Genomic DNA, 57,671 nt, shown 5'->3' on the forward strand with positions numbered 1-57,671 from the left:
GCGCACATTTACCAAAATCTATACTGAAATAGCCATCCCGGTCGTTTTGGAACAGCGCAAACGAGAAGTACCGCATTCCGCCATTACCGCACGCGTCGCTCTATCGCGTGAGTTTGTCAGTTTCTTTGAAGAACACCTGCCCATCGCTGCTACTTCGCTGGTCTCCATCTTCGGTGCATGTATGATGTTGCTGATACTGGAATTTTGGGTGGGTGTATTGGCTGTCGCGATACTTGCCCTGTTTTTATGGTTGCTGCCGCGTTTTGCCGCCATCAGCGAAAATCTATATTTCCGTTTAAACAACCGGCTTGAACGCGACAACTACCTTATCCGCGACGGCAACGAGCATCAGCTCTACCGCCACTATGGCTGGGTTGCCAAACTACGCGTGCTGATTTCCAACCGCGAAGCCTTAGGCTATCTCAGTATCGGCATGGCAATGAGCGTATTGTTCGGCTTCGCCTTTATACACATGACGCTTAAAGGCTATGGCAGCGCCGGCCATATCTATTCCGTCAGCACTTATTTATGGATGTTTGCAATGAGCTTGGACGATGTACCGCGCTTGGTCGAACAATACTCCAATCTAAAAGATATCGGACAACGCGTTGAACTCTTGGAAGAAAACAATCTTTCCAAGGCCGTCTGAAACCTTAACACACTATCAGGATATATTATGAGTTGGTTTTATTTAATCTTAGCCGGTATGCTGGAAATCGGCTGGCCATTAGGCTTGAAGCTGGCACAACAGGAAGGCTACCGCTGGCATGGCTTTGCCGCCGCGCTTGCCTGCATCATCGGCAGCGGATACTTCCTTTACCTTGCCCAAAAAAGTATTCCGATGGGTACAGCCTACGCCGTCTGGACAGGCATAGGCGCGGCGGGGGCTTTTTTGGTAGGCGTTGTATTTTTCAACGATGCTGCCAACTTCGGCCGCTGGCTTGGCGCATTTCTCATCATCTCCGGCGTCGTAGTGATGAAACTCTCCAGCGGAAACTGAAAATCTCGTTTCTATCCAATCCAAGGCCGTCTGAACGAGCATGTTCAGACGGCCTAATACCTTCCCGAATATAACGAAATCATCTTAAATTAAAACCAAGCATTCTTTCCTTTTTTCAGACGGCCTGTTTAAAGTGGCGATTGTCCATTATTCAAACAATCGGTTATAGCCGTCCAACAAAGGAATCCAAATGAGCCAAGCCAATCCGCTTCCACCCGAACTCTCCGTCCAACTCTCCACCCTATCCCCCACCCAACTTGCCTGGCTCTCTGGCTATTGCTGGGCGCAAAGCCAAGGCGTATCCGGAGCAGCAGCCGAACCATCTGCCCTGCAAACAGCCGCCTCGACAGTCAGCCGCCGCGTATTAGTCCTCTCCGCCTCACAAACCGGCAATGCCCGTAGCGTTGCCGAATCCTTACACACCAAACTTCAAGCCGCCGGCGTAGAAGCCCGCCTCAACAGCGCAAGCGATTTCAAAAGCAAAACCCTGCCCGACGAAGACATCGTGCTTTTGGTTACCTCCACCCAAGGCGAAGGCGAACCGCCCGAAGAAGCCCTGCCCCTGTACAAATTCATCTACGGCAAAAAGAAACCTGATCTCAGCAAACTCACCTTTGCCGTCTTGGGCCTTGGCGACTCCTCCTATCCCAACTTCTGCCAAGCAGGCAAAGACTTTGATGCCAAATTTGCCGAACTGGGCGCAGGCCGTCTGAACGACTTGGGCATTTGCGACTTAGAATTCCAAGCCGATGTCGACACATGGATTGCCGCCGTCGTACCCAAAGTAGCCGAATTGACCGCCCAAGCAGCAAGCCCAAGTCCAACCGCTACACCAAACGGCTCGGCAACACCAAGCAGCGGCACAGTCTACACCAAAGAAAAACCCTACACAGCCACCCTATCCGTGCGCCAAAAAATCACATCGCGCGACGCAGAAAAAGACGTCGAACACATCGAAATCGACCTCAGCGGCTCAGGTTTGCATTATCAGGCAGGCGACGCGCTCGGCGTATGGCCGCTTAATGCCGCCGACCTCGTTCAAGAAATCCTCGACCTCAACCAACTGACCGGCAGCGAAACCGTCCAACTTTCAGACGGCCGCGAAACCGACATCCGCACCGCCCTGACCGAATCCGCAGACATCACCCAAAACACACCCGCCTTCGTCCAACAATACGCCGAATTAACAAACAACAAAGAACTCAAAACCATAGCCACAGATAAAGCCCAACTGGATGCCTACCTCGCCACCACACCGCCCGTAGGCGTATTTGCCGCCTATCCGCACCCACTGGACGCACAAACCCTATACAGCCTCTTCCGCCCACAAACCCCGCGACTCTATTCCATCGCCTCCGCACAAGACGAAGTCGGCGAAGAAGTCCACCTCACCATCGGCGTCGTCCGTTTCGACCACCACGACCACACCTACACCGGCGCAGCATCCGGCTACTTGGGCGAACGCCTCGAAGAAGGCAGCGAAGTCCGCGTCTTTGTCGAACCCAACCCCAACTTCCACCTGCCACAAAACGGCGATACACCCATCATCATGATCGGCGCAGGCACAGGCGTCGCCCCCTTCCGCTCCTTTATGCAACAACGCGCCGCCAATGGTGACAGCGGCAAAAACTGGCTCTTCTTCGGCAACCAACGCCTGGCTGACGACTTCCTCTACCAACTCGAATGGAGCGAATGGCGCAAAGACGGCCTCCTCACCCGCGCCGACCTCGCATGGAGCCGGCAAGGCGAACACAAGGTCTACGTCCAACACAAAATCGCCGAACGCGCCGCCGAAGTTTGGGACTGGCTGCAACAAGGCGCACACATCTACGTCTGCGGCGACGCCGCACGCATGGCACGCGATGTCGAAAACGCCCTGATCGAAGTCATCGAAACCCAAGGCAAACTCAGCCGTGACGAAGCCGAAGACTATCTCAACGACCTGCGCGAAGACAAACGCTACCAACGCGACATTTATTGATTGGATAAACAAAAATAAAGGCCGTCTGAAATTCAGTTTTCAGACGGCCTTTTTAAAGAGCCTGCTCGGATTGTTATCAATTCACCCGGTTTTGCATTATAATTGTGCAAATTTGACTCACTCGAAAGAAAATAAATTGGAAGGATTACAACAACTTGTAGATTTATTGGTGGGTTTTGTCGATTGGATATTGAAATTACTGGCATTCTTGTTTTAAACTACGTTCCATTCTTTTATACATTAAAGACGTATTTTCATCATGCAAACCGCGCAACGCTCTGCTACTTTCTTCTATTGGTACCACACAAACGTGCGGTACTTTTTTGCGCTTGTCTAAAACAGACCAAATTGAAAATACGCAAATTAGAGCCGCCTCATTTGAGCGGCTTTTTTTATACCCACCATGGCCGCTTAAATCCACCCATTTTTAAGAAATAAGGAATACAGCCATGACTGCCTCAACTAAAATCCACAGCCAAACACAAATGTTACACACCTGCCGCATGGTCGTTGACAGCAACAGCCACCACAGCATGCTCAACATGCACACTTTGCCTGATTCGCCTGACAGCCTCATCAGCGAAGCCCTGATTCCGCAAGTACGCACCATCGCGACCTTGATTGCCGCAGAGCGCCACGACTTCAATCAAAGCAGCCCCAACGTTTTTACTGATGAAGCGGATTTCTTCGCAGCGCGTATTTTGGTTTTGGGCGTACGCCGTTTCCATTTGGACATTACCCTGCTGCCTATGCTCAAAACCGCCAACAAACGCGCCGAAGCTTTCGCCAAACGCCATCACATGCCCTTCTCTCCCGCTGAAATGCAAATGTCCCTGCACACCCGCCGCCCTGCCAACCTGCTGATTATCGAAACCGAACACGAAATGCCTGCGCTGGGCAATCTGGCTGCCAACAGCCGTGCATTTGCAGCGCAACTTTCCAATATTATTTTGTAAAACCACTTGAAAAACAGGGAAATGGTTTAATATTAGGCAGACACACTCCGCCGAAATCTCGGCAAAGACAAACTTCTCTCAGGAAAAATAATGAAAAAACTGATTGCCTTAGCCGCCCTTTCCACTTTTGCCCTCGCTGCCTGCAAAGACAATACCCAAGCGCAGCTTGAGCAGCAGCAAAAACAAATCGAAGCATTGCAACAACAGTTGGCACAACAAAACGGCCAACAAGAAGACAATACGGTTTACCAGCTCACGCCTGAAGCCGTGAAAGACACCATTCCTGCCGAGGCACAAGCCAACGGCAACAACGGCCAACCGGTAACCGGTACAGACGGCCAACAATACATCTACGACCAATCCACCGGCAGCTGGCTGCTGCAAAGCTTGGTGGGCACGGCAGCCGGTGCATTTATCGGCAACGCATTGGCCAACAAATTCACACAGGCACGCAATCAAAACAGCCCGATTGCCCGTCAAGCCCGTGCCAACTATTATCAAACCGCACGTCCAAACGGACGCACCAGCCAACAGCTGAATACGCGTACCCTGCGTGCCCAACAGCAAAATGCGCAACAACAAAACGCTCAACAGCAACAGCGTTACCGCGAAACCGCGCGTCAGCCTTCCAACTACCGCCGCCCAAGTATGGGTCGGGGCTTTGGCCGCCGTCGCTGATTCGGTTTATATTCCATCTTTGATATAAATACGCACAATATAAAAGGCCGTCTGAAAATATGATTTTCAGACGGCCTTTGGTTTTCTCTATTTTCTTATTGTAGACTTGCGGATCTGTTTGTATGCGTTATGCCCAGAAGTCTCGCGGAGCGTCCAATACAGGTTTGACGATGCCGGTACGGATTGCGAAATCGCCAAAACCTTCATCATCCAAACGGTTTCGAGACCAATCTGCCACCCAGCCTTCGACAATTTCAAGGATTTCAGGTTCGGTAATGTTTTCTTTAAACAGGCGCGGAATGCGTGTGCCTTCACGGTTGCCGCCTGCGTAAAGGTTGTAGCGGCCGACCGCTTTGCCGACCAAACCGATTTCTGCCAGCATGGCGCGGCCGCAACCGTTGGGGCAACCGGTTACGCGCAAAACGATGTATTCGTCTTCCAAACCATATTTGGCGAACATTTCGTCAATTTTATCGGAGAATGTTGGTAGGAAACGCTCAGCCTCCGCCATCGCCAGCGGACAGGTCGGCAAGGCAACGCAGGCCATCGAGTTCTCACGCTGGATGGTAATCGATTTGCTGATAAGGCCATGGTCTTTGGCGATTTTATCAATCGTGTCTTTCAATTCGGGCGGTACATTGGCAACCACCAGATTTTGGTTTGCCGTCAGACGGAAGTCGCCGGGATGGATTTTGGCAATTTCGCGGATGCCTGTTTTCAACGGTCTGCCGGGATAATCGAGCAGGCGGCCGTTTTCAATAAACAAAGTCAAATGCCAGTTGCCTTCATGCCCTTGTACCCAGCCGATGTGGTCGCCGCGGTGGGTAAACTCGTAAGGGCGGATGGGTTCAAACTTAATGCCCATGCGCCTTTCGACTTCTTCTTTGAACACATCCACGCCCACGCGTTGCAGCGTATAGCGTGTACGGGCAGCTTTGCGGTCGCTGCGGTTGCCCCAGTCGCGCTGGGTGCTAACGACAGCTTCGGCAGCATTGAGGGTGTATTCAAGCGGAACGAAACCAAATTCGTAAGAAGTGTTCGGATAAGTTTTGGTATTACCGTGTTCGCTGGATAAACCGCCTCCGACCAATACATTGAAACCCACTAACTTGCCGTTTTCTGCAATCGCCACAAAACCCAAGTCATTGGAATGAATGTCCACATCGTTATCGGGCGGGATCACGACGGCAGTTTTAAATTTGCGCGGCAAATAGGTTTTACCCAAAATCGGCTCTACGTCGTCGGCAATTTCTTTATTGCGCGGCTCGGTCGGCTCGGTCGTGAACACTTTTTCACCGTCCAGCCATACATCGGCATATGCCATGGTGCGCGGCAGAAGGTGCATACTGATGCGCGCCGCCCATTCATAGGCTTCTTGATGTAAAGTGCTTTGCACAGGATTGCTGGTACACAACACATTGCGGTTGACATCGCTGGCTGTGGCAATGGAATCCAAACCAAGTTTGTGCAATGCCTGATGTGCCTGTTTTAAATCGGTTTTCAGAATGCCGTGGTATTGGAAGGTTTGACGGTTGGTCAGGCGGATAGAGCCGTAAATCGTATTTTCACCGGCAAATTTGTCGATACCCAGCCACTGCTTCGGCGTAATGATGCCGCCGGGCAAACGGCAACGCAACATCATGTTTTTTAAGGGTTCAAGTTTTTGTTCGGTACGCTCGGCACGAATATCACGGTTGTCCTGTTCGTACATACCGTGGAAGCGGATAAGCTGAAAGTTGTCGGCAGTAAAGCCACCGGTAAAATCGTCTTTCAACTCTTCTTTAATCGTACCGTGCAGATAATCGCTGCGCTCTTTCAAGGCTTCGTTGCCGGACAAAGGTGTCTCAGGCAGCTTGGCTCGTGGGTCGGTTGTGGTAGCAGTCATTGAAGCACTCCTTATTTTTGGTATAGGCGTTACTTTAATGAAGCCGTCTGAAAATGAGAAAGAATGGTTTGTTTGTTTTAAAGACGATTTTGTTATATTGGTTTGGAACATAAAAAGGCCGTCTGAACTTTACTTTCAGACGGCCTTGATATTGGATGGGACAAACCGATTAGGCTTGTTTGTTCCAACGTTCGATAGATTCTTTGATGACTTGTTTCGCTTCTTCTACATCGCCCCAAGATTCAACTTTAGTGGTACCTGCTTTTTTCAGGTCTTTGTAGTGGTTGAAGTGGAACTCGATTTGTTTGATCAGTTGTTGCGGCAAATCGGCCAAAGTTTTGTAGGCGTTGCCATTGTTGCGGTCGTCGGCTGGAACGCAGACAATTTTGTCGTCCACTTCGCCGTCGTCAACGAATTTCATCACGCCGATAACGCGTGCTTCCAAGAAAATACCGGTTGCCAAAGGCTGCTCGGTAACCAGCAATACGTCCAATTCGTCGCCGTCTTCGTCCAAAGTTTGCGGAATGAAGCCGTAGTTGGTCGGTTTGGCGAAAATTGCCGGTTCAACGCGGTCGAGTTGGAAAGCGGCCAGTTTGCGGTTCCACTCGATTTTGTGGTTGCTGCCTGCAGGGATTTCGTTGACAACGTTGATGATGCCGCCGTCCACGTCGCCCGGGGTCAGGATTTTGTTGAAGTCTGCCATGATGGTTTCCTTTGATTTTAAAGAGAGTCAAACGGCGAAAGTATAGCAAACCCAAGGCCGTCTGAAAATGTGAAACTGTCGTATTCAGACGGCCTTTTTGGCATTCAGCCTTTTGACCAGTTCTAAAATTGCGCGTTTATTGGAAGGGGAAAACACTTTTTCCGCCGCTTCTTCTGCATCAAACCAACCGTAGGCAACGTGTTCGTCCGGTTGCAGGACGATGGGTGTATCGCGCGGAATTTGGGCGGAGAAGATGTGTTCGCGGTTTTCAAAAACGCCTTTGGGATAGCGATGGCGCCAGTGATGATAGATTTCATAAACGGTGCTGTCGTGCCAGTTTTCCAGCTGTCCGTCTGCAAGGCGGATACCGGTTTCTTCCCACACTTCGCGCCATGCGGTTTCTTCGATACGCTCGCCCTCTTCCAAGCTGCCTGTGACCGACTGCCAAAAACCTTGCGGCGCCGTGCGTTCAATCAGCAGGATATTGCCGTCTTTATCATGCAAAACAACCAAAGCGGAAACGGGATACTTCAAAGGCTTACCGCTCATGGCTTGTCCTTGCCGGTTTGATTGGGGAGGCTGATTTTTTGTAGTAAGTAAGCCAAAAGGTTTTCCATGTATCACTCAAAAATGGGAAATTGATATTCAGACGGCCTTTGCCGGAAATCCGCAAAGGCCGTCTGAAATTATACCTGATTTAACTGCGCCAGTTTCCGAGACACCAGCTCTGCCGCTTCTTCCGGCGAATTGGCCTTCAACACTGCTTCGCCAAAATACGAAATTTTAGACAAATCACACAAAAACTTATCGACATCTTGCGCCGTCAAAAAGCGGCCGTGCAAATCAAATCCGACATTTAAAGCACGCCCTTTGATTTCCGCCACCCTGTCATGCAAATGGCCGTACAAGTGATACCAGCCCTGATAGCAGCCGTCCCACTCCTGAATCGGATAGTGAAAGAGAACCAGCGTATTCTTAATTTCCGGCAATTTGAGTTTCAAATACGGCCGTATGGACGACAGCAGCGGATGGCCGTCATGCTTGGTTTGGCTGCGGAACAAATTGGCATGCTGCCGAATCACATGATCATGATTGCCGTAAATCAAGTGATGTTGCCCGTTCAACCGCGACAAAACGCGCTCTATCTGCTTATGGTCTTGGGCAAAGGAAAAATCGCCCAAGTTGTACACCGTATCTTCAGGCGTAACGGTTTCATTCCACGTTTGGATTAAAAATTCATCCATCTGCTCCACGTTATCGAACGGTCGAAATTGCGGGCAGAATTTGGCAATGTTTTTATGTGAGAAATGTAGGTCGGATGTGAAGTAGGTTTTGCTCATGCCGTGTTCTCTGCGTTGCAAGCTTGAATCGTATCACGCGCGGGCGTATGCTGAGTGATGTTTATTGTGTGCTTCAAGGAGTTTTTATGCGTTTGGTTATTGCCGCGCCGGCCAACGGCGCAATATTGAAAGACGCGCTCAAAGCGCATCTGCAAAACGACACGCGCGTCAGCAGCTTGGTCGATTTATCCTCGCCAGAAGGAAGCTATCCGCAACTCTCGTTTACCGCAGCCGAAGAAGTCGCGGCAGGACGCGCCGACCGTGCGCTATTGATTTGCGGCACCGGCGTGGGCACGGCAATTGCCGCCAATAAAGTGCGCGGCATACGAGCGGCGACAGCACATGATTTGCTTACTATCCGCGGCTCGGTGGAAAACTATAACGCGCAAGTTTTATGTATGGGGCAAAACGTGATTGCCGCGCCGGCCGCTTGGGCATTGGTCGATATTTGGTTGGATTTGCGCCACGACACAAGCAGCAGCTATGCGCCTAAAGTCGGAGAAATCGAAGCATACGAGCGCGGAAAATAAATACGTGTTGCTCCATATATTTTCAGACGGCCTTGTTACGTTTCGCTTTAGCAAAACCGGTAAGGCCGTCTGAAAATATTTAAATGCTTATTTTCCTTTTTTATTGCAAGGATGTCCTGCGCTGTTGTCGCAGACGCGTAAATTGCGCAAATGCATGACGGCATTGGTCAACTCGGCCTTCGTCGGCTCGTAACGGAAAGCATATTGCTTCACGTACAAAGCTTCGTTACCCTGTACGGCTTTTATCCAAGTAAATTCAGGTTTGCTGGTTTGCGGATTGTTGGCGCAAAACAACATCACCAAAGCGAATGGATAGCCGTTTTCTTCACCTGCCGTTATTGGGTTGACACTACTTTGCGGACAGGCATTCTGCCATGAGGCTGAAAGATTGCCGAAAAACTGCTCAACACCCGGTTTCATACCTGCCATGGATTGCAGCGTGACCATTTGCGTCCAGTCTTCCACAGTCTGTTTCTGCGGCACAAGTTCTATCAATGTCACACCATTTTGCGCGGTTTGATAGCCGACTTTGAAGCCTTTAGGCGGAGCGCCGAAAGACCCAAATTCCTCAGCCTGCGCAGTTTGAACAGCTAACGGAAGCATAGCGATGGCGAGCATCAGTTTCCTAACGATACTTGTTTTTTTCATTGTTTTTCCTTATTCACTAAAAGTATGGCAGATGAAACACTCCATCCGCCAGCGCTATACTAACACAAGCATATAGCATTTTTCAGACGGCCTTACAACTGTCTCAAAAACGCCTGAATGAACGCGATTTTATCCAATTCCGGCATAGCATTGAACGCTTCCTGATGCTCGTGGATGTAGTCGATTAAGGGGTAAAACTCTTCATCGACGTGGCGTTTGTCGAGTTTGCGGCCGATATTCCCCTCGTTGCTTCGTCCTAAAAACTTGGAAATCAGGTAATACGGCGATTTGAGTTTGAACAGCATTTCGCCGGTTTGGGCATCAAACACCATAAAACCTTCGTGTTCCACGTTTTTCAGACGACCTTTCAACTCCTCGAACGTGATGTTTTTCAGCGTTTCGGGACGGCGGATACCGTATTGTTTGCCGATTTCGTCCAATTCGGCTTCGGTAAACTGACGGCCTGTCGCCACGTCGATGCAGCCGATTAAGGTTTCGCCCAACTCTTCACGGATGATGTGTACGTCTTTCGCGTCTGTGATTTCAAACAAAAAAGTATGGTTCGGATATGCGCGGAACAAGGTTTCGTATTGTGCGCAGTGTGTGGCGGTCATGTCGGCAAACGCGCTATCAAGCGAACCGGTGGTCGAATACAGCACTTTGCCGTCAAACGCCGCGCCTTTAGACAGATGGTCGTCTGAAAGCGAGACGAAAGTACAGCAGCCGAGGAAGCCGTTTACTTTCACCACCGCATCTACCAGTCTCTCGTCGCCGATTATGATCGGATAACGGCTGCATTTGGCAATACGTTCCGAATAATTGAACACTTTTTTAAACGGACGCACGATGATTCGATTATGCGCATCGATAATCAAACCGCGCATTTCCAGCAACGCATCATCAAAGCGGTTGTTATAGAACACGCTGCGGGCGTATTTCAACACGCGCAATTCGGGATAACGCTTGGATGCTTTGGCGGTAAAGTTACGGCTGCTGTGTTGCAGATAGTGATCGGTCACAAAGGTTTGCTGCGCCTCATCAAACACCAGCGGCTTATGCTCGATAGCCTGCATCTGTTCGATTTTTTCTAACTGTTCCGCATTTGCCGGTTGCACGGCCTCGATATGGATTTCGTTTGCCACTCGGTTTTGGTTCAGCTTGATATACGCCGCCAATACGTCATGCTCTTTCACGCCATGCAGGTTGGGATAGAAATTGTGCAGTCGATAGACCTCTGTTTCAAAACCGCTTTTCTCCGCCTGATCCAATAAATGACGGCAACGCGAAGCTTTTTGGTTGGTATTGGAATTAATGATCAGAATATTTCGGTTCGGATTTTGGCGTCCAAGTCTCAAAGTTTCAGTCATCAAGGTATTACCGCGTTTCTGCACCTTATCCACTGCTTCACCCGACCAATGATACTCACCGTATTCATCGGTAATGAACAAATCGTTTTCAATACGGACAACTTCTGCATCCGGATATTGCGCTTTAAATTCGGTGGCTTTTTGTTCGGCAAACGTCGATTTTCCCGAACCTTGATGACCGCGGATTAAGATAAATTTTTGCATTTTGTTTCCTTATTCTTTTTCTCAGCTTACCCTGAATAAATAGGCCGTCTGAAAAATATTTCTACCCTTTTTTCAGACGGCCTTAGCTTCAGTTCACAACTGCCAACGGCGTTTTCTCAATCTCTTCTACCCAGAAATCTGTACCCATACCTCGTTCGGCAAAGGAACCGATCAGGGAGAATACTTGGTCGGAGAAGCCGCCGATGTTCAAAATATCCTGACGGTTTCGTACTTGAGCCTTGGTGTAGGGCTGGATATCCAGACAAACAAGTTTGGCTTCGGGACAACGCCGTTTCAGAATGTCCCACTCTTTCATCAGGCTGGTTGTGGCACCCCATCCTTGGCTGTCATCTGCCCAACTTTCGTTGTCTGATACGATGACGACCAAATCCACATCGGCTTTTTCACGGTTCAGCATGGCGAGCGGTGCGCTGCATGCCGTTCCGCCGCCGCCGATATTGGCGAGTTTTTCGGCGTTGGTCATGATGCTGTCGCGCGGATTGAGCTTCACGTTTACCGTGATTTGTTCAAACGGTATCACGCGGGCTTGCGGATTGGTACGCAACATGGCGGCAGATACGAGCGCGGCAATGTCGATGCAGCGGGTTTTGCTGGTCGTGCTGCCGCGATAGCCGGTAACCGAGCTGTGCATAGAGCCGGAAACGTCCGGACAAACCACGACTTTGCCTTGGATGGCCGGTACGTTTTGTACGGAGGTTTCCATCGCATCTTGCAGGGCTTCGCAGATTTCAGACGGCATTTGATTAGATGTTGCCTGATACGCGGTCAGCAACTGATAAGGCAGAACACGGGCGCGGGCAATGGTGGTTTCGTCACGCAGTTTTTCTGCCACCATTTTGATGTTTTTGCTTTTCGCAAACACTTCGTGGCGCAGGAAAGTGTTCAGGTTTTGACGAACCTGCTGCCATGAGCCGTTGCGGGCAATCTCTGCCCAGTCGCCGCTGTTCAAGTCTAAAGCAGTGAGCATTTGGAAAGGAACGTTGGGTAATTCGCCTTCTCGGCTTTGTTTGTAGTTTTCAAAAGCGCGGGTAATGGGTGGCAATGCTTCGCGGTCGTACGGTTTGCCGATCAGCCACGCAAACCAGGCGGCACGCCATGCTTCACGCGGTTTGGGGTGCACCATTTTGACCACGTCTGCCAGCGATGGCGAATTGCCGACGGCGGCGTTCAACAGTTGTTTTTCGGTGGCAGTCAAAAGCCAAGTCTGCATCAGTTTTTTCGGACGGTTGCCGAAAGATTTTCTGCCGACCGCGCCGCTACGGATAATTTGTGCGAAGTTACGCAACATTTTACCGTTGTCCACTACTTGGTCGAATACGCGGGCGAGCATGTTCACGTCTTTTTGCGCCAACACGGCAAGCAACAGCGCAGGCATATCTTTCATCAAACCTTTTTGACGGGCATATACGGCAGTTTTGGCGATAAACTCGGCATCCAGGCTTTCTGCCAATTTCAACACTTGGTCAAGCTGACTTTGGGCATCGGCATAGTAGGTATTGTTCAGACAACCGGTAGCGGCAAGTTGGGCCAGCTGTTGTTTGGGTGTCAGCGTGTAGGCGATGCCGCCGGCTTCATTATAGGTATCGGTTTTAGTAAAACGGTTTTTAATAGATTGAAACAAGGTAGTATTAGCCATTTTCATTTTCTTTCATATTGTTGGTTTGAGGCCGTCTGAACTTGTTTTAGCTTTGTTTGTCAGACGGTCTTGAATGGGTGGCAGTGTGGCTGCTAAAGATGAAGAGAAGCGTTTTTAACTGAAAGCTAATGTATTCTCTTCCGGGCATCCGCCTACTGCCGTAGGGCGACCAGTTTAATTAGGATCATTCGGGTTTGTAGCAAGGAAGGAATGTAATCCTAATGGCATTCGCCCATAAGGGGTGGCACATTGGGCAACAAAGAGTGGAGAAATTTTTACGCGCTCTATCCTCTGAGCTACTCTGCCATAGTTGGCGGCAGAGACGGGACTCGAACCCGCGACCTCGAGCTTAGCAGGCTGTAATTCCTCCGGCATTTGCCGTTTGCACCAAAAACAGTTTTTATATCAGCCCGCCTGAATATTTCAGACGGCCTCGAATGGGGGCTGCGTAGCGGATAAACATGAAGAGAAACGGTTTTAACGTAAAAGGTTCATGTATTCTCTCCAGACATCCGCCTGCTGCCGTAAAAGTAATATGGCACGCAACAAGTTTTTAAGGGAAACATGCCTTGGCTCTACCAACTGAGCTACTCTGCTATTTGGAACAACAGAGACAGGACTCGAACCTGCGACATAAGGATATCCATGTTGTAGTTTTCCTAGGCATTTGCCTGCCATATTGAAAAAGGGTGGGCGACTAAATAAACAAGACGTTCAACGTCTATCAGACGAGACAGGATTCGAACCTGTTAATCCAAATGTAGTCTTGTCGGCATTCGCCCTGTAACCACACAGCAACTAAATTTACGGAAAATTTTTCTCCGGTAACTGTATTTCCCGAAGCATCTGCTGTATCGCTACATTCACAACATAGCCAACAGCGTGCCAAGAATAAAATTTTATAAAAATAATTTTTAATTTATTGAATATAAGAAAAATATATTTTAAAGTGGCTTTTATCGGCAAAAAGCGTAGAATGCTGAAAAATATATTTGTAGATAGTTATATAGAAAATAAAATATATAAGGATATATGATGAGATTCGATGATTTGGACAAACGCTTGCGGTTAAGCAAACGGCAAATTTGTATTGAAAAAATAATTTAAAGGCCGTCTGAAACATGAATATCACCCCTAAAAAACAAGTCGCCGTCAGTTTTCTCGGTACAGTGCTGGATAAAGGTTTCGGTCAGGGCCGTTGGCAGAAGTGGCGGCCGAATGTCGCCATGAATCAGCGTCAGGATTTTCATCTCGACCGCATGGAGCTGTTTTATGCGGAGAAATATCGCAACCTAGCGGATCATGTAAAAGCCGATATTCAACAGGTGTCGCCACACACGGTCGTCAATCTTGTGCCTATGGAGCTGGCAAACCCGTGGGATTTTTCCGAAGTTTATACCAAGCTGCACGATTGGGCTGCGAGCTATCCATTTGATACAGAAGAAGAAACGTATCTCACCCACATCACCACAGGTACACACGTTGCCCAAATCTGCCTGTTTTTATTGGTGGAATCGCGTCAAATCCCCGGCGTACTGTTACAAACCGCTCCGCCCAAAAATCAAAGACGCAGTATGGAGGACGGCAATGTCGGAAGTTATGAAATCATCGATTTAGACTTGGCTCGTTATGACGTACTGGCAGAACGCCTTGCCGCCGTACGCGACGACGCAGTGCGCTACCTGAAAAGCGGCATTTCCACCAAAAACGCCGCCTTCAACCGCATGATTGCCGAAATCGAACAAGTCGCACTCAACTCCCCTTCCCCCATTCTGCTTTCCGGCCCGACAGGCGCAGGCAAATCTATGTTGGCACGCAGGATTTTTGAATTGAAAAAAGCGCGCCATCTGATTAAAGGCACATTTGTCGATGTAAACTGCGCCACCCTTCGCGGCGACGGCGCAGCATCTGCCCTGTTCGGCCACAAAAAAGGCGCCTTTACCGGCGCCGCAGAAAAGCGTGAAGGTTATCTGAAAACTGCCGACGGCGGCGTATTGTTTTTAGACGAAATCGGCGAATTGGGCTTGGACGAGCAAGCCATGCTGCTCAAAGCCATTGAAGAAAAACACTTTTACCCCGTTGGCAGCGACAGCGAAGTCAAAAGCGACTTCCAACTCATCGCCGGCACCAACCGCGACCTACGCCACGAAATCCGCGCCGGACGCTTCCGCGAAGACCTGTTCGCCCGCATTAATATCTGGAATTACCCACTACCTGCACTCGCCAACCGTCGCGAAGACATCGAGCCCAACGTCGAACACCAGCTCGCCCTAGCCTCGCAAGAACTCGGCCGAACCACCCGCTTCAACAAAGAAGCCCTGGCCGCCTACCTCGACTTCGCCCACTCCAACCAAGCACCATGGCGCGGCAACTTCCGCGACCTCGCTGCCAGCATCATGCGCCTGGCCACACTCGCGCCGCAAGGCAGGATACAGGTAGAACAAGTCCAAGCCGAAATCGAACGCCTCAAATGGCTATGGTCGGAAGAACCCTTTTCAGACGGCCTCCTACATAAAAGGCCGTCTGAAAAAGCACAAGACTACCCCGATAAAGTCGATTGGGACACATTGGATTTGTTCGACAAACTACAACTGCAACACGTCATCGACGAATGCCGCAAACACCCCAACATGGCCGCTGCCGGCCGTGCATTGTTCAACGTCTCCAGAACAGAAAGGGCAAAAGTCAATGACAGCGATCGATTGAGAAAGTATTTGCAACGGTTTGGACTGGAATGGGGGGATATTTAAATAAAGTGGGCAAGCTAGCTCATTTTAATCACATTATTTTTCATCATTTATAAAAAATAAAAGGCATCAATCCGATGCCTTTTTAATTTATTAACACAAATCACTTCTTTGGTTTACTTCAAAAATGCCGCATGATAGGCAATATGCTCACCAATAAAACTGGCGATGAAGTAATAGCTATGATCATGGCCTTTATGGAAGCGCACATCGACCGGTTGATTTGCCGCACGACAGGTTTCGATAAAATCTTCGGTACGCAATTGTGTTGGCAAAAACTCATCTTCCAAGCCCTGATCAATGCGCATACCTTGCACTTTACAGCCTTGTTGGATGAGCGAGTTAGCATCATATTGCTGCCATTTTTCGCGATCTTTCCCTAAATAGGCAGAAAAGGCTTTTTCTCCCCAAGGCACGAGGCTTGGCGACAAAATAGGCGAAAAGGCAGAAACACTTTGATAACGTTCTTGGTTTCGCAGCGCCAATACCAATGCGCCATGTCCGCCCATTGAATGTCCCATAATCGAACGTTTGCCGTTGGTAGGAAAATTTTCCTCCATCAGACTAGGCAACTCATTCAAAATATAATCATACATTTGATAATTCGTCGCCCAAGGCTGCTCGGTCGCATTCAGATAAAAGCCTGCACCCTGCCCTAAATCGTAAGTATCATCGTTCGGCACTTGCTCTCCGCGAGGGCTGGTATCGGGGGCGACCACAATCACTTGATGCTCTGCCGCATAACGCTGAAAGCCTGATTTGGTAATGAAATTTTGTTCAGTACAAGTTAAGCCGGAAAGCCAATAAATCACACCAAGCGGTCGATTCTCCGGATTATTTGGCAAATAGACGGCAAATTTCATTTCGCATTGAAGCGTTTGGGCATGGTGCACCCAAACTTGTTGCGAACCGCCAAAAATTTGATGTTGTTCAATCAGTTTCATCTCGGGCCTTAGTAATGAATAACAGCGCGGATCGATTTACCTTCATGCATTAACTCAAAGGCTTCATTGATTTGATCGAGCGTCATTGTGTGGGTCACAAATGGTTCCAACTGAATGTCGCCTTTCATTGAATCTTCCACCATTTTCGGAAGTTCAGAGCGGCCTTTCACGCCACCAAATGCCGTGCCTTTCCAAACACGACCTGTGACCAACTGGAACGGACGAGTTGAAATTTCTTGTCCTGCACCCGCTACGCCGATGATAATGGATTGACCCCAACCACGGTGTGCACTTTCTAATGCCTGACGCATTACGTTTACATTGCCAATACATTCAAAGGTATGGTCAATGCCCCATTTATTGATGTCTAACAACACATCTTTGATCGGTTTATCGTAATCGTTTGGGTTCAAACAATCAGTTGCACCAAACTGTTTTGCCAGCTCGAATTTTGAAGGATTGGTATCAATAGCGATAATGCGACCGGCTTTGGCTTGACGCGCACCTTGCACCACCGCCAAACCAATCGCCCCCAAGCCAAACACCGCCACAGAGTCGCCTTCTTGCACTTTTGCTGTGTTATGCACCGCACCAATACCTGTGGTAACGCCGCAGCCAAGCAAACATACTTGTTCATGGTTTGCTTTTGGATTGATTTTCGCCAGTGAAACTTCGGCAACAACTGAGTATTCACTGAAAGTAGAACAGCCCATATAGTGATAGATCGGCTGACCTTGATAAGAAAAACGCGTCGTGCCATCTGGCATTAAGCCTTTACCTTGTGTATCACGCACTGAGACGCATAAGTTGGTTTTACCTGAACGACAAAACTCACATTCGCCACATTCAGCGGTGTAAAGAGGAATGACGTGATCACCTGGTTTTACGCTTGACACACCTTCGCCCACAGCAACGACCACACCCGCACCTTCGTGTCCAAGCACCACAGGGAACACACCTTCAGGATCGCTTCCTGATAACGTAAATGCATCAGTATGGCACACACCAGTGTGCGTGTTACGAATTAACACCTCGCCTTTGTGCGGCATTTCTACGTCGATTTCCACAATTTGTAAGGGTTGATTTGGGGCGAATGCCACCGCCGCACGCGATTTGATGGTTGAATTGGTTTGTTTCGTTTCCATTATTTTTGCCTTTTAATTCATTAATAAAGTTATCTAGCCTACGAAAGATAACCACAGTTTATACTTTGGAACCCACCCTGAAGCAAGCATTTTTGCAATTTTGACTCCGGCAGTAGCATGATCGGCTGAAGGGCTGCCATGCAATCGGTGATTAAAGGCAACTGAATATTTCCCTAAATCATGAAGCTGTCCCGTCTGGCAGGCAATTTCCTGCGCATCAAATACCCGGGCAAACTCAGCCGCCATTTCGCCCACATTTACCGAATGACTTTGCAAGGTTTGCCAATGGTTTGTAAGGCAAGGGATTGCCGAGTTTATCTTGGGCGGAATGAGCGTAGTAAATGAGGGGGTTTTATATTGAAATTCTAAAAAATTCAAATTGATATAGATTCAATGATAATATGATATTAAATTTAATATGCAAATAGAAAAAATGCCGTCTGAAACTTTTTCAGACGGCATTGTCATTTATTAACCTTTATAACTTGCTTCTAATATCCTCCAGTGCTTTCACTAAAGCCTCGGAAAGCGAAGGATCAAAAGAAGAATGGCCTGCTTGGGCAATATTTGAACATATAGCTACAAAAAGGCAGCTGACGGAATAGGTCGGCATAGAATTCGTAGTTGCTGAAGTTTCAACACACAGCCGCCCAAAGGCGGCTAGGCGTGATGGCAGCGGTGTATTTCGTATCTATTTTGTTTCAACACACAGCCGCCTAAAGGCGGCTGGGAAGGCTGTTCTGTTATTTCCGGTTGAATAGACAGTTTCAACACACAGCCGCCTAAAGGCGGTTGGACTTCCACCTCCGCCAGAACTTCCACCACCGCCAGTTTCAACACACAGCCGCCTAAAGGCGGCTGGTGATGCGTGAAAATCCTTTGATTGGTCAAACATGGTTTCAACACACAGCCGCCTAAAGGCGGCTGGATTACGCCGACGGCGTGTTCAATAAATCTGATACGGTTTCAACACACAGCCGCCCGAAGGCGGCTGGGACCAACCCATAAGAAAGCCTCACAAATGACCGAAGTTTCAACACACAGCCGCCCGAAGGCGGCTGGATGGGTTGGCTATTAATTTGCAGCCGTCCGATACGTTTCAACACACAGCCGCCCGAAGGCGGCTGGATGGGTTGGCTATTAATTTGCAGCCGTCCGATACGTTTCAACACACAGCCGCCCGAAGGCGGCTGGGGGACGGCCCCAGTCGGTTTGAGCGGCGACATCGAAGTTTCAACACACAGCCGCCCGAAGGCGGCTGGGTATCGCCCTATTCCTCGCCTGCGCCCTATTGATGTTTCAACACACAGCCGCCCGAAGGCGGCTGGTCATCGTGCGCGTAAACGACAGCAAAAACACAGAAGTTTCAACACACAGCCGCCCGAAGGCGGCTGGCTCACTTAAATTTCTATTTTCGGGCAAAAAACTGTTTCAACACACAGCCGCCCGAAGGCGGCTGGCTCCCCAAAACGCTTGAGCCGTCAGATACCAAATGTTTCAACACACAGCCGCCCGAAGGCGGCTGGAACCGCCGCGCATGGTGCAAGTGAGGCGTGACGAGTTTCAACACACAGCCGCCCGAAGGCGGCTGGTTGAGCAGGCCGTTCATCAATAGGGCGCAGGCGAGGTTTCAACACACAGCCGCCCGAAGGCGGCTGGTTATCAAAAAGTATCTAACACACTGATTTTTAATGTTTCAACACACAGCCGCCCGAAGGCGGCTGGTTGGGAAAGTGCATAAATGAGCAAAACCAAAGAGGTTTCAACACACAGCCGCCCGAAGGCGGCTGGACGAGGGCGTTATGCTTTCAGAAAGCGAGATTGTGTTTCAACACACAGCCGCCCGAAGGCGGCTGGATCGACAAAATCACTTCTGCCGATTGTCGTTTTTGTTTCAACACACAGCCGCCCGAAGGCGGCTGGGCCTGCCAGCTTTGCTCTGACCCTGATGGCCGAAGTTTCAACACACAGCCGCCCGAAGGCGGCTGGCGCCTGCCGCTTGGTTGTATTGAGTTTTTTAATGACCTGTTTCAACACACAGCCGCCCGAAGGCGGCTGGGCCTTTCTCCCCTCGCTCGCCTTTAAACTTAGTGAGTTTCAACACACAGCCGCCCGAAGGCGGCTGGATTTGCCCATATATTCCGCGATAGTATCAAGCAGTTTCAACACACAGCCGCCCGAAGGCGGCTGGGATTTGTTTTCAACGAGCCGCGATTCAAGGTTGGTTTCAACACACAGCCGCCCGAAGGCGGCTGGGCCACCGTGGGTAGAGCGAAAACACTTTTTCAGACGTTTCAACACACAGCCGCCCGAAGGCGGCTGGGACGGCGGAATGCAAGGGGGCGGTAAGAATGGCGGTTTCAACACACAGCCGCCCGAAGGCGGCTGGCGGTAATTCTGTTGGGCAACAACTTGGAAGTCGGGTTTCAACACACAGCCGCCCGAAGGCGGCTGGGTCTGAAAACAAACGACCTTTTTTTTCTCTAATTTGTTTCAACACACAGCCGCCCGAAGGCGGCTGGAGACTATCCCCAATCAAAAAAAGGGCGCATTTGATGTTTCAACACACAGCCGCCCGAAGGCGGCTGGACACAAAATGGCTTAAATTGCTTGAATATATAGAGTTTCAACACACAGCCGCCCGAAGGCGGCTGGCCATCCCCCGAACGCTACGGGTAGAGTATACGAGTTTCAACACACAGCCGCCCGAAGGCGGCTGGGAGTTGGTGGTAGTACGGACGGTTACGACCATTGTTTCAACACACAGCCGCCCGAAGGCGGCTGGCTGAGAGGTTAACCACTGTTGCGCGAGGGGTTGTGTTTCAACACACAGCCGCCCGAAGGCGGCTGGACAAGCTCAACTACTTTAAGGATTTCGTGGTACAGTTTCAACACACAGCCGCCCGAAGGCGGCTGGCGCAGTCAACGCATTAGGCATGGCGGTGGTAATCGTTTCAACACACAGCCGCCCGAAGGCGGCTGGTTCACGGAATGCGCCATTGTCATGCTTGAAGTGGTTTCAACACACAGCCGCCCGAAGGCGGCTGGCTTTCCTTTCATGTATATAAGGTAGTCCACTTACTGTTTCAACACACAGCCGCCCGAAGGCGGCTGGTTCTTCATGGTTTTGCCCTTTCAGGATAATAAGAGTTTCAACACACAGCCGCCCGAAGGCGGCTGGAATAGCTTAAGTCCCTTTTCACTGATAAGCAGGGGGTTTCAACACACAGCCGCCCGAAGGCGGCTGGCTATAAATTGTTAACTGGTTATGGCCAAAAGGGAGTTTCAACACACAGCCGCCCGAAGGCGGCTGGAAGCATATTTGTATTGTGCATATTTGCATACATGTTTCAACACACAGCCGCCCGAAGGCGGCTGGGTACCGTATAACTACCGTTTTATTTCATTTTCTGTTTCAACACACAGCCGCCCGAAGGCGGCTGGTTGCCTAGTGATTCATTTTGACCATCTCGAGAGATGTTTCAACACACAGCCGCCCGAAGGCGGCTGGGCACTGGCTTGGATAAGCAGACTATCGGTTACGGTTTCAACACACAGCCGCCCGAAGGCGGCTGGATAAGAGGGGGGATATGCAACGCAAAATAACCGCCGTTTCAACACACAGCCGCCCGAAGGCGGCTGGGTCCCTCATACGGCACGTCTTGCTCGTCTATACGGTTTCAACACACAGCCGCCCGAAGGCGGCTGGCCGCGTGCAAAGTGGCACGCGGAAACGGCGCGAAGTTTCAACACACAGCCGCCCGAAGGCGGCTGGGTGCTTGGTCGCACATACGCCAAAAGCCCGTGATGTTTCAACACACAGCCGCCCGAAGGCGGCTGGGCTCCCACTCTTCCTCTTTCGTCATCTCACGGCTGTTTCAACACACAGCCGCCCGAAGGCGGCTGGGCATAACTCAAGGGCGTAGTAGTCGATAGGATTGCAGTTTCAACACACAGCCGCCCGAAGGCGGCTGGCGACACCGACGAACCGTCCGCAGACACACAGCAGGTTTCAACACACAGCCGCCCGAAGGCGGCTGGGTTGATACCGGTATTGACGAGCGCGTATTTTTGGTTTCAACACACAGCCGCCCGAAGGCGGCTGGCTACCAACAAACGCCTCTTGCGCTTCTTCCCAGTCGTTTCAACACACAGCCGCCCGAAGGCGGCTGGTGAGCGGGGGCAGCGCAGGGTCGGCAAATATGCAGTTTCAACACACAGCCGCCCGAAGGCGGCTGGGTCTGCGCTTCTGCGCAGTAACGACAAGTTTGTCGTTTCAACACACAGCCGCCCGAAGGCGGCTGGGACCGCAAACATATTTTCAACCCAATGACAGGAGTTTCAACACACAGCCGCCCGAAGGCGGCTGGTCGTTCGTATTCCATCACAGTTTGGATAGCGTTGTTTCAACACACAGCCGCCCGAAGGCGGCTGGGTGGCCGGTATCCGTATGCCTAACGGTTTATGGTTGTTTCAACACACAGCCGCCCGAAGGCGGCTGGGCATCAATCTTAATCATGCGCCCACCTGTACATTGTTTCAACACACAGCCGCCCGAAGGCGGCTGGGAATCGTCTGTAAGAAAGGAGCAAGACAATGGCTGTTTCAACACACAGCCGCCCGAAGGCGGCTGGCGTATCATATAATTACCGTTTTATTTCATTTTCTGTTTCAACACACAGCCGCCCGAAGGCGGCTGGTTTTGTCTCTTGTTTTTCATTAACATCGATAACGTTTCAACACACAGCCGCCCGAAGGCGGCTGGGGCGACATTGCACAAATCACGGTAGCCGATGTGTTTGTTTCAACACACAGCCGCCCGAAGGCGGCTGGTACTTGACTTATTATAAAAGCTAAGTTATAATACGTTTCAACACACAGCCGCCCGAAGGCGGCTGGTTCGTATCATATAATTACCGTTTTATTTCATTTTCTGTTTCAACACACAGCCGCCCGAAGGCGGCTGGAGCCTCTCTCAAAAGCCTTGCTCCATCAGGTTTTGCAGCCCCGATTTCGCTAAGCTCCCAAGAAAAGCGCGAACGCGAGTATAACACAGCCTTTTCTGTTACACCCGCATTTGCAATTATCCTGATTGTTAAAGAACAATTCCAATTCTCCAACCCTGCCGCATTTTCATGAGAACCGTAGGTTGGCGATTTACACAATCAACGTATCCTTAAACACATCCACCGCCGGTTTTGCGCCGTGGTGTTCCACTTTGCGTCGCCACTTGCTGCCCAGATGGTAAAAGCGCAAGCTGTCGGTTTCGGGGTTGTAGGTTTTCAAAAGTTTGTCCTTTAAAACGACCCACTGATCGGGCGCGATGTCGCATTCGAACACCGAATACTGCACGCGCACGCCGTAGTCCAGACACAATTTCGCCACGCGTCGCAGCCTTGCCTGTCCTTCGGCGTCTTCCAGCGAAATATCGTAAGTAATCAGCATCAACATTTTGTATTCCCATATGCAGGCTGCTTTAGAGGCCGTCTGAAAATCTCTAGCCTATTTTCAGACGGGCTGCAAACCTATCTCATCAAAAACGGCGGGTATTCCGCCAAATCTCCGCGCAAGTGTCGCGCCAACAGCATTGCCTGAATATACGGCAGCAGCCCGATTTCCACCTCTTCACCCAAAAACGGATGAACGATTTTCTCCTGCTTTTTCGCCTGCAAAGCTTGGAACAACAATTTACGCGCATCGGCTTTCAGGCTTACCGCGCCGCTTGCCTCGGTAACGAAATCCTGAGGTTTGATTTGCCCACGGTTAATCAGCGACAACACCAACCTGTCCGCCCACCATGCGCGGAATTCTTCCAAAATATCCTGCGCCAAACTGTCGCGCCCCGGTCGGTCGGCGTGCAGAAAGCCCACCTGTGGATCCAGCCCCACGCCTTGCAGCGCGCCGCTGATGTCCTTGCCCAAGATGCTGTACACAAACGATAACAGCGCATTTACCCCATCTCTGGGCGGACGGCGGTTGCGCCCGTCAAAAGAAAAGCCGCTTTTTTCGCTCAAAAGCTGCCCGAACACGCCGAAATAACGCGCCGCCGCATCGCCCTCAATACCACGCACCACGTCCAGCTCCGCCGCACCCTTCAACTGCCGCAGCGAAATGTTCAAAGCATCGACCGCACTTTGAATCGCCACATTCTCGCCGTAATTGCGAATCTGCCGCTGAAGCACCCGTTTACTCGCCTGAATCTTCGCCGCAATAATATTGCGCGCAATCGGCACGGGATTTTGCTCCGACACCCGATACTGCGCCCGACGTAGCAGCACATTGCCGCTCTGCCGCCCCTGAAGCCGTCCCAAGAAACGTCCGTTTTCGGTAAAAAACGCCAAATTCACATTATTTTCACCGCAAAACCCCAGCAAAAACGGCGACACCAACACATTCCCAAAACAGAAAATATGCCCGATGGAATGCACCGGCAACTGCGCTACCTTCTTGCGCTCCTGCTCCACCACCAGCGTCTCCCGCTCTTTATGCAGATAGCTGCCTTGGGTGGTGATATAGAGCGTATTTTGTAGTTTGCGCATGGGGATTTATCCTATCTATTTTCTAAACTACTAGGCTTACCAATCATTCCTTTTTCATATGTCGCCAACCAATCTAAAAAACTAGACACTAAAATTTGGTCATCTATATTTTTATGGTTAGGTCCATTTTTAACAATTCCAAGGAATTTTTCAGGTAATAATGGTGCTTTGTTTCCAAAGTACCAAAAATCTTTACATATTAAGACATTCGTAGAATTTAAATCATGGCTCATACTGCTTTCATCATGGAAAGGGTTATTTAACTGAGTCCAAGTTCCATTCTCTCTATAATAAATATTATCTCCTCTTCTTCTTGAAATATTTTCATCGCTTGGTTTTTTAACTTGATATATGGGATTTTCAAAATATTCATTCATATTTACCACATCAGATACTTGAGCTGCATAAATCAATCGATTTTTATAAGCTCCTGTGCTAGAGCCTATTCCAACAAGAATATCCCCTATTTTTGCACTATTTCTTATTCTCGGTTTGCATGTGGCAAGAGTTAAAAATCCACCATAAGGATTAGGAGCAAAGCCATAATCATGTGTAATGATATAACTCATTATTTTCATAATTTCATCTCTATTAAATAATCTAAAATCACTATTCCCCAAACAACCCCTTCACATACCCCACACTCCTATCCCGTTTTCCCAACAACTCTGGCTGGCAAATCTCCACTAGCGAGCAGGCTTTGCAGCGTTTGCCGTAGGCGGGCGGCGAGGTTTGTCCGCTGTTTAGAAGGTCGCGCACGGCTGAGATGGTGGCGAGTGTTTGGGCGCGCAGGTCGTCTGAAAACACGACGGGGACGCGGTGGCGGGTTTGCATATACCACAGCGCGCCCTCAGAGACGGTTTGCCCCGTCATTTCTTCCAAGCACAAGCCTTGGGCGCAAAGCTGGATTTCGTCCATCGGGCCAGGTTTAGGCTTGCCGCGTTTGTATTCCACAGGTTTCAGACGGCCTGTTTTCGTTTCTACTTCTACCAAATCCAGCACGCCACTGATGCCCAGTTTCTCCGCCGACACATGCACCGTCCGCTCAAAGCGCACACCCTTGCGCGTTTCCGGCTCGCCCGAATCCACCCGTTCATGCAGCGCCTTGCCCTGCGCGGTCAAATAGTTCTCCGCCCACGCCTGCTCGTTATGAATCAACGCGCATTGGCGCGGGCAGAAGGCGTAGTGTTGCAGGGCGGAAAGGGGAATCAGGCGCATGTCCTGATTTTCCCTTTGGCTTTCGGTTGAAAGTGCGATCATTTTTTTGAATGTTTTAGAAGCCGTCAATTTCCTGCGGAGTTAAACCATCAAGGTTTTCCAGTTCATAGCTGCCATCTGCATTCACTTTTAGGCTACCGTGCACTTTGGCAGAAGAATATTGCCCTGCTTTGCTGTTGTGTTCCCACCAGATAAGTTTCAACACCTGCATGCTGCCTTCGGGGCGGGCGGATGATGCGTCGCCTTCAAAGAGTTTGGTCAGTACGGCTTTGATTTTTTCGGCATCGCCGTCTGAAAAGCCGGTGCGCTCGGCAAGTTGTGGTGACATTGCGCCAAAGGCAACGTACACACCGTGATCGATGCGGTGTTTCATGCCCATGGTGTCGGAGCTTTTTTTCGTGCCATCGCCTTCGCCGCTGACGCTTTTGGTAATCTGAGTGCTGGTGATGTTAATCGGCTCAACGCTAAATGCGGATTGAATGGTAACGGGGCCGCGCACAGCGATGGATATGCCACTGCTGCCATCACCGCTGAATGCGAAAACCTGTCCGAAACTGCGCACATCCAGCCATTTTTCGCAGGCTTTTTTGGCGGTATCGTCTTTGTTGGCTTTTTTAGCGTTAAAGGCATCCGCACCCAAGCCGACATCTTTGTCTTTGGCGCGATTGGCCAAGCTGGTCATGCCGTCGGTTTTCTTTTCATCCGATTGTACAAAAATGCTCTCGCCACTGTCTTGCAGGCGGTCGCGGATTTTGCGTTTCAGGCACACGTCGGTCATTTCACCAAATCCTTGGAAATCGGCACGCGGGCGGTTGCCGTTTAAGGGGTCGCCGTTAGGGTTGGCGTTGGTGACTTTCAGAATTAAGGCGAAGTCAATTTTTTTGGTTAAAGACATTTTTCATTCTCCATAAAAAGATTAATTGGTTTCTGTTGGTTTAGCTTTGCTAGCTTTAGCTGCTTTACGTTTGGCAATTTCGCGGGCATTTTCCATTTTTTGGCAATGATAGCCTAAGAGAAATTCGCCACTTAATTTGTCATCACAAACATAATCATCCCTTTGGAAAAGCTCCATAATTTCACCAATAGCCTGCTTATAGAAATCTTTTCCTTGACTAGTTAGATAATTTTGATATGGCACCAATTTCTCACTTGCAAGGTTTCGCCATGTGCTGTATGGCCTTTGTGCAAACTGTTGGAAATAACGTTCTGCATTAGTCGCACGAGTAGGTGTTTTTTTGCCATTTTGTAGATATAAGGCATACCACTCCATGCTTTCTGCCTGTGCAATTAATCGGCCATACAAATAATCGCGTGAGCGGTTTTGGGTATCCAAACTCATAGGGTAAGTTCTCCGTTGTGATAAATCGTGATGACGAGCGCGCCAGCCTTTGTATAGGGCACAGGCAACGCCGATGTTTCTTTGCCATTCCCAGTTTTCGCAGCCATTAGGATTGCAGGCCGCCTGAAAACTTTGACGTACCAAATCTTCGGGAATCAGCACGGATGTTCCGCCTGCGATAACAGGAAGAAGTCGGGCATAAAGCTGTTTTTTAAGCGTGTCGGACAGAGATTTGCCGTACACGGTTTCGGCAATGCTGTAAGGCGATGGCGGGACGAAGCGCCATTGGGTACGCTTGTCGGTTTTCTTGCCGTTTGGGACTTCAATGCTGTAACGCTGATACCAAGAAAAATCGTCAATCCATGCATCTAAATTGGCGAAATAGTCGGCAGGCAGAAACTCTTGGTAATAAGTTAATGCCATGCGCCCAGGCGTGGCGGAATCGAGCATAATCAGGGAGATTTGTTCGTGGGCTTTCAATTCCGCCTGATAGCCATGCAGTTTCTTTTTGATGATTTGCGCAGCAGCACGCCCGATATTTACAGACCAATCGGGGGACGGCTGTTCAGATGATGTTTGTGATGAAAATTCATCAGGATTTTCGACCGCACTGATGTCCAGATTATCCCAATTAATTTCACTGGAAATATCTTTCATCGGTGACGGGACGGGGTTACAGCTAATTGCCCATGCAATGGTAACTTGTTCATTATTTCGTGCAGTAGTTTGCCTATCGATCAACCATCTAAGCGCAGCATGAGCCTTATGCGATACTTCAGCCGAAATTGTTGTCGCTTGATTAGCTTCTTCAAATCGACCTAGGTAGGTAAATCCTTCCTTATCATTGGAAGAAATCAATTTTGCTTTGTCGCCCGAATAAAGTAATTTTGCAGGATGACTTTCGCGAATTTTCTGTTCATCTCCCGTTACTGTGCAGAATTGGCTTTTTAAAGTCTGTTGGTAATAATTTCCCCAACTTTGCTGAACTTCCTTATCCTTCCAAGTTTCAGGAACAAAATCACCGGGTATTTGCACTGACCAAACAACAAGAGCTTTTCGGATTTCAAATTTCCCTTGCTCCTTAGTCAAAACATTAAACAATTCAGGTTTTTGCTTATCTTTGTTTTCCCTTTCAATCCAATTTGTCAGCAACTCGCCGTTATCATCTACGGGAATAACTTTTTCTTTTACCAAATCGGCTAATACCGTCCCCTTGTGAACATATTTTTGTATTGCCAATACCTTTTTGTTATCTATCGTCACACACCATTTATCTAATTGGTCTGCATATAAATTGAAAATCAAATCTTCTTGCTTGGTTTTCGTTTTTTTCTTTTTACCATTTTTTCCTTCGGTTTCCGTAATGACTTCTTTCTGATAAGTCAGTCCCAAATCTTTTGCGATATATTGCAAGCTATCCGCCAATGCATGAGGGGCCAAACCGCTTGTCCGCCCTTCCGAGCTTTCAGTTACAGGCAACATGATAATCGGTTTATCAGTTAAAACCCTAGCTCCAAGAAACTTTCCATCTCCATCCAAAGTAATTTGAATATGGGCAGTTTGCGGGCTGTGCCATAATGGTGCTAGTTTTTCTTTTTCCGAATCCGATAAGTTTGGATTCTTCTCAATTTCGTTATACGTCCGATAAAGTTTCTGCATCCAGCTCATAATTCTATCTCCTTGGCTTCGTCTTCCACAGGCTTGACGTTTTCGCCGCGCTTGAACGGTTTTTCAGGCTGCATTTTGCGGATAAATCGAGTTTTCAGACGGCCTTCTGTATCGTTGACACTTGGAAACTCAATCACACCGTTTTGCATATTCGCCATCCAAAAACGGCTGACCAATTCGGGCTTTCCGGTTTCTTCGGGATAGCCAAAACTATGGAACATCAGGCCAAAATCCAAATTATCGATTTCATCGTAAAACCCTTCGCCTTCGCCGAAAGTGCACGGCTCGACATAGCCTTGGCAATCGCGCGTGCCGAGAAAAATATCCTGCCGCCCGCCACGTTCCAACATTCTTTTGGCAATGGCGATATGTTTGCCGAAATTGCGGTCGCCTGCCAACTCTTCCCAATGCTCATTCCATTCAAAATGGGCTTCCACTTGGTATTCCACGTCCTGCAAAAAGGTGTAAATCGCCAAAGTGTTGCTGCCGTTCCAATCCAGCGGCTTGGTGGATTTGCTTTGGGTGCGGATGGGTTTCATCACGCGGATGCGGTCGATACGCCAAATCAACGTTGGCTTCCAATAAATGCTTTTGACAATGCCTTTAATAGCTTCGTATGTCGGTACTTGGTAGCTGAATTTTTCGCCGCCGATTTTGGTAACGGGGTCGGTAAACAAGGCTTGCCGCCCCCATACGCGGAAACTGATTTTGCTGTCCATATTGCTCCTATAAGTCGTAAAAAGTCATTTCGCTTGTTTCATCCAAAGACAAACCGAATTCATCGTTGTAATAGCGTTCATTCAGATAATAAATGCCCGAACCTTCAATGGTTTCATACAGGGCGTTTTCTTTTTGCAATTTATCCCAAACGTTGGGGAAAACGTTCACGCTGTAACGCTGAGCTTTTTGCAAAGTGCGGTGCATTTCTTTCGGATCCCATTCGCCACAGAGTTTGGCAATGAGTTCCGCACCTTCGCCATACGGCACAATCACGGCCTGTGTCGGTGCGTCTATGGCTTGGAAAACGCGCCCTGCACTTTTGAAGGATTGCATCAACAGTGGCAACAGTTTGCTTCTTTTATTGTTTTTTTCGCCATAAGGATTCAGCGCGTTATCGCTCAACCAATCCAGCAGTGAACCTGTTGTGCTGTTTTTGACGGAATATGACATTTCATCGCTGCGCTGGTAAAAATAGTATTCAAAATAGCGCTTCATTGCTTCTGGCTGCAAAATATCCTGTCCGGCAAAATCGTGAAACACACGTTCGGCATAGGTTTTGCCTGCCTGAATATCAGGCAAGAATCGAGTGAAATCAGTTTCTTGCAGATTCAATACATAAACCTGCCCTTTACCTTCTTTCTCCCCATGCCGGTTACAACGTCCTGCCGCTTGGGCGATGCTGTCCAACCCGCCTAAAGTGCGAATCACACAAGCCATAGAAATATCCACACCTGCTTCAATGAGTTGGGTACTGATGCAAACAACGGGTTGTTTGTTTTCCAGACGAGCTTTGATGGTGTCAAAAATCGCTTTTCGGTGCGCCGCGCATTGGTTGGTGCTGAGATGGAATAAGGCTTCAGACGGTACGTTTTGCGCCTTGCAATATTGATAAAGCTCTTGCGCCCATTTTTTTGTATTGACAATAAATAGACAGCTTTGGGTCGTCTGAAACTGTTTCAGCAAAAATGTGCCTGCTTCTTCTACATTCCAGCCTCCCACTTTTTCGTTAAATTGGATTTCTACTCGGGATAACTCATCAAATAATTTATCCAAATCCTGATGTTTACCCATGATTTCAGCATCTTCTGACAGCCTTAATAAACCGCGTGAAGCAATGCTTTCCCTTTTATCTTCAGGGAAATTCCGCAAACCCGATTCACCGAGCAGAGGCTGCGTCGCCGTACACAAAACCGCCGTGCTTTTGCCAAATGTCGTCAGCCAATTCAATACGTTGCAAAATAAATGCACGCATTTCACGGGCAGTGTTTGGATTTCGTCAAAAATCAGCACCGCATTTGTCATCGGATGGATATGGCGTGCGCCGCGCGTGCCGCCGCCGAACCATGCGTCCAAAAACTGCACCATAGTGGTAAACACAATAGGTTTATCCCAGTTTTCGGACAATAATTTGTCCTGCCAACTTTGCTTTTCGGGTTCTAAATTGGAATGATGTTCTAAAACCCAATCTTCGCCGAAAATTTCGCGTACGGCTTGGGCATTTTGATCAATGATGGAAGTATAGGGAATGATGTAGATAATGCGATCAAGATTATGCTTTTGCGCATGATGGAGCGCATAACGCAAGCTAGCCAATGTTTTACCGCCACCGGTCGGCACGGTCAGTGTATAAATATCTTGAGAATCGTCCGCTTTTTTTAGGCAATCGTCTGAAATTTTGCGGCGGATTTCATCAATGGGATAACGGTTTTCAAAACCTGCTAATTTGGCTTCCAATTTATCAATTGCTGATTGCCAATCAGGTTTTTCCGTCAAGCGGCGGATTTCTTTTTGCGCTTCCCGTTCAAAATCCGAGCTATTGATACGGTCGGCATCAATCAGGCAACTGAATAGGAAACGGGTCAGACAGCCGAGATAAAATTCTTTGATTTTGTTATTGGTGGCTTGGTCAGAGAGAATCGGTTTCACTGCATTTAGCAGACTGCGAATCAGGTTTTCACCGGCCAATTCTTTCGCTTTTTGCTGAACGGCTTCATCGGCATTGTGCTCACATTCCACCAGATGCGTCAGTTCGTCGTCTTTTTCAAACCGCTTTTTCCAAATGGTATTACCTTCATCGTCCAAACAGTCAATTAAGCCTTCGCCGTGGTGTGATGCTATGCATAAACCCAGCATTTGTCCGAAAAATTCTCCGATGCCCTGTGCCGCACCGAATTTTCTCAATTCGCGGTAAACCCATTGCGCACCGGCGGTGGAATGATCCACTTTACTGCCGTTTGGCGTACTTTCTTCATCATCCAAATCAGGATTCAACAAACCTGTTTCATCATGGATATATTTTTGGAATTTGCGGGAATATTTACCGAAATCGTGCATGAGTCCGAGTAACTCGCCCACTGATTCTAAATTTAGTTTTCGAGCAAATATTTTTGCAAGTTCTGACGTTTCTACTAAATGAGTTTGAACAGATTGAGGACACTTATCAGTTTGACGAACATGTGCAATAAAAGTAAATTTCATGGCATACAATACTATTACTGTAACTTACCACCAATTATATACTTGCAAATATTCAACTGCAATATAATTTCTTAAATATATTTAAATTACATTTATCCTAACTAGAAATGCCGTCTGAAACTTTTTCAGACGGCATTGTCATTTATTAACCTTTATAACTTGCTTCTAATATCCTCCACTGCTTTCACTAATGCTTCGGAAAGCGAAGGATCAAAAGAAGAGTGGCCTGCTTGGACGATTCTCAATTCTGCTTCAGGGAAGGCTTGCGAGAGTTCCCACGCGCTTTGCATCGGGGTACATAGGTCGTAGCGGCCTTGGACGATGATGGTTGGGATATGGCGGATTTTGTCGATGTTTGCCAAGATAGCTTTATCGCCCTGCAGCCAGCCTTCGTTCACGAAGTAATGGTTTTCCATTCTTGCGATGGCAAGGGAAGCTTGCGGGTCTTCATCTACGTCTTTAGGTTCAAACTGAATAAGGTAGCTTTCCCAGTCTGCCCATGATTTAGCCGCTTTGAGGCGTGTGGCTTCATCTTCGCTGAACAGCATTTCATGGTAGGCTTGGATTAGGGCTTGGCGTTTGTTTTCGGCTACGGGGGCAATGAATTTTTGCCATTGAGCCGGATAAATTTGGCTGACGCCGCCTACTTCGTTCAACCATGCCATTTCAGACGGCCTGCACAGGAAAATACCGCGCAAAACTAAGCCGCTGACGCGCTCGGGATGGGTTTCGGCATAAGTCAGCGACAAGGTGCTGCCCCATGAGCCACCGAAAACCAGCCATTTTTGAATACCGAGCATTTCGCGTACTTTTTCAATATCGGCAACCAAATCCCATGTGGTGTTGTCTTCGATACAGGCATAGGGTTTGGAGCGTCCGCAACCGCGTTGGTCGATAATAACGATGCGGAAATGCTCTGGATTGAAAAAGCCTCGACAGGCAGGTGATGCCCCTGCTCCGGGGCCGCCATGCAGGAAAATCACGGGGTGGCCATCAGGATTGCCTGATTCTTCCCAGTAGATTTCGTGAATGTCGGATACGCGCAAAAGGCCGCTATTTCGTGGTTCTTGAATCGGATGCATAAGCTTTCTCCTTTGTCTGATGAATATGTTGATTGTAACACTTTGCCTTCTGATTTTTCAGACGGCCTACATAGGTTTATCGCCACAAATGGCGTAAAATAGCACTTTTTTGACAGGATTTTTTATGGCTGACAACAAACAAACACATGCGGCACCCGAAGGACAACTTTTATTGCGTACGGTAGCCATGCCGCGCGATACCAATCCTAATCAGGATATCTTCGGCGGCTGGATTATGTCGCAAATGGATCTGGGCGGCGGTATTTTAGCGGCAGAAATCGCACAGGGACGAATTGTAACCGTGGCCGTTCAAGAAATGAATTTCATCAGGCCGGTAAAGGTCGGCAACGTCGTGTGCTGCTACGGTCATTGCGTCCGCGTAGGCAATACTTCTTTGCAACTGAAAATCGAAGTGTGGGTGAAGACTTTGATGAACGATATGGTAACGGAAGACCGCCAACTGGTCACCGAAGCCGTATTCACTTACGTCGCCATCGATGCACAAGGCAATCCGCGCCCTATTCCTCGCGAAGGCAATGCAAAACTGGCTCATTTGTAAGTTTAAAAATCAAAACAAGGCCGTCTGAAACCTCAACGTTCAGACGGCCTTTTTTCATACAGAAGCAAAATGTAATAATATTTCTTTTGAGCTAAAGCAAGGTGAAGTATCTGTTTTTTAGGTTTAATTCAGGCTGATTGATAAGACAAAGACCGTACACCGGCTCCCTATAACACTACTCTACCGCGACAGTTTGTACCATCTTTAAAACAACGTTTCCTCCTCAACCTACTTTAAGGAACATCATGGCTTCGCGCGATTTATACCCACAGGAAATTTTACAGGTTGTTCTCGACAAAAGCTGCGCCAAAGCACAATCCAGCATCCCCACACTGGCAATCTTGAGCGTTTTGGCCGGTGGATACATCGGCTTCGGATATCTTGCCTATTTAAAAGTAGTCAGCGGCATTCCGCACGAATGGGGCGGAGTTGCGACTTTACTCGGCGCCGCCGTGTTCCCAATCGCTTTGATTTGTATCCTGCTTGGCGGCGGCGAGCTGGTAACCAGCAATATGATGATTATGTCTTTAGGCAGATTGGCCGGACGGATTTCCTCCAAAATGCTGCTACGCAACTGGGTTATCGTCTGCATGGGCAATTTGGTGGGCACACTGGCAATGGCGTTTTTCCTTGGATACTATGTCGGCATGATTGAAGGCAGCGTGGCAGAAAAAACCATTGTCGTGGCGGAAGCAAAAGTCCATATGGATTTCGGCCGTGCTTTCGTATCGGCAATAGCATGTAACTGGATGGTCTGCATGGGCGCGTGGCTGCATTTTGCCGCTAAAAACACAACCGGACGAATGCTGGCCATTTGGTTCCCCGTCATGATTTTCGTATTAAACGGCTTCCAACACCTTGTCGCCAATATGTTCGTTATCCCAGCCGGCATTTTGGCAGGCGCAAACATCACATGGGGGCAATTTTTCTTCAACATGATTCCCGTATTCCTGGGCAATGTCATCGGTGGCGCATCCTTTGTTGGCGCATCGTATCTTTATACTTATAGAGACACGCTGAAAGATAGTGCCGAATAGCCCTGCTTTAGAAACAACAAAACCTGCTTTTTTAAGCAGGTTTTGTTTCAGACGGCATTGGTATTAAGTTTTAAAATCCATTCGGACACATTATTCAGATAAATCATCCAAACGAAAAAAGAGCCGTTTTTAAAACGGCTCTTTCCAATTCTTTGGTCGGAGTGAAAGGATTCGAACCTTCGACCCCTTGCACCCCATGCAAGTGCGCTACCAGACTGCGCCACACTCCGACTCGATAAGCTGTGAATTTTAGTTTCAAACGCTGATTTTGACAAGTGCTTTTTAGAAAGGGAAATTTACTCGTTTGAAAACATTTGAATTATTTGTAAACAAAAAAAGCCGTCTGAAATCGTTCAGACGGCCTTTGATTATTCAGTCAAATATCAAGCTTCAACCGGAATAATACCGATTTTGGCCTGCCATTGTTTTGGCGCAATGGCGTGAACCGATTCGCCGTTGCTATCCACCGCAACGGTTACAGGCATGTCTTTGACTTCAAATTCGTAAATCGCTTCCATACCTAATTCTGGGAAAGCCAAGACTTTAGACGCTTTAATGGCTTTGGCAACCAGATATGCTGCGCCGCCGACAGCCATCAGGTAAACAGCTTTGTTATCAGCAATGGCTTGGCAAGTTGCTGCGCCGCGTTCGGATTTACCGATCATACCCAAGAGGCCGGTTTGTTCCAGCATTTGGCGGGTGAATTTATCCATACGGGTGGAAGTAGTCGGACCGGCCGGACCAACAACTTCGTCACGGACTGGATCAACCGGGCCGACGTAGTAAATCAGTTTGTTGGTGAAATCTACCGGCAATTCTTCGCCTTTGTTGAGCATATCAACCAAACGTTTGTGCGCGGCATCGCGACCGGTCAGGATTTTACCGTTCAGCAACAATACGTCGCCGGTTTTCCATGTGGCCACTTCTTCTTTGGTCAGATTGTTGACATCGACACGTTTGCCGTTGTCCGGGCTGTAAGTCAGATCCGGCCAGTCTTCCAAAGATGGTGCTTCCAGTTTGGCCGGGCCTGAGCCGTCCAATTCAAATTCGATGTGGCGGGTTGCCGCGCAGTTTGGAATCATGGCAATCGGTTTGGAAGCCGCGTGGGTTGGGTAGTCAAGGATTTTGACATCCAGCACGGTGCTCAAACCGCCCAAACCTTGTGCGCCGATACCCAAGGCATTTACTTTTTTGTAGAGTTCCAAGCGCAGGGCTTCAGTTGTAGACAATTCTGCACCGGAATCGGCTTTTTCTTTGAGTTCCTGAATATCGATATGGCTCATCAGGCTTTCTTTGGCCATCAACACTGCTTTTTCAGGCGTACCGCCGATGCCGATACCCAAAATACCCGGAGGACACCAGCCGGCACCCATTTGAGGAACGGTTTTCAAGACCCAATCAACGATATTGTCTGAAGGGTTGAGCATGGCAACTTTGGTTTTGTTTTCAGAACCGCCGCCTTTGGCTGCGCAAGTGACTTCGACTTTGTCGCCTTTTACGATTTCCATATGTACAACGGCAGGGGTGTTGTCTTTGGTATTTTGACGTTTACCAGCCGGATCGGCCAATACAGAGGCGCGCAGTTTGTTGTCAGGATAGGTGTATGCACGGCGTACGCCTTCGTTAACCATTTCCTGTACGCTCATCTCGGCATCCCACTGTACATCCATGCCCACTTTCAAGAATACGGTCGCAATACCGGTATCCTGACAAATCGGACGATGGCCTTCAGCACACATACGGCTATTGACCAAAATCTGCGCCATCGCATCTTTGGCGGCAGGGTTTTCTTCTTTTTGATAAGCCTTATACAAAGCCTGAATGTAGTCTTTAGGATGGTAATAGCTGATGAATTGGAAAGCATCGAAAATACTTTGGATAAAGTCTTCTTGCTTGATGACGGTCATGATTGTGTTCCTTTTCGGAGTCATGGTAGGGAGGGTTTGTTTATTTCTTAAGAGACCGATTTTTTCAGACGGCCTTCAATAGTGTAATAGTGCTTTCAAATGAATGACCCAGACAATATCATTTTCATACCTTATTGATTTAAATAGAATTTAATATCGCATTAAATCACTTGGTTATTGATAATATATATCCACTGACCATTCACTTACACAGAAATAAAATTACATTATTTTTAAATGATATTCTAATTACAAGTCCGTCTGAAAATGTTTGCCTTAAGTATCTGAGAAAGAAATTTAGTAGCTTGTATTTAAAAGGAAACCACCTAAATTTCAGACGGCCTTTCTTATTTTCCAACACGATACACAATTGTAAAATCTGTGTCATTTTCTCCCTCAATCTTCTTGACTGATATCAAACTCATTTAATTTTCTGAAATTTTATAACAATCTTTTCACTTACTTACCTATCAGAATATTATTCAATATATACAACAATCTATGTAAAATTGTCTAACATATAATAATGATTTTTACTAGTAAATATACGAATATTTTAAAATTTATAATAAAAAAGTAATTTTATTTTACCTTTAAAATCAAATTGTTGTAATAAATTTGTCTAAATAATAGGCATATTTTGTTTGCAATCCTCCTTCTATAAAACCTTAGGTTACCCCTATCATCAAAACCACTAAATTCTGATACACTTCGACTCATAAAGATAAACATTGATTTTAAAAGAATTTCCGAGTAAATCACTTGGATATTTTCCTCATACGCAATAAATGTAATAAAAATACAATTAATCAAATTACCCACTATTCCAACTTCCAATTTCACAGGAACAAACCATGAGTGAAAATTTGTTAACCCTGACCATAGACGGCCATGAAGTCAAAGCTTCCGCCGACTCGTCAATCATCCAAGCCTATGCCCGTTCAGGCAATGCAATTACTGCCAATGTCGGCTGTATGGGTCAAGGCGTATGCGGTTCCTGCCGCTGTATGATTCGTAAAGAAGGCGAGCGCGAAGTCACCACTGCACTGGCATGCGAAACCAAAGTTGAAGAAGGCATGCAAGTCAGCTTCTTGGACTACTTTATTCCGGAGCACATCCAATATTACGACGTCGGCGAGATTGGTGATGGCTGGAACTGGTTGGACGATACCGCCAAAGCCTTCCCTGAAGCGCAAAATTGCCGTCATTGCGGCGGCTGTAATCGAGCCTGTCCTAAAGGTTTGCAAGTGGAAAACGGCGTAGCGCAGGTAGTTTCCGGCGATTTCAGTGCGGCTGCGCTGACCTTTGACCAATGCGTGATGTGCAACCTCTGCACCCTCTCCTGCCCTGAACACATCCGTCCGAACCACTTGGGCTTGTTCGCCCGCCGTATGAAAGCGGCGCGCACATTGCGTCCTGTGGATTTGATGCGCCGCCTGCGCGAAATCGACAGCGGCAAAATGAAAGTCGAATTTGAAGAGGAGTCAGTGTAATGGTTAACAAAATCCAAGGCATAGACTACGAAACTGCCCTTGCCAACCTGCGTGCGTCCTCATTGGAGCTGCGCGGCGATTTACCTGAAAAAAACGAATTACTGAGCCAATTTCACCCTGACTATCAGGCAAATGCACGTGTGAAACTGCCTATCGGCCCAAACCAAGGCGATTACTGCCATCCTGATTTGGCCAAACTCTTAATCAGTCAGCCTCTGATTGACGACTATAATTTATCAGGCGCAGAACACTTGAACACCGACGTATTGGTAATTGGTGGCGGCGGAGCGGGCGCGGCAGCGGCATTGTCTGCCACTGAAGCCGGAGCACGCGTCATCATGGCGAACAAACTGCGTATCGGCGACAGTAATACCGTGATGGCCGAAGGCGGCATTCAAGCTGCGGTCGGCGCGGAAGACAGCCTGCAACAACACTTTGACGATACCATCAAAGGCGGCCACAACGCAGGCAAAAAAGAATTGGTGGCGCAAATGGTTACCGACGCGCCGTCCGCCATCCGCTGGCTGATCGGTTTGGGCATGACTTTCGACCTTGCCAAAGGCGCGGACAGCAACGGCATGTTGAGCCGCAAACGCGCAGGTGGTACAACCGTACCGCGTATTTTGAGCTACCGCGACTTTACCGGCCTCGAAATGATGCGCGTACTGCGCGAGGCAGTCGAGCTCGACGAAAACATCACACAGCTCAACCGCCACCCCGCCATCGAATTATTGTCGGACGAACACGGCCGCTGCGTCGGCGCGATTTTGTACGATTTGGAAAAACGCTCTTTGGTATTGGTTCACGCCAAAGCCGTGGTATTGGCAACCGGCGGCAGCGGACGCCTGCATTTGCAAGGTTTCGCCACTTCCAACCACTATGGCGCGACTGCAGACGGCCTGGTAATGGCTTACCGTATCGGCGCCAAACTGCGCGATGTCGATTCTTTCCAATACCACCCAACCGGCGTCGCCCACCCTCCACACTTGGCAGGCGCGCTGATTTCCGAAGCAGTGCGCTCTGCAGGCACCAAGCTGGTCAACGGTTTGGGCGAACGTTTCGTTGACGAATTGCAACCGCGCGACGTTGTTGCCGCTGCGATTCTGCGTGAATGCCGCGAAGGCCGCGGCGTGGTACGAGACGGTCAAGTCGGCGTGTTCCTCGACACCCCGCGCCTGATTGCTAACGACCCTGACGTATTAAACCGTTTGGTAACACTCGGCCACGTTGCCCATAAATGCGGCATCGACCCTGCCGTTGAGCCGGTCATGATTCATCCGACCCTGCACTATCAAAACGGCGGTATCGAAATCAACGGCGATGGCGCAACCTGCGTTGAAGGTCTCTATTGCGCCGGCGAAGTAACCGGCGGTATTCACGGCCGCAACCGCCTGATGGGCAATGCGCTTTTGGACATCATCAGCTTCGGCCGCCGCGCGGGTAAAGCCGCCGCCGGTTGCGGCCTGCCTCTGAAAAAAGTACGCGGCGGTGTCGGACACGTCCACGACCTGCAACGCGAAATGACCCGCGCCGGTCTGACCAGCGACATCAAAGCCCCCGTTTTATATCCCGACTACGGCAAATTCGATTTGCGCGAACACGCCGGTTTGCAGGAGCAACAATCATGAACCAAGCCAATCAAAACTTACTGCATCCTTCCCGCCAAGTCGGCGCAGATTTAGCCGCTTGGCGCAAAGTCGGCGGTGGCGAAGGCCTGCTGGCTGCGCTTGCCGATCCACAAAGCATTGTTTCCAAACTGCAAGATGCCAATCTTTGCGGTATGGGCGGTGCAGGTTTCCCGACTTGGCGCAAATGGGAGGCCGCCGTTGCCGCCCAAAGCAAAAATGGCGACAAATACGTCGTCTGCAATGCCAACGAAGACGAACCAGGTACATTCAAAGACCGCGTTTTGCTGGCAAAAACGCCGCACCAAGTCATCGAAGGCGTCCTGATTGCCGCTGTTGCCTGCCGCGCCAACAAAGCGATTTTGTACATCAACCCGCATCAAACCGAATCCATCGCCTCCATCACACCGGCCATCGAGCAATGGAAAAACAGTGATTTGTTTATCCGCATCGAAAACTACTTGGGCAAACCTTTGGATTTGCAGCTGGTTGAAACTTCTGGCCGTTATATCGGCGGCGAAGAAACCGCTGTGATTTCATGGCTGGAAGGCGGTTTCCCCTTCCCTCGCCGCAAACCGCCTTTCCCAGCCGAAAGCGGTGTTAACGGTGAACCGACCCTAATCAACAACACCGAAACCTTCGCCAATATTCCGCAAATCCTTGCCAAAGGTGCGGAATGGTACAAATCGCTGGGTTTGGGCGATGCCGCAGGTACGAAACTCTACTCGCTCTCCGGCGACGTATTGAACCCGGGCCTGTACGAGCTGCCGATGGGTACAACGCTGAAATCACTGATTTTCGATCACGGCGGCGGTATGCTTGAAGGCCGCACGTTTAAAGCCGTCTTCACTGGTGGTCCATCAAACACGCTTCTGACTGCCAAAGATTTGGATGTGCCATTGGACTTCGTTTCCGTGCGCGAACGCAAATCCAGCCTCGGTACGGGTGCGATGATTGTGATTTCCGAAGGCACGAGTGTGGTGCGTAAAGTCTCTGAATATGTGGAGTTTTTTGCTGCCAACTCATGCGGACAATGCCCGCCGTGCAAAGGCGGCACGTTCCAACTTTCCCGCCTGCTCAACCGCGTGGACACCGGCATCGGCACTTCAGACGACCTGCGCGCCCTGCAAAGCCTGTGCCAACTGCTACCCCGAAGCGGCCGCTGCGGCCTGATTGACGGCGCGGTAACGGTTCTGCAAAGCTCGCTGCGTACCTTCCCTGAAGAGTACGGCCTGCCGGCAGAACAGGAGTAAATCGGTATTGTTTTCAGACGGCCTGTTACTGTAAAGGCCGTCTGAAAAACGATACCCGCCCCCCTTTCTCTTCTTTCCAAGATAGAAAAGAAACCCATTAAGAAAAATACCTTCCGAACCTACCAAAATACGTTCAGACGGCCTTAAGCAATACTCAGGCCGTCTGAAAACTGATTTCCCAATTCTTTAATCCTCAAATTAGGAGATTCAACATGGGCTTCAAGCCAATTCCTGCTGCGGTCGCACTTGTGCTGACGCTGCTTATCTGGTTCGTTATCCCCGTTCCTCAAGGCGTATCGCCTGACGCATGGCATCTTTTGGCATTGTTCGTCGGCATTATTGCCGGCATCATCGGTAAAGCCATGCCTATCGGCGCAATGGCGATTTTGGGTATTACCTTGGTTGCACTGACCGGCGTGACCAACGAAAAAGCCGCCGATGCAACCAAAGACGCTTTGAGCAGCCTCAACAACTCGCTCATCTGGATGATCGGTATCGCCATCATCATTTCACGCGGCCTGTTGAAAACCGGCTTGGGTATGCGTATCGGCTACCTTTTGATTTCCCTCTTCGGCAAACGCACGCTGGGCGTGGGTTACAGCCTGGCGCTGGCCGACTTGGTCATCGGTCCGGTAACGCCGAGTAATACTGCACGCGGCGGTGCCATCGTGCATCCGATTATGAAATCCATTGCCTTGAGCTTCGACTCCGACCCAGAAAAAGGGACGGAAGGCAAAATCGGCAAATACCTTTCACTGGTCAACTTCCACTCCAATGTGATTACTTGTCTGATTTTTATCACCGCCACCGCACCTAATCCGCTGGTAGTCGAATTGGTTGCCAAAGCCACCAATTCGGAGATCCAACTCTCTTGGGGTACTTGGTTCTTGGCAATGGTCGTACCCGGCCTGATTGCTATGCTGCTGATGCCGCTAGTACTGTATTTCCTGTATCCGCCTGAAATCAAACAAACCCCTAACGCCACTGCATTGGCAAAAGAGCATTTGGCTGCCATGGGGCCGATGAAGCGTGAAGAAAAAATCATGCTGGGTATTTTCTTAGTTCTGCTGCTGTTGTGGGCGGGTATTCCTGAAATGCTGTTTGGCGTGAAAGTGGACGCTACCGCCACCACTTTCCTCGGCTTGAGCCTGTGCCTGTTGACCGGCGTACTGACTTGGGACGACGCGCTGAAAGAAAAAAGCGCGTGGGATACCATCGTCTGGTTTGCGGCCTTGGTTATGATGGCAAACTTCCTCAACAAACTGGGCCTCATCAGCTGGTTGTCCGACTCCATGCAAAGCGGTATCGCCCACATGGGCTTGGGTTGGGAAGCCGGTTGCGCCCTGTTGATGTTGGCCTACCTCTACGCCCACTACGTTTTCGCCAGCGGTACGGCACACGTTACCGCCATGTTCGGCGCATTCTACGGCGCAGGCTTGGCCTTGGGCGCACCACCGATGCTGTTTGCCCTGATTATGGCAGCCGCTACCGGCATCATGATGTCACTGACTCACTACGCCACCGGTTCTGCACCTGTCATTTACGGTTCGAACTACGTCAACATGACCGAATGGTGGAAAGCCGGCTTCATCATGAGCGTGGTCGAAATCCTGATTTTCAGCACTGTAGGCATCTTGTGGTGGAAAGCCTTGGGCTATTGGTAACTCTTTAGCCGATTGAAAAATCAGGCCGTCTGAAACTCCAATTTCAGACGGCCTTTTGTTACAATTTCACTTTTACCGAACACACTCGATTACCGTGAAAATACTCATTCTCGGCAGCGGCCAAGTCGGCTCGACCGTCGCCCAAAACCTCGCCTCTGTTCCCAGCAACGACGTTACCATCATCGACATCGACGAAAAAGCGCTCAACCGCATCAGCAGTCGCCTCGATGTCCAAACCATCGTCGGCAACGGCGCATCGCCCTTTACCCTCGAACAGGCAGGCGCGGCAGACTCCGACCTCCTGCTTGCCCTGACACGCAGCGACGAAACCAACATTGTCGCCTCCAAAATCGCCGCCGACCTATTCAACATCCCCAGCCGCATCGCACGCGTGCGCTCAAGCGAATACCTCGAATATCCGGTTGCCGGCAGCGACAACCCCGAAGAAGGCAGCCTCAACATCTTCGGCATTACCGAAACCATCAGCCCCGAACAACTGGTTACCGAACAACTTGTCGGCCTGCTCAACTACACCAGCTCATTGCAGGTACTCAGTTTTGCCAACGATAAAGTGCGCATGGTGATTGTTCAGGCGCGCAAAGGCGGTTTGCTGATCGGCCGTGAAATTGCCGACATCAACCAACACCTGCTCGAAGGCGTGGACTGCCAAATCTGCGCCATCTACCGCAACAACCGCCTGATCGTCCCTACGCCGCAAACCGTCATCATCGAAGGCGATGAAGTCCTGTTTGCCGCCGACATCAACAGCGTGGAAGCCATCATGCGCGAACTGCGCCCCAAAGAAGCGCGTACCCGCCGCATCATGATTGCCGGCGGCGGCAACATCGGCTACCGCCTCGCTAAGCAGCTCGAATCCAAATACGACATCAAAATCATCGAATACAAACCCCACCGCGCCGAATGGCTGGCCGAGAATCTGGACAACACCCTCGTCCTGCAAGGTTCCGCCACCGACGAAACCCTGCTGGACGAAGAATACATCGACGAAATCGACGTCTTCTGCGCGCTGACCAACGATGACGAAAACAACATCATGTCCAGTCTGTTGGCGAAAAACCTTGGTGCCAAACGCGTAATCACCATCGTCAACCGCTCAAGCTACGTCGATTTGCTCGAAGGCAACAAAATCGATATTGTTGTTTCCCCCCATCTGATTACCATCGGCTCCATCCTCGCCCACATCCGCCGAGGCGACATCGTTGCCGTCCACCCTCTGCGCCGCGGCACGGCCGAAGCCATCGAAGTGGTGGTACATGGCGACAAAAACACTTCCGCCATCGTCGGCCGCCGCATCAGCGGCATCAAATGGCCGAGCGACTGCTACATCGCCGCCATCGTCCGCGGCGCAACCGGCGAGGTCATCATGGGACACCACACCGAAACCATCCTCCAAGACGGCGACCACATTATCTTCTTCGTCTCACGCCGCCGCGTCCTGCCAGAGTTGGAAAAACTCATTCAAGTCAAAATGGGCTTTTTCGGTTAAGCCTAAAATTCATCCTCTTGAAGACATTAAAAGGCCGTCTGAAAACCTTTTCAGATGGCCTTTATTCTTGTTTTATTTACTCTTTGGCAACGCTGTTTTTACGGCCAAACCAAACAAAACCAATCACGCCCAATACAATCATCGGCACGCTCAACCATTGACCCATGGATAAACCCAAGGTTAGCAGGCCGAGATAGTCGTCAGGCTGGCGGGCAAATTCGGCGATAAAGCGGAACAATCCGTAACCGCCCAAGAACAATGCTGCCGTTTGTCCGACCGGACGTGGTTTTTTCGAGAAAATCCAAACAATGACAAACAGGCAAATGCCTTCAAGGGCAAACTGGTAAAGCTGAGACGGATGGCGCGGCAGCATGCCGTATTGTTGCAGCCATTCGGCCCACAAAGGATTGTGCGCCGCGGCTTCCGCATCTTCGTAACGCGCTTGAGGGAAACCCATCGCCCAGAAAGCATTGAGTTCGGTCACGCGTCCCCAAAGTTCGCCGTTGATAAAGTTGCCGATACGGCCGGAAGCCAAGCCCAGCGGTACGAGCGGTGCAACGGTATCCATCAATTTTAAAATGCTGATGTTGTGCTTGCGGCCAAACAGCCACATGGCAATGACCACACCCAAAAAACCGCCGTGAAACGACATGCCGCCTTCCCACACTTTGAAAATATCCAACGGGTTGGCAAGATAATCGGAAAATTTATAAAACAAAACGTAGCCGATACGGCCGCCCAAGATGACGCCCAAGATACCCCAAGTCAGGAAATCGTCGAGTGTTTCTTTAGTAAACACAGAATTGCCCTGCGCGATACGACGGCGGCCCAAAATCGTAAACAGGATAAAGCCGACGATATAGCTCAAGGCATACCAGCGGATGGCAAGCGGGCCGATGCTGATCAGCACCGGATCAAACTGGGGATGTATCATCATAATGTGTATTCCTTATCTCAAAGGCCGTCTGAAAGCCTGAACTTTCAGACGGCCTGTATGCAGTGTCGGACGGTTTAACGCAAATCGCCAACCACATTCAAAATAGCAGACAACATGGCCTCGCCCAAGCGCAGCGAGCGTTGGCCGTTCCAGCCGAAATCGTCGTCCGGCAGGTTGGCATTGTCTTTAAACGGCATTTCCAAAGTATAAGCAAGGCAGTTGAAATGATTGCCGACCCAGTTGGTCGCCAAAGTCATGTTTGCCTGACCCGGCGCATCTTTGTCATAGCCGTAATCGTCTTGGAAATCGGGGCTGGCATTGAGCAGCGCAAGTTTGAATTGTTCTTCCAAGGCTTCAATGCGCTCGTTGTAGTTCGGCACGCCTTCGGTACCGGCCACAAAGACAAACGGCAGACCTTCATCGCCGTGAATATCCAAGAACAAATCCACGCCGGTTTCCATCATTTTTTCGCGGACGGTAAAAACTTCGGGGCTTCGCTCCAAAGTCGGGTTTTCCCATTCGCGGTTGAGATTGGCGCCGGCGGCATTGGTGCGCAGGTTGCCCAATACCGAGCCGTCCGGATTCATATTCGGCACAATGTAGAAAGTCGCACGGTCAAGCAGCATGCGCGCGGTCGGATCTTGCGGATCAAGCAGACGACCCAGCAAACCTTCGACAAACCATTCCGCCATGGTTTCGCCCGGATGTTGACGGGCGATAATCCAGACTTTCATGTCGCTTTCGACTTGGTTGCCGATGGTCAACAGATTAATATCGCGGCCTTGAACAGTGCTGCCCAAGTCGTCGATACGGCACAAGCCGCTACCCTGCGCATCGCCCAAAAGGTTCAAATGCTGCTCGTTGGAATAAGGCTCGAAATAAGCGTAGTAAACGCTGTTGGACAAAGGCGTATGGTTGATGGTCAACACGCCGTTTTCATAGCTGGTCGGCACGCGGAACCAATTTTGGCGGTCGTAAGAAGCGCAAGCCTGATAGTCCTCCCAGCCCAAAGGATACGCAGCGTCCGCCGCATTTTCAAAATGCATCACGCAGTTTTGATAGGCCGCACCCTGCAAACGGAAGTAAAACCATTGGGCAAACTCCGAAGCATTGTCGGGACGCAGGGCGAGACGGATATCGGCAGGGTTGCTCAAGTCTTTGACAACGACCGAACCGGCATCGAATTGGGTGCTGATTTTCATCATGGGTATCCTTAGTAATCGGCAAAGAGGCCGAAGCAAACCGTCATTTTACCGTTTGCATGAGGCTGGTTTCAACCATTTAACTGATTTAACAGGATTTCAAGCGCTTGGAAATATTGTTTCAGACGGCCTTTGGGATTAAGATAAAGGCCGAAATCATGAAACAAGGTTGAAACCATGACTCAGCAACAATCTGTCTCCTCTGCGATCAAAGCGCGCGTCCTTGCCGAATCTTTACCTTATATCCGCCGTTTTTCCGGCTCCATCATCGTCATCAAATACGGCGGCAACGCCATGACCGAGTCGGCCTTAAAAGAGGGCTTCGCACGCGATGTCGTCCTGCTCAAACTGATCGGCCTGCATCCCGTCATCGTTCACGGCGGTGGCCCGCAAATCAATGAAATGCTGGAAAAAGTCGGCAAAAAAGGAGAATTTGTTCAAGGCATGCGCGTCACCGACAGCGAAACCATGGACATCGTAGAAATGGTTTTGGGCGGACACGTCAATAAAGAAATCGTTTCCATGATTACCTCCTTCGGCGGTCGCGCCGTCGGCATTACCGGCCGGGACAACCACTTCATCAAAGCGGAAAAACTCCTGATCGACACGCCCGAGCAAAAAGGCGTGGACATCGGCCAAGTCGGCACAGTGGCCGACATCGATACCCGTTTGGTGGAAGGCTTGGTCGAGCGCGGCTGCATTCCGGTCATCGCACCCATCGGCGTAGGCCAAAACGGCGAAGCGTTCAACATCAATGCCGACTTGGTTGCCGGCAAACTGGCGGAAAAACTTCAAGCCGAAAAACTGCTGATGATGACCAATATCCCCGGCGTACTGGATAAAGAAGGCAAATTATTGACCACTCTGACACCAAGCCGCATTGACGAACTGATTGAAGACGGCACGCTGTACGGCGGCATGCTGCCTAAAATTGCCTCCGCCGTCGAAGCCGCCAAAAGCGGCGTCAAAGCCACGCACATCATAGACGGCCGCGTTCCCAACGCCCTGCTCTTGGAGGTGCTGACCGATGACGGTGTAGGTTCGATGATTTTAGGCAAGGGCTAATCTGGTTTTCAGACGGCCTTATGCCTGATTTAATCAGCTTTTCACCCTAAAAAGGGGAAAAAATGTTACACTATACGACTTACTGTTTGTTTAAACGATATTGACGTGAAACAAACTTACAGTCGGTTTCATACCGACACCGATGCCATGCCCGGCAAAGACGGTATAATGTCTGCATTCATCAGACTTCGGCAATCATCCTCAAGGCCGTCTGAAGCATAACAAAGCTACTTTTCTTTTACCATCCTATTTTGGAGATATTCATGAGCGCAATCGTTGATATTTTTGCACGCGAAATCTTAGACTCTCGCGGCAACCCTACTGTAGAGTGTGACGTATTGTTGGAATCCGGCGTTATGGGCCGTGCAGCCGTACCAAGCGGCGCATCAACCGGTCAAAAAGAAGCTTTGGAACTGCGTGACGGCGACAAATCCCGTTACTTGGGCAAAGGCGTATTGAAAGCCGTTGACCACGTTAACAACCAAATCGCGCAAGCCCTCATCGGCATCGATGCCAGCGAGCAATCTTATATCGACCAAATCATGATCGAATTGGACGGTACTGAAAACAAAGGCAACTTGGGCGCCAACGCCACTTTGGCCGTTTCTATGGCCGTAGCACGCGCGGCCGCTGAAGATGCAGGCCTGCCGCTGTACCGTTACTTGGGTGGCGCAGGCCCAATGGCTCTGCCGGTTCCAATGATGAACGTTATCAACGGCGGCGAACACGCCAACAACAGCCTGAACATCCAAGAATTCATGATCATGCCTGTCGGCGCAAAATCTTTCCGCGAAGCCCTGCGTTGCGGTGCCGAAATTTTCCACGCGCTGAAAAAACTGTGCGATAGCAAAGGCTTCCCAACTACCGTCGGCGACGAAGGTGGTTTCGCACCCAACCTGAACAGTCACAAAGAAGCCCTACAATTGATGGTGGAAGCCACCGAAGCCGCCGGCTACAAAGCAGGCGAAGACGTATTGTTCGCCCTGGACTGCGCATCCAGCGAATTCTACAAAGACGGCCAATACCACCTGGAAGCCGAAGGCCGCTCCTACACCAGCGCAGAATTTGCCGAATACCTGGAAGGCCTGGTTAACGAATTCCCAATCATTTCCATCGAAGACGGCATGGACGAAAACGACTGGGAAGGCTGGAAACTGCTGACCGAAAAATTGGGCAAAAAAGTTCAATTGGTCGGCGACGACTTGTTCGTAACCAATCCAAAAATCTTGGCCGAAGGCATCGAAAAAGGCGTGGCAAACGCATTGCTGGTCAAAGTCAACCAAATCGGTACATTGAGCGAAACCCTGCAAGCCGTCGACTTGGCCAAACGCAACCGCTACGCCAGCGTAATGAGCCACCGTTCTGGCGAAACTGAAGACAGCACCATTGCCGACTTGGCAGTTGCCACCAACTGTATGCAAATCAAAACCGGCTCCCTGTCCCGCTCCGACCGCATGGCGAAATACAACCAATTGCTGCGCATTGAAGAAGAATTGGCCGAAGCCGCCTACTACCCCGGCAAAGCCGCATTCTACCAACTGGGCAAATAAGCAAAATATAGGATATTGATTGTATGAAGTGGGTGACTTTTGTTTTAACCTTCGCACTGTTGTGCTGTCAGTACAGCCTTTGGTTTGGCAAAGGCAGCGTCGGGCATACGGAAGAATTGCAGGAGCAGCTCGTCCGTCAGGAGGAAAAAAACCAAACGCTCACTTTACGCAACAATTTCCTCAATGCGGAAGTTGAAGACTTGGCACACGGACAAGAGGCCATCGCCGAAATTGCCCGCGTCGAATTGGGTTATGTCCAAGACGGCGAAGTATATTACCGAATCATCGACCGCCGCTAAACCCTGTCAAAAAAGGCCGTCTGAAAACACACTTTTCAGACGGCCTTTTTTATCGCAATCGCTATATAATCACATATCCCAAAATCAAATTATACCCATCATGTATGACGTAAACACCCACGATGTCCGCCGATTTTTTGCCCACGTCTGGCAACACAGGCTCGCACCGCTCCAATTGGACGGCCTGCAACAAAAAGCCTTACGCATTATCGAAGCCCATCCCGAATACGGACACTATCTCGAAGACATCGAGCAATATTTAGATAAAGAATGGCTGCCCGAAGACGGCGAAAGCAACCCATTCCTGCATATGTCGCTACACCTTTCCCTCCAAGAGCAAAGCGCCATCGACCAACCGCCGGGCATCCGTGCCATCCACCAACAACTTTGCGCCCGTTACAACGGCGACTGGGTCAAAGCCGAACACGACATGATGGAAGCCTTGGCAGAAACCATCTGGGAAGCACAACGCTACGGACGGGGCCTTGACGTCAACGCCTACATGACCCGCTTGCGGAAATTGGTCGGCTTAGGCCAAGAAGAAAACGCCCGCCTCAATCCCCATGAAGTCGGCCTAATGGATACAAAGTAACTTCTTTTCAGACGGCCTCATCCCATACAAATCCTTACACTCACCAAAGCCAACGTTTCCATCTTTCATGCTAAATTACTTTTTTGAAATCCCCTTATAAGGAAACCAAAATGCTCCGCCCAACCCTTACCGCCCTACTGCTAGCCGCCTCCTTGCCTGTAGCAGCCGAAAGTCTCAACTACAACATCGTTGAATTTTCCGAATCCGCCAACATGGAGGTACCGCGGGACACCATGACCGCGTATTTCAGCGTCAATGCAGAAGGCAAAGACCGTCAAACCGTCAACCAAGCCTTCATGAAGAAATTCAACCAGTTCAACAAAATCTCCCAAAACAGCAAATTTAAAGCCGAACTGATGGAACGCAACGCCTCCCCACGCTATCAATACACCAATGGCAAACGTACCCAAACCGGCTGGGAAGAACACGCCTACTTCAAAGTAGAAAGCAAAGACTTTGAAGCACTCAACCGCCTGATTGCCGACAGCATCAATATCGCCGTTTTGGAAAGTTCCTCATTTTCCGTATCCAAAGAAAAACGCGAAGAAACCGTCGACCAACTGAGTAAAGCCGTCATCCTGCGCTTCAAAGACCGCGCCCAAAACCTCGCCCAAACACTCGGCTTCTCCAGCTACAAAATCGTCAAACTCAACTTGGGTCATATCGGCAACCGCCAAGTCGGCGGCGACTTTGCACACGCCAAAATGCTGCGTGCAATCCCCGCCGCAGAAGTGGCTGCAGGAATAGAAGATGGCGTACCGGCTTCTCCGGGTTCGGAAGAAATCAGCCTGACCGTCAACGGCTCGGTACAAATGTAGGATTTTCTTTTAAATCATTTTAAAGGCCGTCTGAAGTCTATTTTTCAGACGGCCTTTTATTATCTCGTCATTAGAACGGAATATCGTCGTCGATATCTTCAACCGGAGCGGTCGGTTGTGCCGGTGCAGGACGACGGGCCGGGGCGGCCGGGGGTTCTTGCGCCGGGGCAGATTGGTATTGCTGTTGTGGCGCTTGTTGGTAGCTGCTTTGGCTTGAATGACCGCCTTGGTTATAGCCGTCATCGTATGGTGCGCCGCCGCTGTTGTCGTTGCGGCTGCCGAGCATTTTCATCTCATTGGCGATGATGTCGTAAGCGGTGCGTTCGATGCCGTCTTTGCCTTGGTATTTACGGCTTTGGATACGGCCTTCCAGGTACACTTGGCTGCCTTTACGCAGGTATTGGCCGGCGATTTCGGCGAGTTTGCGGTACATGGTGATGTTGTGCCATTCGGTACGTTCTACGCGTTGGCCGTTGCGGTCGTTCCAAGTTTCGCTGGTGGCAACGCTGAAATTACAGACGGCCTCGCCGTTGGGCATATAGCGGACTTCCGGGTCGCGGCCGAGACGGCCGATGAGGATAACTTTATTCAATGACATTTTACACTCCTGTGATGATTTTTTCGGCGGCCTCTTGGTCGAATCCTTTTTGCAAGGCCTTGATATAAATGGTTTGTTTGTCTGCGCTGAAGCTGATGCTTTCGACGCCTTCAATTTCGGTCAGTTTTTGGTAGAGCAAATCCGGATTTTGTTGCCATTCGGCGTTAAGCGGATAGCTGAGGTTTTTGACGGGTTTCGGTGCCGGTAAGATGAGTGCCAATACCAGCCACAGCAGCATCAATACGCTACAAAAGGTAAAAACGCCTGAAAACCCATATTTTTGGAACAATAAGCCACCGGTCGCGCCACCGACAAACAAGCCGACCGACTGTAATGTGTTATACACGCCCATCGCCGTTCCTTTCAAATCGGACGGGGCGATTTTCGATACCATAGACGGCAGGCTGGCTTCCAATACATTGAAACCAATAAAATAAACAATCAAATAAGCGGTAATCAACCATATCGAGTGCATGCCAAACAGCAAGCCGATTTGTGCCGCCGCGATGCAGACGATACCGAGAATAAACACTTGCTTAAGCTTGTTGCGTGTTTCGCCGACGATAATCAGCGGCACCATAATAATCAGGCCGGTAATGGTTGACGGCAGATAGACTTGCCAGTGATGGATTTTTTCCAAACCCAACTGCGTCATGGCAAACGGCAATGCGGTAAATAATGCCATTTGCGCCGCATGCAAGGCAAAAATGCCGAAATCGAGATTGAGCAGCTGGCGGTTTTTCAATACTTCGCCCATACGTGAAGGCTGCGCCTGTGTATCTTCGTGCAATTTTGACTCTTCCGGCTCTGGCGTCATCCACGCAACCACGCCGATACTGATTACCGTCAGGATACCGGTCAGCGCGAACAGGCCGGATACGCCGATAAAGCTGGCAATCATCGGGGCAAGCACCAGGCTGACGGAGAAGGTCAAGCCTATGCTCAGGCCGATCATCGCCATCGCACGCGTCCGCACTTCGCTACGGGTTAAATCCGCCAGCAAAGCGGTTACCGCCGCGCTGACGGCACCCGCGCCTTGAATGGCACGCGCGGCGACCAACATTTGCAGGCTGTCGGCAACTGCGGCCAAAAAACTACCGGCGGCAAACACAATCAAGCCGATATAAATCACTTTTTTACGGCCGAACTTGTCGGAAGCGATGCCCAATGGCAGCTGCAACAAGGCCTGTGTCAGCCCGTAAATGCCCATTGCCATACCGACCAATGCTTTATTATCTTCCGCACCGGGCAACGAAGCGGCATACATTGCCAAAACAGGCAGCACCAAAAACATCCCCAGCATACGCAGTGCGTAAACGCCTGAGAGTGTGGTACTGGCACGCCATTCGTGCGGAAACATTTGAATGCGGTTATCTCTTGCCATAAATAATGTTTCAGACGGCCTTAAATTTGCGAAAGGCCGTCTGAAAGTGTGAATTAACAGATTTTCTGATTATACAGGATTCAAAGGAATTGCATGGGGCAAATCGCAAGCCGCTCAACCCCACTGCCATCTATTTCGCCACGCGCCCAATACGGCATTCGGATATTTGTTGCTGCCCAAGCTGCCGTTAAACCTTGCCAACGCGCGGACAATATTGCCTTTTTCGATATTGTTGTAATGGCGCAGAATAGTGCAGCCGTAGCGCAGATTGGTGCGGATGTCGAAAAGGTTGTGCGACGGATTGCCGATATAGTTTTTCCAAAACGGCATCACCTGCATCAAACCGCGCGCACCCACGCCGCTGATGGCATATTGGCGAAACGCGCTTTCCACTTCAATCAAACCCAAAATCACTTGAGTATTGAGTCCGGCGCGGCTGCTTTCGTATTGGATATTGATCAGCAGGCGGCGGCGCTCGCCTTCATCGGGAATAAAGCGTACCAATCGGGAAGACATCGCCGCCAACCAACGCTCCCCTTCCCTTGCATCGGTAAACACCAGCCGCGCAGGGCTGGCGCTATTGATCGAACTGCGCATCACGGACGCCACATCATCGGCGAGCGTTTCTTCACGTTGCGCCCCCGCCCATGCAGCCGCAGGCGTCAAAAGCATGGCTCCGCCGACTTGCAACAGGCGGCGGCGTGATAAAAATAAGGAATCTTGGTTTTCCGATTTCATGTGTTTCTCTTTTTAGGCCGTCTGAAAAGTTCAGACGGCCTTTGATATATTTGCTTAAAATCAGCATTATAAAATACATCTATGAGCAGAATCAAAGAGCTGTATTCCTTTTATTGTCAAGTGATACCGCCTCAAGTAACATTTAGGTTTTTCTAATCAAGCGGTATTTTTTATGACCACCACTCCCGCCAACGTTTTAGCCTCCGTCGATTTGGGTTCCAACAGTTTCCGCCTGCAAATTTGTGAAAACAACAACGGCCAGCTGAAAGTCATCGACTCCTTCAAACAAATGGTACGCTTTGCCGCCGGCTTGGACGAACAAAAAAACCTGAGCGAAGCCTCTCAAGAACAAGCCTTGGAATGTTTGGCAAAATTCGGCGAACGCCTGCGCGGATTCCAACCTGAAAACGTGCGCGTGGTGGCCACCAACACTTTCCGCGTCGCCAAAAACATCGCCCAATTCCTGCCCCGTGCCGAAGCGGCGCTGGGTTTTCCCATCGAAGTCATTGCCGGCCGCGAAGAAGCGCGTCTGATTTACACCGGCGTAGTGCATACCCTGCCGCCCAAAGGCGACAAAATGCTGGTTATCGACATTGGCGGCGGTTCGACCGAATTTGTCATCGGCTCGGATTTGCAACCGCTGACCACAGAAAGCCTGCCTTTGGGCTGCGTAACATACAGCATGCGCTTCTTCCAAAACAAAGTAACCGCAAAAGATTTCCAAGCCGCCGTTTCCGCCGCGCGTATCGAAATCCAGCGCATCAGCAAACTGATGAAGCGCACCGGTTGGGATTTCGCCATCGGCACGTCCGGTTCGGCCAAATCCATACGCGACGTTTTGGCGGCCGAATTGCCGCAGGAAGCCGACATTACCGCCCAAGGTATGCGTTATCTTGCCGATAGGATTATCGAAGCCGGTTCGGTTAAAAAAGCCAAATTTGAAAATCTCAAACCTGAACGCGTCGAAGTTTTTGCGGGCGGGTTGGCCGTGATGATGGCCGCCTTCGACGAACTCTCGCTGACCAAAATGACCGTTACCGAAGCCGCCCTCCGCGACGGCGTGTTCTACGACTTAATCGGCCGCAGCCTCAATGTCGATATGCGCGAGCAGACAACGGCAGAATTCCAAAAACGCTACCACGTCAGCCTCAACCAAGCCAAACGTGTTGCCGATACCGCGCAAGCCTTCATGAATAGCCTGTGCCACGTCAAAAACGTAACCGTTCAAGAGCTTGCCCTGTGGAACCAATACCTCAGCCGTGCAGGCCGTCTGCATGAAATCGGTTTGGATATCGCCCATACCGGTTATCACAAACACTCCGCCTACATTCTCGAAAACGCCGATATGCCGGGATTCTCACGCAAAGAGCAAACCATTTTGGCGCAACTGGTTATCGGCCATCGCGGCGACCTCAAGAAAATGGCGGATATTATCGGCGACAACGAAATCATGTGGTGTGCCGTATTATCCCTGCGCCTGGCCGCCCTCTTCTGCCGCTCGCGCCTGCCGCTTGATTTGCCGCCGCAAACCCAGCTTCGCATCGATGAAAACAACCACAGCTTCATCTTGCGCATCAACGCCCAATGGCTGGAGCAACACCCCCTCATCGCCGATGCGCTGGACTACGAAAGCGCGCAATGGCAAAAAATCGATATGCCTTTCTCGGTTCAAGCACAATAAACCGCGCTCCGTTATAATAGGCAACTGTTCAAAATCCAAACCGCAGGCCGTCTGAAAACGACAGCCTGTCATACATCAAGGAAAACCATGAGAAAACCCCAACGCGGCTACGCCCGCCAAGACCGTGTCAAAGAACAAATCATGCGCGAACTGGCCGAACTCGTCCGCACCGGCCTGAAAGATCCGCGCGCAGGCTTCATCACTATCAACGAAGTCGAAGTTACCCGCGATTACAGCCACGCGACCGTGTTCTACACCGTCCTCGACGACAGCACGCGCGACATCACCGAAGAAGCTTTGGAACACGCCAAAGGCCATTTGCGCAGCGAATTGGCCAAACGCATCAAACTCTTCAAAACGCCCGAGCTGCACTTCAAATACGACGAATCACTCGAACGCGGCATGAGCATTTCCAGCCTGATCGACCAAGTGGCGGCGGAAAAACCGGTTGAAGACTGATTGATTAAAACACACAGGCCGTCTGAATGCTTTCAGACGGCCTGAACATTACCTCCTACCCGATATGACAACCAAACCCACCAAACGCCCGGTCAACGGCGTTCTTCTCCTCGACAAACCCGAAGGCCTTTCCAGCAACACCGCCCTGCAAAAAGCGCGGCGCTTGTTCCGTGCCGAAAAAGCCGGGCATACCGGCGTACTCGATCCTTTGGCCACAGGGCTTTTGCCTGTTTGTTTCGGCGAAGCGACCAAGTTTGCCCAATATCTGCTGGATGCCGACAAAGCCTACACCGCCACGCTGAAGCTCGGCGAAGCCAGCAGCACGGGTGATGCCGAAGGCAAAATCGTTGCCACCGCACGCGCCGATATTTCATTGTCCGAATTTCAGACGGCCTGCCACGCCTTAACGGGCGATATCCGCCAAGTGCCGCCCATGTTTTCCGCCCTCAAGCACGAAGGCAAACCACTGTACGAATACGCACGCAAAGGCATCGTTATCGAACGCAAAGCGCGTGATATCACCATCTACTCCATTGATATCACTGAATTTGATGCACCCAAAGCCGTGATAGACGTACGTTGCAGCAAGGGCACTTATATCCGCACCCTCAGCGAAGACATCGCCAAACACATCGGCACATTCGCCCACCTGACTGCCCTGCGCCGTACTGAAACCGCCGGATTTACCATTGCCCAAAGCCACACGCTCGAAGCCTTGGCAGAATTAGACGAAGCCGAACGCGATGCCCTGCTGCTGCCTTGCGATGTCTTAGTGCAACATTTCCCCAAACTTGAGCTAAACGACTACGCCGTTACCATGCTCAAACACGGCCAACGTCCCCAGTTCAGCGACGACATTTCCGCCGAGCAGCCCATCCGTGTGTACAGCCGAGACGGCACATTTATCGGACTGGTGGAGTATCAAAAAGAAATAGACCGTCTGAAAGCCTTGCGCCTGATGAATACCGCCGACCAATAACTTCCTGCAAAGAGAGCCAATCATGAAAGTCTATACCGCCGCCCAAATGCGCGAACGCGAACAAGCAGCCGTCGATAAAGGCACGAGCTTCGACCAACTGATGGAAAACGCCGGTAGCTCTGCCGCCCAAGACCTCATGCAGCGTCACCCCCAAGCCGGACGCGCCCTGATCGTTTGCGGCAAAGGTAACAACGGCGGCGACGGCTTAGTCATGGCAAGATATATGCAGGCACAAGGTTGGCACATCGATATTCTGTTTTCACTCGGAGAAAACCTCTCCCCCTTGGCTCAAACCAATCGCGAACGCCTCAACGGTTTGCCCCATATTGAATTGATATCCGTACAAGAACTGGAAGGCCGTCTGAAAAACGGTTACGACATCATTATCGAAGGCATATTCGGCACAGGTTTCAGCGGCGCGCTTCCAACCGAAATCGCCACCCTCTGCCGCCAACTCAATCATTCAGACGGCCTGAAAGTCGCCCTCGATATTCCCACCGGCCTCAACTGCGACACCGCCGAAGCCGATCCTGACACATTCCGCGCAGACCTGACCTACACCTTTGCCGCCTACAAACCGGCACACTTAAGCGAGTCCGGCAAAATCTATTGTCAAGAAACCGTCTGTTTGCCTATTGGCATTGATTAAATGCCTATAAAAAATAACGGGGTGCAATTTTGCACCCCGTTATTTTTGCTTACTTCCAAATCTGCGCCAATTTAATCCCCAGCGCCGTCAAACCAAACGAACCGAAAACATGCAGACAGGTTGCCATCAAGGCCATGCCCCAACGTTGTGCCTGCATCAAACCCACCATCTCCACTGAAAAACCTGAAAATGTGGTCAAGCTGCCGAGAAAGCCGGTAATCCAAAGCAAACGCCATTGCGGATCGGTTAAGAGTTCTGCCAATACACCAATCAGCAGCGCGCCCAGCCAGTTTGCCGCCAATGTACCGATAGAAAAAGGCGCAGAAGACACTAGCACCAAGCCAAACAGCCAACGCAATACAGCTCCGACAATGGCACCGCAAACAATGGGAAAAATATAAGCAAACATAACAAGTTAAAAATTCAATTCAAAAAACAGGCCATCCGGTCATTAGACCGTCTGAAAACCAAGCAAGGATGCCTTCATATCTTATTGCCAAATCTTAGGTGCGGATTTCAAATACCTGTCGTCATCGAAAGTACAAATCCATTGCGGCTTAAGCGCGATAAAAATAGCTGTTGAAATACCGCTCAAAAATGCCTCTGCCCAAGCGATTAAGAAGAAAACAGGAAAAGCAGTTTTCCACAATACCGTCGTATCAAATACATCCGCCCAGTCTGACAAACCGACCAAAATTACGCCGGTAAACACCATACCAACCGCCGCAGACCAGAAACCATTCAGAAAAATAAAGATAAAGATATTGGCAGGTAAACGTGACACCCAATAGCGGAAACCCAAGTTCACCAACAAAGGCGGAAGCAATACGGACAAGGCATTGATGG

General features: G+C 49.9%; 49 protein-coding genes, 1 tRNA gene, 1 pseudogene and 1 CRISPR repeat array (2 of these 52 cut by a window edge). Of the genes and pseudogenes, 23 read left to right on the plus strand and 28 right to left on the minus strand.

Going from position 1 to position 57,671, the window contains the following annotated elements:
- The 5 genes from DBY95_RS03590 to DBY95_RS03610 all read left to right on the plus strand — a co-directional run.
- Window positions 1-649 carry the 3' portion of an ABC transporter six-transmembrane domain-containing protein gene (locus tag DBY95_RS03590; RefSeq protein WP_107723416.1) on the plus strand. 221 nt of this gene lie to the left of the window's left edge, so 649 of the gene's 870 nt are visible here — the last part of the coding sequence; the start codon falls outside the window, past its left edge; it ends in the stop codon at window positions 647-649.
- Window positions 650-676: 27 nt separating this feature from the next.
- On the plus strand, window positions 677-1,000 hold the full coding sequence (locus DBY95_RS03595; protein WP_107723417.1) for a DMT family transporter: 324 nt from the start codon (window positions 677-679) through the stop codon (window positions 998-1,000).
- 190 nt (window positions 1,001-1,190) lie between these two features.
- The gene (locus DBY95_RS03600) at window positions 1,191-2,981 is read left to right on the plus strand and encodes an assimilatory sulfite reductase (NADPH) flavoprotein subunit (protein WP_107723418.1); all 1,791 of its coding nucleotides are present in this window, start codon (window positions 1,191-1,193) and stop codon (window positions 2,979-2,981) included.
- Between the two features lie 449 nt (window positions 2,982-3,430).
- Window positions 3,431-3,937, plus strand: a complete 507-nt coding sequence (locus DBY95_RS03605; RefSeq protein ID WP_003685697.1) for a hypothetical protein — start codon at window positions 3,431-3,433, stop codon at window positions 3,935-3,937.
- Between the two features lie 90 nt (window positions 3,938-4,027).
- Window positions 4,028-4,615 (plus strand): hypothetical protein, encoded by a 588-nt coding sequence (locus DBY95_RS03610; protein ID WP_070608717.1) that lies wholly within the window; start codon window positions 4,028-4,030, stop codon window positions 4,613-4,615.
- 127 nt (window positions 4,616-4,742) lie between these two features.
- On the opposite strand, the gene cysI is transcribed toward DBY95_RS03610, so the two are convergent.
- The 4 genes from cysI to DBY95_RS03635 form a co-directional block, all read right to left on the minus strand.
- Window positions 4,743-6,500 carry an assimilatory sulfite reductase (NADPH) hemoprotein subunit gene (gene cysI, locus DBY95_RS03615; RefSeq protein ID WP_070625725.1) on the minus strand — a complete coding sequence of 586 codons (1,758 nt, stop codon included), beginning with the start codon at window positions 6,498-6,500 and terminating at the stop codon, window positions 4,743-4,745.
- Window positions 6,501-6,669: 169 nt separating this feature from the next.
- Window positions 6,670-7,203 (minus strand): inorganic diphosphatase, encoded by a 534-nt coding sequence (locus DBY95_RS03620; protein WP_003678634.1) that lies wholly within the window; start codon window positions 7,201-7,203, stop codon window positions 6,670-6,672.
- Between the two features lie 84 nt (window positions 7,204-7,287).
- Complete coding sequence (nudB, locus tag DBY95_RS03625; protein WP_107723419.1) at window positions 7,288-7,752, minus strand: dihydroneopterin triphosphate diphosphatase; 465 nt, start codon at window positions 7,750-7,752, stop codon at window positions 7,288-7,290.
- A 137-nt stretch (window positions 7,753-7,889) separates the two neighbouring features.
- The gene (locus DBY95_RS03635; RefSeq protein WP_107723421.1) at window positions 7,890-8,543 is read right to left on the minus strand and encodes a metallophosphoesterase; all 654 of its coding nucleotides are present in this window, start codon (window positions 8,541-8,543) and stop codon (window positions 7,890-7,892) included.
- A gap of 86 nt (window positions 8,544-8,629) precedes the next feature.
- Between DBY95_RS03635 and DBY95_RS03640 the strand changes: the two genes are divergently transcribed.
- Complete coding sequence (locus DBY95_RS03640; RefSeq protein WP_107723422.1) at window positions 8,630-9,073, plus strand: RpiB/LacA/LacB family sugar-phosphate isomerase; 444 nt, start codon at window positions 8,630-8,632, stop codon at window positions 9,071-9,073.
- 87 nt (window positions 9,074-9,160) lie between these two features.
- Here DBY95_RS03640 and DBY95_RS03645 read toward each other — a convergent pair whose 3' ends face one another.
- The 3 genes from DBY95_RS03645 to DBY95_RS03655 all read right to left on the minus strand — a co-directional run bounded on the left by DBY95_RS03645 (window position 9,161) and on the right by DBY95_RS03655 (window position 12,955).
- Window positions 9,161-9,721 (minus strand): hypothetical protein, encoded by a 561-nt coding sequence (locus tag DBY95_RS03645; RefSeq protein ID WP_003746257.1) that lies wholly within the window; start codon window positions 9,719-9,721, stop codon window positions 9,161-9,163.
- Window positions 9,722-9,813: 92 nt separating this feature from the next.
- Complete coding sequence (locus DBY95_RS03650) at window positions 9,814-11,292, minus strand: RNA ligase (protein WP_107723423.1); 1,479 nt, start codon at window positions 11,290-11,292, stop codon at window positions 9,814-9,816.
- Between the two features lie 88 nt (window positions 11,293-11,380).
- Entirely contained in the window at window positions 11,381-12,955 is a 1,575-nt protein-coding gene (locus DBY95_RS03655) for a vWA domain-containing protein (protein ID WP_107723424.1), read from the minus strand.
- A 1,115-nt stretch (window positions 12,956-14,070) separates the two neighbouring features.
- Between DBY95_RS03655 and rtcR the strand changes: the two genes are divergently transcribed.
- Complete coding sequence (gene rtcR, locus DBY95_RS03665; RefSeq protein ID WP_107723425.1) at window positions 14,071-15,699, plus strand: RNA repair transcriptional activator RtcR; 1,629 nt, start codon at window positions 14,071-14,073, stop codon at window positions 15,697-15,699.
- A 113-nt stretch (window positions 15,700-15,812) separates the two neighbouring features.
- Here the strand turns inward: rtcR and fghA are convergent, their stop codons facing one another.
- From fghA to pip, 12 genes and pseudogenes are all read right to left on the minus strand, one after another.
- Window positions 15,813-16,640, minus strand: coding sequence for an S-formylglutathione hydrolase (gene fghA / locus DBY95_RS03670; RefSeq protein WP_107723426.1), 828 nt, complete (start codon window positions 16,638-16,640; stop codon window positions 15,813-15,815).
- 8 nt (window positions 16,641-16,648) lie between these two features.
- Window positions 16,649-17,785: an S-(hydroxymethyl)glutathione dehydrogenase/class III alcohol dehydrogenase gene (locus DBY95_RS03675; protein WP_107723427.1), complete on the minus strand. Its 1,137-nt coding sequence runs from the start codon at window positions 17,783-17,785 to the stop codon at window positions 16,649-16,651.
- A gap of 93 nt (window positions 17,786-17,878) precedes the next feature.
- Window positions 17,879-18,128, minus strand: a pseudogene (locus DBY95_RS03680) (CRISPR-associated helicase/endonuclease Cas3); the annotation flags it as partial.
- 289 nt (window positions 18,129-18,417) lie between these two features.
- A CRISPR array of direct repeats spans window positions 18,418-22,752; the repeat unit is 32 nt; unit sequence GTTTCAACACACAGCCGCCCGAAGGCGGCTGG.
- A gap of 190 nt (window positions 22,753-22,942) precedes the next feature.
- The gene (gene cas2, locus DBY95_RS03685; protein ID WP_003685729.1) at window positions 22,943-23,236 is read right to left on the minus strand and encodes a CRISPR-associated endonuclease Cas2; all 294 of its coding nucleotides are present in this window, start codon (window positions 23,234-23,236) and stop codon (window positions 22,943-22,945) included.
- Between the two features lie 74 nt (window positions 23,237-23,310).
- A complete protein-coding gene (cas1c, locus tag DBY95_RS03690; RefSeq protein ID WP_107723428.1) occupies window positions 23,311-24,324 on the minus strand; it encodes a type I-C CRISPR-associated endonuclease Cas1c in 1,014 nt (337 codons plus the stop codon).
- 11 nt (window positions 24,325-24,335) lie between these two features.
- Window positions 24,336-24,902 carry a hypothetical protein gene (locus DBY95_RS03695; protein WP_159068466.1) on the minus strand — a complete coding sequence of 189 codons (567 nt, stop codon included), beginning with the start codon at window positions 24,900-24,902 and terminating at the stop codon, window positions 24,336-24,338.
- 31 nt (window positions 24,903-24,933) lie between these two features.
- Entirely contained in the window at window positions 24,934-25,584 is a 651-nt protein-coding gene (gene cas4, locus DBY95_RS03700; RefSeq protein ID WP_107723430.1) for a CRISPR-associated protein Cas4, read from the minus strand.
- 13 nt (window positions 25,585-25,597) lie between these two features.
- On the minus strand, window positions 25,598-26,437 hold the full coding sequence (gene cas7c / locus DBY95_RS03705) for a type I-C CRISPR-associated protein Cas7/Csd2 (RefSeq protein WP_107723431.1): 840 nt from the start codon (window positions 26,435-26,437) through the stop codon (window positions 25,598-25,600).
- A 21-nt stretch (window positions 26,438-26,458) separates the two neighbouring features.
- The gene (gene cas8c, locus DBY95_RS03710; RefSeq protein WP_107723432.1) at window positions 26,459-28,549 is read right to left on the minus strand and encodes a type I-C CRISPR-associated protein Cas8c/Csd1; all 2,091 of its coding nucleotides are present in this window, start codon (window positions 28,547-28,549) and stop codon (window positions 26,459-26,461) included.
- Window positions 28,546-29,268, minus strand: coding sequence for a type I-C CRISPR-associated protein Cas5c (gene cas5c, locus DBY95_RS03715; protein WP_107723433.1), 723 nt, complete (start codon window positions 29,266-29,268; stop codon window positions 28,546-28,548). Before cas5c ends, cas8c begins: the two co-directional genes overlap by 4 nt.
- 7 nt (window positions 29,269-29,275) lie before the next feature.
- Window positions 29,276-31,747: a CRISPR-associated helicase/endonuclease Cas3 gene (locus DBY95_RS03720; RefSeq protein ID WP_107723434.1), complete on the minus strand. Its 2,472-nt coding sequence runs from the start codon at window positions 31,745-31,747 to the stop codon at window positions 29,276-29,278.
- Between the two features lie 152 nt (window positions 31,748-31,899).
- Window positions 31,900-32,829, minus strand: coding sequence for a prolyl aminopeptidase (pip, locus tag DBY95_RS03725; RefSeq protein WP_107723435.1), 930 nt, complete (start codon window positions 32,827-32,829; stop codon window positions 31,900-31,902).
- A 124-nt stretch (window positions 32,830-32,953) separates the two neighbouring features.
- Between pip and yciA the strand changes: the two genes are divergently transcribed.
- Together yciA and DBY95_RS03735 are read left to right on the plus strand one after the other, a co-directional pair.
- Window positions 32,954-33,388: an acyl-CoA thioester hydrolase YciA gene (yciA, locus tag DBY95_RS03730; protein ID WP_049332732.1), complete on the plus strand. Its 435-nt coding sequence runs from the start codon at window positions 32,954-32,956 to the stop codon at window positions 33,386-33,388.
- A 245-nt stretch (window positions 33,389-33,633) separates the two neighbouring features.
- Window positions 33,634-34,425 (plus strand): formate/nitrite transporter family protein, encoded by a 792-nt coding sequence (locus DBY95_RS03735; protein WP_107723436.1) that lies wholly within the window; start codon window positions 33,634-33,636, stop codon window positions 34,423-34,425.
- A 153-nt stretch (window positions 34,426-34,578) separates the two neighbouring features.
- On the opposite strand, the gene DBY95_RS03740 is transcribed toward DBY95_RS03735, so the two are convergent.
- Window positions 34,579-34,655: transfer RNA gene (locus DBY95_RS03740), tRNA-Pro, on the minus strand.
- A gap of 153 nt (window positions 34,656-34,808) precedes the next feature.
- Window positions 34,809-36,332 carry a fumarate hydratase gene (locus DBY95_RS03745; RefSeq protein ID WP_003746217.1) on the minus strand — a complete coding sequence of 508 codons (1,524 nt, stop codon included), beginning with the start codon at window positions 36,330-36,332 and terminating at the stop codon, window positions 34,809-34,811.
- 854 nt (window positions 36,333-37,186) lie between these two features.
- On the opposite strand from DBY95_RS03745, the gene DBY95_RS03750 reads away from it, so the two are divergent.
- From DBY95_RS03750 to trkA, 5 genes are all read left to right on the plus strand, one after another.
- A complete protein-coding gene (locus DBY95_RS03750) occupies window positions 37,187-37,825 on the plus strand; it encodes a 2Fe-2S iron-sulfur cluster-binding protein (protein ID WP_107723437.1) in 639 nt (212 codons plus the stop codon).
- Window positions 37,825-39,453, plus strand: coding sequence for an FAD-binding protein (locus DBY95_RS03755; RefSeq protein WP_107723438.1), 1,629 nt, complete (start codon window positions 37,825-37,827; stop codon window positions 39,451-39,453). The genes DBY95_RS03750 and DBY95_RS03755 overlap by 1 nt, the downstream gene beginning before the upstream one ends.
- Window positions 39,450-40,703 (plus strand): complex I 51 kDa subunit family protein, encoded by a 1,254-nt coding sequence (locus DBY95_RS03760; protein WP_107723439.1) that lies wholly within the window; start codon window positions 39,450-39,452, stop codon window positions 40,701-40,703. The genes DBY95_RS03755 and DBY95_RS03760 overlap by 4 nt, the downstream gene beginning before the upstream one ends.
- Before the next feature lie 212 nt (window positions 40,704-40,915).
- Window positions 40,916-42,367, plus strand: coding sequence for a DASS family sodium-coupled anion symporter (locus tag DBY95_RS03765; RefSeq protein ID WP_107723440.1), 1,452 nt, complete (start codon window positions 40,916-40,918; stop codon window positions 42,365-42,367).
- A gap of 94 nt (window positions 42,368-42,461) precedes the next feature.
- Window positions 42,462-43,874, plus strand: a complete 1,413-nt coding sequence (gene trkA, locus DBY95_RS03770) for a Trk system potassium transporter TrkA (RefSeq protein ID WP_049323440.1) — start codon at window positions 42,462-42,464, stop codon at window positions 43,872-43,874.
- A gap of 76 nt (window positions 43,875-43,950) precedes the next feature.
- Here the strand turns inward: trkA and lgt are convergent, their stop codons facing one another.
- The gene (gene lgt, locus DBY95_RS03775; protein WP_107723441.1) at window positions 43,951-44,811 is read right to left on the minus strand and encodes a prolipoprotein diacylglyceryl transferase; all 861 of its coding nucleotides are present in this window, start codon (window positions 44,809-44,811) and stop codon (window positions 43,951-43,953) included.
- Window positions 44,812-44,885: 74 nt separating this feature from the next.
- On the minus strand, window positions 44,886-46,016 hold the full coding sequence (locus DBY95_RS03780; RefSeq protein ID WP_049332717.1) for a M14 family metallopeptidase: 1,131 nt from the start codon (window positions 46,014-46,016) through the stop codon (window positions 44,886-44,888).
- A gap of 174 nt (window positions 46,017-46,190) precedes the next feature.
- Between DBY95_RS03780 and argB the strand changes: the two genes are divergently transcribed.
- The 5 genes from argB (at window position 46,191) to DBY95_RS03805 (ending at window position 50,337) form a co-directional block, all read left to right on the plus strand.
- Window positions 46,191-47,078: an acetylglutamate kinase gene (gene argB, locus DBY95_RS03785; RefSeq protein ID WP_107723442.1), complete on the plus strand. Its 888-nt coding sequence runs from the start codon at window positions 46,191-46,193 to the stop codon at window positions 47,076-47,078.
- Between the two features lie 263 nt (window positions 47,079-47,341).
- Window positions 47,342-48,628: a phosphopyruvate hydratase gene (gene eno, locus DBY95_RS03790; RefSeq protein WP_003746198.1), complete on the plus strand. Its 1,287-nt coding sequence runs from the start codon at window positions 47,342-47,344 to the stop codon at window positions 48,626-48,628.
- Window positions 48,629-48,651: 23 nt separating this feature from the next.
- Window positions 48,652-48,927 carry a cell division protein FtsB gene (ftsB, locus tag DBY95_RS03795; RefSeq protein ID WP_003679613.1) on the plus strand — a complete coding sequence of 92 codons (276 nt, stop codon included), beginning with the start codon at window positions 48,652-48,654 and terminating at the stop codon, window positions 48,925-48,927.
- Between the two features lie 100 nt (window positions 48,928-49,027).
- On the plus strand, window positions 49,028-49,519 hold the full coding sequence (locus tag DBY95_RS03800) for a DUF1841 family protein (RefSeq protein WP_070814496.1): 492 nt from the start codon (window positions 49,028-49,030) through the stop codon (window positions 49,517-49,519).
- A gap of 110 nt (window positions 49,520-49,629) precedes the next feature.
- The gene (locus DBY95_RS03805; RefSeq protein WP_107723443.1) at window positions 49,630-50,337 is read left to right on the plus strand and encodes an SIMPL domain-containing protein; all 708 of its coding nucleotides are present in this window, start codon (window positions 49,630-49,632) and stop codon (window positions 50,335-50,337) included.
- Between the two features lie 70 nt (window positions 50,338-50,407).
- On the opposite strand, the gene DBY95_RS03810 is transcribed toward DBY95_RS03805, so the two are convergent.
- The 3 genes from DBY95_RS03810 to DBY95_RS03820 form a co-directional block, all read right to left on the minus strand.
- A complete protein-coding gene (locus tag DBY95_RS03810; RefSeq protein WP_049323447.1) occupies window positions 50,408-50,935 on the minus strand; it encodes a single-stranded DNA-binding protein in 528 nt (175 codons plus the stop codon).
- Window position 50,936: 1 nt separating this feature from the next.
- The gene (locus tag DBY95_RS03815; protein WP_036491405.1) at window positions 50,937-52,319 is read right to left on the minus strand and encodes an MFS transporter; all 1,383 of its coding nucleotides are present in this window, start codon (window positions 52,317-52,319) and stop codon (window positions 50,937-50,939) included.
- 114 nt (window positions 52,320-52,433) lie between these two features.
- Window positions 52,434-53,057 carry a lytic transglycosylase domain-containing protein gene (locus tag DBY95_RS03820; protein ID WP_107723444.1) on the minus strand — a complete coding sequence of 208 codons (624 nt, stop codon included), beginning with the start codon at window positions 53,055-53,057 and terminating at the stop codon, window positions 52,434-52,436.
- Between the two features lie 172 nt (window positions 53,058-53,229).
- Here DBY95_RS03820 and ppx point away from each other — a divergent pair, with 172 nt between their 5' ends.
- The 4 genes from ppx to DBY95_RS03840 all read left to right on the plus strand — a co-directional run bounded on the left by ppx (window position 53,230) and on the right by DBY95_RS03840 (window position 56,825).
- Window positions 53,230-54,738 (plus strand): exopolyphosphatase, encoded by a 1,509-nt coding sequence (gene ppx / locus DBY95_RS03825; RefSeq protein WP_107723445.1) that lies wholly within the window; start codon window positions 53,230-53,232, stop codon window positions 54,736-54,738.
- A gap of 87 nt (window positions 54,739-54,825) precedes the next feature.
- Window positions 54,826-55,197, plus strand: coding sequence for a 30S ribosome-binding factor RbfA (gene rbfA / locus DBY95_RS03830; RefSeq protein WP_003685554.1), 372 nt, complete (start codon window positions 54,826-54,828; stop codon window positions 55,195-55,197).
- A 64-nt stretch (window positions 55,198-55,261) separates the two neighbouring features.
- Window positions 55,262-56,176 carry a tRNA pseudouridine(55) synthase TruB gene (gene truB / locus DBY95_RS03835; RefSeq protein ID WP_107723446.1) on the plus strand — a complete coding sequence of 305 codons (915 nt, stop codon included), beginning with the start codon at window positions 55,262-55,264 and terminating at the stop codon, window positions 56,174-56,176.
- 22 nt (window positions 56,177-56,198) lie between these two features.
- Complete coding sequence (locus tag DBY95_RS03840) at window positions 56,199-56,825, plus strand: NAD(P)H-hydrate epimerase (RefSeq protein ID WP_107723447.1); 627 nt, start codon at window positions 56,199-56,201, stop codon at window positions 56,823-56,825.
- A 49-nt stretch (window positions 56,826-56,874) separates the two neighbouring features.
- Here DBY95_RS03840 and DBY95_RS03845 read toward each other — a convergent pair whose 3' ends face one another.
- Entirely contained in the window at window positions 56,875-57,234 is a 360-nt protein-coding gene (locus DBY95_RS03845) for a CrcB family protein (protein WP_070608638.1), read from the minus strand.
- An 81-nt stretch (window positions 57,235-57,315) separates the two neighbouring features.
- Window positions 57,316-57,671, minus strand: the 3' portion of a protein-coding gene (locus tag DBY95_RS03850) for an energy-coupling factor ABC transporter permease (protein WP_199903861.1). 322 nt of this gene lie beyond the right edge of the window; the window shows 356 of its 678 coding nt (coding positions 323-678); its start codon lies beyond the right edge, outside the window; its stop codon occupies window positions 57,316-57,318.

The sequence above is a fragment of the Neisseria subflava genome, assembly GCF_003044935.1.
GTDB classification, from domain to species: Bacteria; Pseudomonadota; Gammaproteobacteria; order Burkholderiales; family Neisseriaceae; genus Neisseria; species Neisseria subflava_E.

Bases quoted from the DNA above. Each gene is read 5' to 3' on its own strand.
- DBY95_RS03645 (WP_003746257.1), bottom strand. From the start codon at position 9,721: ATGAAAAAAACAAGTATCGTTAGGAAACTGATGCTCGCCATCGCTATG.
- DBY95_RS03610 (WP_070608717.1), top strand. From the start codon at position 4,028: ATGAAAAAACTGATTGCCTTAGCCGCCCTTTCCACTTTTGCCCTCGCT.
- fghA (WP_107723426.1), bottom strand. From the start codon at position 16,640: ATGAAACTGATTGAACAACATCAAATTTTTGGCGGTTCGCAACAAGTT.
- argB (WP_107723442.1), top strand. From the start codon at position 46,191: ATGACTCAGCAACAATCTGTCTCCTCTGCGATCAAAGCGCGCGTCCTT.
- DBY95_RS03755 (WP_107723438.1), top strand. From the start codon at position 37,825: ATGGTTAACAAAATCCAAGGCATAGACTACGAAACTGCCCTTGCCAAC.
- cysI (WP_070625725.1), bottom strand. From the start codon at position 6,500: ATGACTGCTACCACAACCGACCCACGAGCCAAGCTGCCTGAGACACCT.
- cas2 (WP_003685729.1), bottom strand. From the start codon at position 23,236: ATGTTGATGCTGATTACTTACGATATTTCGCTGGAAGACGCCGAAGGA.
- DBY95_RS03765 (WP_107723440.1), top strand. From the start codon at position 40,916: ATGGGCTTCAAGCCAATTCCTGCTGCGGTCGCACTTGTGCTGACGCTG.
- truB (WP_107723446.1), top strand. From the start codon at position 55,262: ATGACAACCAAACCCACCAAACGCCCGGTCAACGGCGTTCTTCTCCTC.
- DBY95_RS03745 (WP_003746217.1), bottom strand. From the start codon at position 36,332: ATGACCGTCATCAAGCAAGAAGACTTTATCCAAAGTATTTTCGATGCT.
- nudB (WP_107723419.1), bottom strand. From the start codon at position 7,752: ATGAGCGGTAAGCCTTTGAAGTATCCCGTTTCCGCTTTGGTTGTTTTG.
- DBY95_RS03620 (WP_003678634.1), bottom strand. From the start codon at position 7,203: ATGGCAGACTTCAACAAAATCCTGACCCCGGGCGACGTGGACGGCGGC.
- DBY95_RS03735 (WP_107723436.1), top strand. From the start codon at position 33,634: ATGGCTTCGCGCGATTTATACCCACAGGAAATTTTACAGGTTGTTCTC.
- DBY95_RS03760 (WP_107723439.1), top strand. From the start codon at position 39,450: ATGAACCAAGCCAATCAAAACTTACTGCATCCTTCCCGCCAAGTCGGC.
- cas4 (WP_107723430.1), bottom strand. From the start codon at position 25,584: ATGATCGCACTTTCAACCGAAAGCCAAAGGGAAAATCAGGACATGCGC.
- DBY95_RS03695 (WP_159068466.1), bottom strand. From the start codon at position 24,902: ATGAAAATAATGAGTTATATCATTACACATGATTATGGCTTTGCTCCT.
- cas7c (WP_107723431.1), bottom strand. From the start codon at position 26,437: ATGTCTTTAACCAAAAAAATTGACTTCGCCTTAATTCTGAAAGTCACC.
- DBY95_RS03780 (WP_049332717.1), bottom strand. From the start codon at position 46,016: ATGATGAAAATCAGCACCCAATTCGATGCCGGTTCGGTCGTTGTCAAA.
- rbfA (WP_003685554.1), top strand. From the start codon at position 54,826: ATGAGAAAACCCCAACGCGGCTACGCCCGCCAAGACCGTGTCAAAGAA.
- pip (WP_107723435.1), bottom strand. From the start codon at position 32,829: ATGCATCCGATTCAAGAACCACGAAATAGCGGCCTTTTGCGCGTATCC.
- DBY95_RS03810 (WP_049323447.1), bottom strand. From the start codon at position 50,935: ATGTCATTGAATAAAGTTATCCTCATCGGCCGTCTCGGCCGCGACCCG.
- ftsB (WP_003679613.1), top strand. From the start codon at position 48,652: ATGAAGTGGGTGACTTTTGTTTTAACCTTCGCACTGTTGTGCTGTCAG.
- DBY95_RS03655 (WP_107723424.1), bottom strand. From the start codon at position 12,955: ATGAAAATGGCTAATACTACCTTGTTTCAATCTATTAAAAACCGTTTT.
- cas5c (WP_107723433.1), bottom strand. From the start codon at position 29,268: ATGGACAGCAAAATCAGTTTCCGCGTATGGGGGCGGCAAGCCTTGTTT.
- DBY95_RS03840 (WP_107723447.1), top strand. From the start codon at position 56,199: ATGAAAGTCTATACCGCCGCCCAAATGCGCGAACGCGAACAAGCAGCC.
- DBY95_RS03650 (WP_107723423.1), bottom strand. From the start codon at position 11,292: ATGCAAAAATTTATCTTAATCCGCGGTCATCAAGGTTCGGGAAAATCG.
- cas1c (WP_107723428.1), bottom strand. From the start codon at position 24,324: ATGCGCAAACTACAAAATACGCTCTATATCACCACCCAAGGCAGCTAT.
- DBY95_RS03845 (WP_070608638.1), bottom strand. From the start codon at position 57,234: ATGTTTGCTTATATTTTTCCCATTGTTTGCGGTGCCATTGTCGGAGCT.
- DBY95_RS03640 (WP_107723422.1), top strand. From the start codon at position 8,630: ATGCGTTTGGTTATTGCCGCGCCGGCCAACGGCGCAATATTGAAAGAC.
- DBY95_RS03800 (WP_070814496.1), top strand. From the start codon at position 49,028: ATGTATGACGTAAACACCCACGATGTCCGCCGATTTTTTGCCCACGTC.
- yciA (WP_049332732.1), top strand. From the start codon at position 32,954: ATGGCTGACAACAAACAAACACATGCGGCACCCGAAGGACAACTTTTA.
- DBY95_RS03605 (WP_003685697.1), top strand. From the start codon at position 3,431: ATGACTGCCTCAACTAAAATCCACAGCCAAACACAAATGTTACACACC.
- rtcR (WP_107723425.1), top strand. From the start codon at position 14,071: ATGAATATCACCCCTAAAAAACAAGTCGCCGTCAGTTTTCTCGGTACA.
- DBY95_RS03750 (WP_107723437.1), top strand. From the start codon at position 37,187: ATGAGTGAAAATTTGTTAACCCTGACCATAGACGGCCATGAAGTCAAA.
- cas8c (WP_107723432.1), bottom strand. From the start codon at position 28,549: ATGAGCTGGATGCAGAAACTTTATCGGACGTATAACGAAATTGAGAAG.
- DBY95_RS03820 (WP_107723444.1), bottom strand. From the start codon at position 53,057: ATGAAATCGGAAAACCAAGATTCCTTATTTTTATCACGCCGCCGCCTG.
- DBY95_RS03675 (WP_107723427.1), bottom strand. From the start codon at position 17,785: ATGGAAACGAAACAAACCAATTCAACCATCAAATCGCGTGCGGCGGTG.
- DBY95_RS03600 (WP_107723418.1), top strand. From the start codon at position 1,191: ATGAGCCAAGCCAATCCGCTTCCACCCGAACTCTCCGTCCAACTCTCC.
- DBY95_RS03805 (WP_107723443.1), top strand. From the start codon at position 49,630: ATGCTCCGCCCAACCCTTACCGCCCTACTGCTAGCCGCCTCCTTGCCT.
- DBY95_RS03720 (WP_107723434.1), bottom strand. From the start codon at position 31,747: ATGAAATTTACTTTTATTGCACATGTTCGTCAAACTGATAAGTGTCCT.
- ppx (WP_107723445.1), top strand. From the start codon at position 53,230: ATGACCACCACTCCCGCCAACGTTTTAGCCTCCGTCGATTTGGGTTCC.
- DBY95_RS03815 (WP_036491405.1), bottom strand. From the start codon at position 52,319: ATGGCAAGAGATAACCGCATTCAAATGTTTCCGCACGAATGGCGTGCC.
- lgt (WP_107723441.1), bottom strand. From the start codon at position 44,811: ATGATGATACATCCCCAGTTTGATCCGGTGCTGATCAGCATCGGCCCG.
- eno (WP_003746198.1), top strand. From the start codon at position 47,342: ATGAGCGCAATCGTTGATATTTTTGCACGCGAAATCTTAGACTCTCGC.
- DBY95_RS03595 (WP_107723417.1), top strand. From the start codon at position 677: ATGAGTTGGTTTTATTTAATCTTAGCCGGTATGCTGGAAATCGGCTGG.
- DBY95_RS03635 (WP_107723421.1), bottom strand. From the start codon at position 8,543: ATGAGCAAAACCTACTTCACATCCGACCTACATTTCTCACATAAAAAC.